A 52,453-nucleotide genomic window follows, 5' to 3' on the forward strand; every position below is an offset into this window, starting at 1 on the left:
CTGCACCCCCTCACCCGGGGCGCTGGCCGACGGGGGGCGGCAGCCGGACAGCGCCAGCAGGATCATCAGCAGGGCGGGCGTCCCCTTCATCGTCTCCTCCAGGGGGAGCGCGCCCGGTCCTGGCCCGGCGGCACTGTTCCCCCTGCGCTCCAGTGTACGCGCCCGCCTAAGGCGAACCTGAAAGGCAGGCCCCGGGGAGGGGTCAGGGGGAAGGCGGCGGCTCGCCGGGCAGCACCAGCCGGGCGCGGGTACCGCCCTGGGACCGGCGCTCCAGCCGGACGCGCCCCCCGTGGGCCTGGGCGACCTCGCGCACGACGGTCAGGCCCAGGCCGGAGCCTTCCTGCCGCGCCGGGCCGCGCGCGAACGGCTCAAAGAGGGTCTCCACCCCTTCGGGCATTCCCGGCCCGCTGTCCTCGACCCGCAGCTCGGCGTAGGCGCCCAGGGCGTGGACCGAGACCCGGACCTCGCCCCGGGGGGTGAACTTCAGGGCGTTGCCGACCAGGTTTTCCAGCGCCCGGGTGACCAGGTCGGGGTCCACCCGCGCCTGGGCCGGTTCGCCGTCCAGCAGCAGGTCGAGGCCGCGCTCCGCCGCCAGGGGGTGCAGCCGGTCCACCACGTCCCCGGCCAGCGCCAGCAGGTCGGTCGGCGTGTAGCTGGGGGCCTGCCGGGCGCGCGTGAGGCTCAGCAGGTTGCCGGTGAGTTCGCGCAGCCGCAGGGCCGTGCGCTCCGTGCGGGCCAGCGCCGCCGCCAGTTCCTGCGGGGAGCGGGGCCGCGAGCGCGCATGCTGCACGTCCGCGATCAGGGCCGCGACGGGGGTCCGCAGCTCGTGCGAGGCGTTGGCCAGAAAGAGGGCCTCGCGCTCGCGCTGGTCGCGCAACTCGGCCAGGCTGAGGTCCAGGGCGCGGGCGAGGTCGCCCACCTCGCCGCGCGCCAGGACCCCCGGCACGGGCAGCGGGTCGCCCAGCCGCCGCACCCGCGCGGCCAGGCGCTCCAGCGGGCGCAGCGTGGCCCCCACCACCCAGGCGGTGACCAGCCCCGCCAACGCGGCCAGGCCCGCCCCCGCCCCCAGCGCGACGAGGCCGTAGCGCTCCAGGGTGCGCCGGATGGGGGTCAGGCTGCGGCCCACCTGCACGGCGTCGCGCCCCGAGCGGCGCACCGCCACGATCAGGTCGCGGTGCCGCAGCGGCCGATCCACGGCGGCGGTCGGCGCGGGCGGCAGCGCGAGGAGTGCCGGGTCCGGGGTGCCGCCGGTCCAGACCGGCCGGCCGTCCTCGAAGGCGCGGGCACTGGAGGCCGCCCCCTCGCGGTACAGCAGGGCCTCGGCTCCGGCGGGCAGGGGGCCGGGGGTCCGCACCGCCAGGTCCAGCAGCGCGTCCGCCTGCCCGGAGACCGCCTGCGTCAACGCCGCGACCTCGGCGCGCCACAGCAGCAGGCCGACTGCCCCCGACAGCGCCAGCAGCGAGAGCAGCGTGACCCCCACGCTCAGCAAGACCAGCTTGGGGCGCAGGCGCATGGCCTGAGTCACGCCTCCGGAAAGAGGTAGCCCAGGCCGCGCTGGGTGACGATCACCCCGTCGCCCAGCTTGCGGCGCACGTTGCGCACGTACGTCTCCACGACGTTGCTCTCGGCGCCGAAGGCTCCGTCCCAGACACGTTCGATCAGCTCCTCCTTGCGGTAGATCCGCCCCGGCGCGGAGGCCAGCACCTCGATCAGGGCGTATTCCTTGGCGGTCAGCGCGACGCGCACCCCCGCCCGGAGCACCGCGCGGCCCGTCCAGTCGAAGCGCAGGTCGCGCCACTCCAGCGCGGTGCGCGCCTCAGCGCGGGTCCGGCGCACCAGCGCCCGCAGCCGCGCGTGCAGCTCTCCAAGGTCAAAGGGCTTGACGAGGTAGTCGTCCCCGCCCGCGTCCAGCCCGCCGATGCGGTCCCCGATGGTGTCGCGGGCAGACAAGAACAGCACCGGCATCGTCAACCCGCCCGCGCGCAGCCGCCGCACGAGGTCAAAGCCCGTGTCCTCCCCCTCGGGCAGCCGCACGTCCACGATCAGCGCCTGATAGGGAAACGAGCGCACCAGGCTCTCGGCCTGCCGGGCGTCGCCCACGGCGTCCACCGCGTACCCCGCCTCGCGCAGGTTGGCCGCGAGGGGCAGGCGGATGGCCTCCTCGTCCTCGACCAGCAAAAAGCGCATATCTCATGGTAGGCCAGCGGCGCGGCGCCCCACCACCCCGGGGCCGGGCCTCTCCTCTCTCCCGCCCCGCCCGGCGCTCAGGGCAGCGGCGCGAGGGTCAGCGTGACCGTGTGCATCTGCTCGCGCGCGGCCCCGGCGCCCAGGCCGCCCACCGCCAGCGAACCGTCCTCGTTGACCGCCAGGTGAAAAACCAGCTCCCCGCCCGTCGACCGGAACGGCAGCGTCCCCGACACGCGCGCCCACTCCCTGGCCCCGATCCGCAGGGCGTCCAGGCCCGTCACCAGCTGATAGCCCAGATCGCCCGGGACCAGCGCCTCCAGCCGGGTCGGCTGGCGCTCCCACGACAGCGAAAGGGTCTGCCGCTGCGTCTGGGCGTGGTCGCCTCCCACGGTGATGACCCGCCACTCCAGCTTTCCCGCTGCGGAGAGCGTCAGCGCGGTCTGAAGCTGGAGGTCTACCCGCTGCACGACGAGCACGTTGTTGCCGTGCTCGTCCTCGCGCCCAAAATCGCTGGCGATGGCCGCCTGCACAGCCTGCACGAACTCCAGCACCGACACGGCCCGGCTCGGCATCCTGCCTCCTCCCGGGCGCGGCCAAGACGGCCCACCGGAGCCTCGCCGCCCGCCCAGCCTCACCTTACCTGCTCTGGGCCGGGGCCTCCCGGCGGCCCAGGCCCGTGGGGAGATCAGGCCGCCTCGGGGCCAGGCTGGGCGGGCGCTTCCCCCGCGCCGGGAGAGTCGACCGGCACTCCGGCGGCTCCCCAGGTGCGCTCCACCTCCCCGCCGATGCGGTCCACGTTCCCGGACCGGGGCACGTCGCCGGGCACGGCCCGCGCCTCTCTCCCGGCAGCCTGAATCTCGCGGACCCCGGCCCGGCCGCCACCTCCTCGTTCAGGCCGTTGACGGCCACGCGGGCGCCCTCGCGGGCAAGCCGAGGCCCTGGCCGCCGCCAGTGATCAGGACGGCCCTTCGGGTCAAACGTGACGCGAGGTTATTGTGGTGGCCCGGCGAGGACCGGCGCCCCGGAGCGGGTGGACGGCCGGACGCGGGGTGGTTCCCGACAGCCGCCACGCCGATGTCCTCCGGAATCCGTCTCCGGCCCTGGTGCAACTGGGCGCTGGCCTGCTCACTGGCACATTGGGGGACGTGACCCGGAGCACCAGAGCCTCCACCAGCCAGCCTCCACCCGCCGCGCCACCCCTGCGGTGTACTGGTTGCTGGTCCGTGTCTCCCGGACCTGCCCACGCGACCGCCTGGGAGCCTAGCCTCCCGTCGGCAACCCGAGCGGCCCGACCCTTCGAGGAGAACTGCCATGCTGCACCCCGTCCAGAACGCCAGGCGTGACCGCCTCGACCCCAGCGGCAAACGGGTCCGGCGGGTGGGCGACGTGAGCGTGAACGGGGCGCCCCTGCGCTTCGCCGCCGGTCTGCTGGAGGGCGCCGCGCACGTCACCACCCTCAGGGGCCGGGCCGATCTCGTCCTCTTCCCCGAGGTGCGTTCAGGCGTGAACTGGCGCTGGAGCCTGCCGTGAGGCCCCGCGCCGTCATCGTCATGGGCGTGTCGGGCAGCGGCAAGACCACCCTCGGAGCGGCGCTGGCCGGGCGGCTGGGCTGGGCCTTCGCGGACGCCGACGACTTCCACCCTGCCGCGAACCGCGAGAAGATGGCAAGCGGCGTGCCGCTGACCGACGAGGACCGCGCGCCCTGGCTGGAGGCCCTGCACCGCCTGATTGCCGACCACGTGCGCCGGGAGAGGCCGCTGGTCCTTGCCTGCTCGGCCCTCAAGGAGCGGTATCGCCGCACCCTGATCGGCGAGCTGGAGGGGGTCCGGATCGTCTTTGCTCAGGGCAGCCGGGACCTCATCGCCGGGCGGATGAGCGCACGGCAACACTTCATGCCCGTGGCGCTGCTCGACAGCCAGCTCGCCGCGCTGGAACCGCCCCAGGACGCCCTCACCGTGGACATCCGCCTGCCGCTGGAGGAAAACGTCCGACTTCTCGCCGCCAAGCTGACGGACCCGGCGTAGCCCTCAGGACCCGCCCGGGTTCGCAGCGGTTGGGAAAGCGCAAGCCGAACCCCCGAACCGCGCCAGAGCCTGCCGTGACCCAGCCCCCCCTGGGGAAGTTCGTCGCGGTCCAGGTGCCCGCGCCGCCAGCCCCGTCCCCACTTCCTGAACGCAAGGCGCCCCTTCTCACGCCCGCACAACCACGCGGTTTTCAGCCCCCGCTACACTCCCACAGAATTCACGTCCATTCCCCCCTCCGCCTTCCCCCTTTTTCAGGAGCACCGATGAAACTGAAACCCTCCCTGACCGTGATCGCCGCCCTCGCCCTGGGCAGCGCCAGCCTGAGCAGCGCCAGCGCCCAGACGACCATCAAGGTCGCCAGCCTGATGCCCCTCTCCGGCGGCCAGAGCGCCATCGGCACCCAGGCCCGCAACGGCGTCGAGCTGGCGGTGCGCGAGTACCAGCCGCAGTTCAAGCGGCTGGGCCTGACCCTCCAGTTCCTGCCCTTCGACGACCAGGCCGACCCCGCCACCGGCACCGCCGCCGCGCGCAAGATCGCCTCCGACCGTCAGGTGCTGGCCGTGGTGGGAGCGCTCAACAGCGGCGTGACCATTCCCGTGAGCGCCGCCCTGGCGCCCAGCCGGGTGGCGATGGTCAGCTCGGCCAGCACCGCCAACCAGGTCACCGACCGTGGGCTGAAAAACGTCAACCGCATCGTGGCCCGTGACGACGCGCAGGGTCCGGCGGGCGCGAACTTCATCGCCACGAACCTCAAGGCCAAGAAGGTGTACGTCCTCAACGACAAGACCGCCTACGGCGAGGGCCTCGCCAACGAGGTCGAAAAGGCGCTGAAGGGCCGGGGCATTCAGGTCGTCGGCAACGAGGGCACCGAGGAGAAGAACGACTTTTCCGGCATCATCGCCAAGATCAAGCTTCAGCGCCCCGACGCGATCTACTTCGGCGGCATCTACAACCAGGTGGGCGTGTTTATCCGCCAGCTGCGCGAGGCGGGCGTGACCACCCCGCTGGTGGGCGGCGACGGGCTGGACAGCCAGGAACTGCTCAAGATCGCGGGCAAGAGCGCCGAGAACGTCTACTTCACGACCGGCGCGGCGCCCGTCGAGGCCCTGCCCGCTGCCAAGACCTTCGCCGCGACCTACCAGAAGACCTTCAAGCAGCCTGCCCAGGGCTTCGCGGTCTACGGCTACGACGCGGCGAAGGTGGTGTTGCAGGGCATCCTGAACGCCGCCAAGGCCAACGGCAACAAGGCGCCCACCCGCGCGCAGGTGGAAAGCGCGGTGCGCCAGGGCAACTTCAAGGGGCTGCTCTCGGGTCAGGCCAGCTTCAACAGCGTCGGGGACCGCAAGGCCGCGACCCTCTACGTGATGAAGGTCGGCGGCGGCCAGGTCAAGCTCAGCACCACGCTGGCCGTCAAGCCCGGCCGGTCCTGATCCCGGCGCAGGGGCAGGGGGCGGAGGCTTGGCGCTCCGCCCCCTGCGCGCGCGGCCTGCCGTGGAGAAACGGGGCTGGTCACCCCTCCCCCGCCGGGGCATGATGGCGGCATGAAGCGGCCCGCCCTGCGCCTGCTGCTCGCCGCGCTGCTGGGCCTGCTCACCACGGCGCTGCTCGCGCTGCTGCTGGTGCCTGCCGCCCTGGACCTGCTGCCCGGCAGGCAGGTCTTTGTCCGGGCCTACGCCGCCGTGCTGCTCGCGTACCTGTGCGTGACGGCAGGCTTCGGCGTGATCGGGGCCGTCAGCGCGGCGGCCCTGCCGCTGGGGGCAGCCGGGGTGCCCGCCCGCGCCGGACCCTACCGGGTGGGCGTCTCACTGGCCGTCTCCGGCGGCGTCCTCTTGATCCCGGTCCTGCTGCTGTCGGTCATTCTGGCCATCTCGCAGGAGGGCGCGCTGAACGGCGCCCTGCGCAACGGCCACCTGGTGCTGGCCCTGAGCGCCGGGGGCTACGGCCTGCTCTCGGGCACGGTGCTGGGCCTGCTGACCGTGCGGCTGCGCCACCTGTGGCGGGTCGCGCTGGCCGGGCTGGCCGGAGCGGGGCTGGCGGGGGCGCTCGGCGGGGCGGCGCTGGAACTGGTCAACGCGCGGGCCGTGCTGGGCAGCGCGCCGGGCCTGCTGCTGCTGGTGGGGCTGACGGTGCTGACGATCCACCTGGGCTGGGGCCTGGCGGTGCGCGGGGCGCTGGCCCGGCTTAGTGTCCTGCGGGCCGGGCGGGGGGGGTCCCGCGCTCCCGGGGAAGCGGCCGAGGGGGCGGGCCGCGCGCAGGTGGCGGTGGTCGCCACCCTGGGCCTCAGCCTGCTGTCCAGCGTGGTGGGCCTGACCCGCACGCTGGGAGACTTCGTGACCGCCCGTCCCGCCGACCCCTCCCCGCTGCGGGTGGCCCGGCCCCTGAGCGCGCCCGCCTGCCCCGCCCCCACCGACCCGCTGGAACGCGCGGTGTGGGAGGTGACCACCCGGGACGGGCGGCCCGACCTCTCGTGCCTCAACGCGGTGACCCGCCTGATCGAGATGCCCGGCCCGCTGCCGCCCGGCGCCGCCCCCGCTGACCCCGCCCGCAGCGCCTTCGACGAGGTGGCGACCCTGGTGGGGGGGGCGCGGCGCGAGGTGCTGTTCACCACCATGCAGTGGGACGGCGGCGAGCTGAATCCCGGCTCGACCCTGGCGGGGGCGCTCGCCCGCCTGCACGCGCGGGTGCGGGCCGACCCGGCGGCGTACCCGGACGGCCTGCGCGTGCGCCTCACGCTGGGCAACTACCCGGTGCTCTCCACCTTCGAGTGGGGGGCCGAGGTCTGGGTGGCGCTGCGCGACCTGCTGGCGGCGGGCGTGCCGCTCTCGGACCCGCAGGTGGGCTGGCAGGTGGAACTGGGCAACTACGCCGGGACCTTTCCGCACAGCCACGTCAAGCTCGTCGCCCTCGACGGCGAGACGCTGCTGACGGCGGGCTTCAATTACGCCTACGGGCACTACCCGCCGGAGCACCCGTCGGGCCGGGGCATCCGGCTCTACGACCTGGCCCTGGTGGCGCGCGGCCCGGCGGCGCAAGACGGGGTGAATATCTTCGAGGACCTGTGGGCGCGCAGCCGGGTGGTGACCTGCGCGCCCGGCGTGCAGGCGGCCACCGTGCGCCAGCAGTGCCGTCTGGGCGACCTGGGCAGGCCCGCCGCCCTGCCTGCCGCGCGCCGGGCGGTCCCGGCCGGGCAGGCCCGCGCCTTCAGCCTCTACCGCCGCGAGGGCTTCGTGCAGGCCGATCAGGCCGTGCTGGCCCTGCTGAACGGGGCCACCACCCGCATCGACCTGCTGCACGTGAACTTCAGCATGGACCTGGGGTGCGTCGTCGCGCTGCTCAACCCCGCCCTGTGCACCGACCGCGACCGCCTGCCCTTCATGACCGCGCTGCTGGGCGCCCTGGAGCGCGGGGTGACCGTGCGGCTGCTGACCGACGGCAGCGCGGCCATGGGCGCCATCGAGAACCGCATTGCCCTGGGGTACCTGCGCCGGGAGATGCAGCGGCGCGGCCTGCCCGCTTCCCGCTTCACGGCCCGCTGGTTTCCCGGCCCCATCCATGCCAAGGGCACCCTGATCGACGGCCGGATGCTGGTCGTCGGCAGCATGAACCTGCACCATTCGTCGTGGACCCAGGGCCTGCTCGGCCTGAACGAAGCGGTGCTGGCGACCAGCGACCCCGCCATGGCCGCCGCGTTCCAGGACCACTTCGGCCGCGTGTGGCCGCAGGCCGCGCCCGCCGAGCTGCCCTCCTTTTTGCTGAACGTCTCGCCCTGACGCCGGGGCCGGGGTGACCCTGGCAACCGGGGGTTGACGGGAGGTGCCCCTCCGGTCCTCCCGCCGTTGGTGGGCTGGACCCTGGCATGGCACCTGGCCCCGGGGCACAATGGCGACCAGGCGGCACCTCTCCGGCAGAGGTGTTCGTCCAGCGGCCTGCGCCGTCCGCCGCCCCGGACCGGGGTGCCCGCCTGCCGGAAGGGGCGGCGCCGGGCACGGCGGGCCGCCACCGCCGGAAGCCCGGGGCGGTGCTAGCGTTGGGCGGCGGCGGTGTTCAGGGACGGCGCCCCTTCGCCCCCACGCGGCGGCTCCCCCCTTTCCCTTGCTGCCGTGATGCACGGGCGGGGGGTGAGGCGCCGGGCCTCAGCCGGAATCCCGGCTGTCCTGGCCTGCCAGACCCCATGGGCTGGCCCCCACGGACGCCCGGGGCCGCCTGCCCACGCCGCCCCTTTTTCAGGAGGACCATGCACCCACTCGCGCACGTGCCCAGCGCACGTCCCGTTCTCGAACGCCTTCAGCAGGAGCTGTCCGCCCGCGGAGAGCCGCACGCCACGGTGCAGCTGCTCGGACAGGCTGAGGCGCACGCCTTTGACCTGCTGGGCGGCATCCGGTTTCTCGACCACGGCGCGCGGCAACCCGGCCTGCGCTGCGCCGCCTGCGCCACCGGACACGGCCTGCGCTACGCCTTTTACATCACCACCACGGTGGGCGAGGTCATCGGCCCGGTGGGCAGCAACTGCGTCTTCACGCGGGTGCTGGGGCAGGAGGCCGCCCGGCGTCTGGGGCGGCGGCTCGAGGGGGGCCTGGCGGCATTCCAGCGCGAGCAGCACCGCGCCCAGCAGCAGCGGCTGCTGGAGGAGGCCGGAAGCTGGCGCGGTTACCTGCGCGAGCTGGGCTTCGAGTGGGCGCTGCTGGCCCTGGCGGGAGAGGGCCACCTCCCCGCCGAGCTGCGGGCCACGCTGGAGCAGGCGCAGGCGAGAAACGAACCGCTGACGGCAGCCACCCTGGCGGCCCTGCGCGCCCAGGCGGCGGAAAAACCCGCCCGGCCGCGCGCGTCCAGGTTCGTTCCGGCCAGCCCGGCCACCTTCGCGCCCAGCCTGGGACCGGATGCGGCGCCCCGGCCCCCCGGCCGTCCCCGGCGCTTCCAGGCTGCGGCGGGCCAGGCCATGCCCCAGGACGAGTGGCAGCAGTACGTGGCCCGCAGCCGCCTGAAGGCCGCCCTGAGCAACTGGGCGGGCGTGGAGGCGCTGCTCCCCTTCGACGAGCCGACCCGGCGGGACATCAAGGACGCGCTGGACCACCGCCGCCCGCTGCGGCTGGAACATCTGGAGGCCGTGGTCCAGGCGGGCCGGGAGGCGGGCGTGGCGGAGCCGCCCCCGGAGACCTTGCCCGAGGTCAGGACCCTGGTGCGCGACTGGCAGGCGGCGGCCCAGGCGCGGGAGGACCAGCGGCGGGCAGAAGAACTGCGCCACCTCGACCTGGCCTCGCAGCAGCGCAGCGGGCTGGGGGTGCTGGACGTGCAGCGGGACCTGCATGTCACGGCGGCGCAGGCCTCCTGGCCCGCCCTCCAGCACCTGCTGCCTGCCGGGCGTCAGGCCGAGATCCGGCGGGCACTGGACACCCGCTTTATCCGCGCGGACGACTACGCCGCCCTGATGCGGGCGGTCATGCTCAGCCGCACCCCGCAGGAGCGCCCCGAGTACCGCACCCCCGAGCATTTTGTGACCTACGTCGGCGTGGCCCTGCGCCGCGCGCGGGCGTTCGGCCCGGCCCGCCAGCTGCACCAGCTGCGCGGCCAGGGGGCGCTGCTGACCCACCTCCAGCCGTTCCTGGAAGCGTACCTCGGCGGCCAGCACGTGCCGGAGGGACGCCTGGTAGCGGCGGTCACGGCGTTCTTCCAGGACCGCAGCCGGCCCGCGCCCCCGCCCACTCCAGCGGCCCGGCCAGCCTCCCCCAGGGCGGCCACCCACACCGTTCAGCTCAGCCAGGCCGAGCGGCGCGCGGGCGCCCGGCTGTGGGACCAGGGCCTGCCCACGCGCCTCCCGGCCGGGGACCGCGCCGCCATCGCCCGGGCGGTGCATGAGGGCCAGCCCCTCACCCCCGGGCAGCGCGACCTGCTGCGCTCGGCCCTCCAGGCGCCGCCGCGCGCCGCCCTGACCCCCGAGGAGCGCGAGCAGCTGCTGGCGGCGTGGGGGCGGGGCCTGGCCGAGCGGCTGCCGGCGCCCGAACGCCGGGCCATCGGGCGCCTGCTGCGGCAGCGGGGAGACCTCACGGCCGAGCAGCAGCGGCTGCTGCGGGAAGCCCAGCGGCAGCTGCATCCCCAGCGCAGTCCCCGCCCGGCCCTGACGGCCCAGGACCGCCTGCGGTACGCGCAGGCCTGGGGGCGCGGGCTGGCCGACCACGTCCCGCCCCCCCAGCGCCGGGCACTCAGCCGGGCGCTGCACCAGGGCGGGGAACTCACCCCGGAGCAGGGCGCCCTGCTGGAAGAGGGGCTTCGTCGGCTGGGCGCCGGGCGGGCGCGGACCCCGGGCGGAAAGCGCCCCGGCCGGTCACCGGGCCAGACCAAGGCCCACCGGGAGAGCGAGCCGTCCGCGTAGGGGGCAGGGGCAGGCGCCCAGGGCCTCTCCAGGCTGAGCGCGCTTCCGCGCCCGGCGAACTCGTGGCCCCTGGGTCAGGCGGGGAACCCTGGGGCAGCGCCCGCTGCACCTGGAGGCTCCGCTCGCCGCCCTCCACGCGCACGTCATCAGAGCCGACCCACAGCCATTGCCAGGTCGCGCTCTGGCTCAGCGCACGCTCCCGAACTTGTTCTCGGGAATCAGCCGGTTGAGCGCCTGGCGAATGGCCGCGTAGTCCCCTCGCTCGGCGCAGGCCCGCAGCGTCCGCACCTCCTGCCCGATGCTGTACGGCTCGACCTGGCCCAGCCGCGCGCTGAAAATCTCACTGTGGGTGGTGGCGCCGACCCCTTCCCCGCTGGTGAGCAGTTCCTCGTAGAGCTTCTCGCCGGGGCGGATGCCGCTGTAGACCACGTCCACGTTGCGGGCGCCGCTGAGGCGGATCACGTCGTGCGCCAGGTCCGAGATCTTGACCGGGTCGCCCATATTCAGCACGTAGACCTTGCCGTTCTCGGCCAGACCACCCGCTTGCAGCACCAGCCGCGCCGCCTCCGGAATGGTCATGAAGTAGCGCACCATCTCGGGGTGGGTCACCGTGATGGGGCCGCCCGCACGAATCTGCGCCATGAAAGTCGGCACCACGCTGCCCCGGCTGCCCAGCACGTTGCCGAAGCGCACCGAAACGAAGGCCTGACTCGGCTGTGCCCGCGCCGCCCCCGCCGAGACCACCATCTCCGCGACCCGCTTGGACGCCCCCATCACGCTGGTCGGATTGACGGCCTTGTCGGTCGAGACGTTGACCAGGCGGCTGACCCCGTACGCCAGGCACAGCTCCACCACGTTCTGGGTGCCTACCACGTTGTTGAGGATCGCCTCGGAGGGAGCTTCCTCCATCAGGGGAACGTGTTTGTGGGCCGCCGCGTGAAAGACCACCTCGGGGCGATAGCGCTCGAAGACGGCGCGCAACCGGGCCTCATCGCGTACGTCGCCGATCAGGCCGACCTGCTCGATATCGGGCCAGTTGCGAATCAATTCCTGCTGAATCCCGAAGATGCTGTTCTCGCCGCGTCCGAACAGCAGGATCTTTTTCGGCGCGAAGCTCACGAGCTGCCGGACGATCTCGGACCCGATGCTGCCGCCCGCGCCGGTGACCAGCACCACCCGCCCACGCAGGTACTCGGCAATCTCCCCGGTGTTCAGCCGCACGGGTGGGCGCCGCAGCAGGTCTTCCAGATTCACGTCGCGGATCTGCTGGAGGTTCACGTCCCCCGACAGGATCTCGAAGACGCCGGGGATGATGCGGTAGCGCAGCCCCGCTTCACGCGCCAGATCCACGACGCGGCGCACGAACTCCCCGGTGGCGGAAGGCACTGCGATCAAAAGCTCCTGGGCTTCCTCGCGCTGCGCTACCGCCACCAGATCATCCACCCGGCCGAAGACCGGCAGCCCGACCAGCCGCTTGCGGGCCTTGCCCGGTTCGTCGTCCAGGAAGCCGATGGGTTCCAGCCCCGCTTCCGGGTGCCGCTGCATCTCGCGGGCGATCAATGTTCCGGCCTCCCCTGCTCCGACAATCAAAACCCGTTGCCGCTGCGGAGACGCCTGCAAGCGGACCCGCTCGCTGGCGAGGCGCGCGGTCAGCCGCACGCCGCCCATCATCAGGAAGCCCAGGACGCCCGCCAGCACGGGGACGCTGCGGGGCAGTTGCAGCCAGGTCTGAAGCAAGAAGCCCACCGCGAACATCACCAGTGTGGCGAGCGCGGCGGCCCTCGCCAGCAGGTTCAGATCGAGCACCCCCACCTTCTGCCAGATCTGACGGTGCAGGCCGTACCTCGCCTCCAGCGCGCCCATCACCAGCACGCTGACCAGCAGATAGCCCCAGACGTTGACCGGGATGCCCACCTCAATCAATCCCGGCTTGCGAAAGGCGTAGGCCAGCAGGCCCGCCGTGCCCCACAGGCCGAGATCGATCAGAAACTTGGAGAGGGTCGGGTTCATGGGGTCAGTCCGGCTGCGCCTGGGCCATCACAGCGTCCACCACGTCGGCCATCCGGTGCATGTCGGCAGGCGAGAGGGTGGGATGCACCAGGAACATCAGCGCGGTCTCGCCCAGTTCGCGGGCCACGGGCAGCCGCTCGGCTGGGCCGTACCCGGCGTCCTGAAAAGCTTTCTCGAGGTAGATCTCCGAGCACGAGCCACTGAAGCAGGGCACCCCTGCGGCCGTGACCGCGTTCATGATCCGGTCGCGGTCCCAGCCCGCGCGCAGCCGCTCGGGACGCACGAACACGTAATACTTGTAATAGGAATGGAAGCTGTCCTCGTCAGGCAGCGTCAGACGCAGGGCCGGGTGGTGGGAGAAGCGCTCGCTCAGCACCGCCGCGTTCGCCCGGCGCCGCTCGATCCAGTCCGGCAGTTTGCGCAGTTGCAAACGCCCGATGGCCGCCTGCACCTCCAGCATCCGCCAGTTGGTCCCGAAGGACTCGTGCAGCCAGCGGAAGCCGGGGGGGTGCTCGCGCTCGTACACCGCGTCGTAGCTCTTGCCGTGGTCCTTGTAAGCCCAGGCCTTCTTCCAGACCTCGGTATCGTTCAGGGCCAGCAGACCGCCTTCGCCCCCCGTCGTCATGATCTTGTCCTGACAGAAGGAAAAGGCCCCGGCGTGGCCGATGCTCCCGACCGGGCGCCCCTTGTAGAAGGCGCCGTGCGCCTGGGCGCAGTCCTCGATCACGATCAGGTTGTGCTCGCGGGCCAGAGCCATGATCGGGTCCATATCGCAGGGCCACCCGGCCAGGTGGACGGCGATGATCGCGCGGGTCTTGGAGGTGATGAGCGGGCGAATCGTCTCGGCGGTGAGGTTCTGCGTCACCGGGTCCACGTCGGCGATCACCGGCACACAGCCCCGCATCACCGCCGCGCTGGCCGAGGCGATGAATGTGCGGCTGGTGGTGATCACCTCGGCACCCTCCCCGATCCCGAACGCGTAGAGGGCCAGCTCCAGCGCCAGGGTGCCGTTGTGCAGGGCAATGGCGTGCCGAACGCCCAAATACTCGGCGTACTCGCGCTCGAACTCGCGGGCTTCGGTGCCGGTCCAGTAATTGACTTTGCCGGACTGAAGGACGGCGGTGACGGCCTGGACCTCATCCTTGGCAAACACAGGCCATCCGCGGAAGGTGAGCAATGAAGGAGGATCAGAGACTTGAGTCATACGCCTTCTTAGTTTAGCTGAGAAAGCTAAAGCAACTCTTTAGGTACGGTTCAGGAGAACCTTGGGCAACAGGTCCCTTAGGATTCCCGGTGTCCAGCGGACGAGGGCACGTCCGGCTAGGCTGCTGAGTCTCTCGGCGACTTCTGCCTCTGGTGGGGGGACAGGTAAAACGCGCCAATCACTAACGCACCGACCATCAATGAAAATGCAGTACCGGAGGCCAAAGCGACCGAACCCAGTGACCTCACGGCCGTTAGCCAATAGACCACCATGACAAAACTCAAGGCGATTGAAAGATCAGCAATCAGCCTGGGCCAGGAGCGTCCGGTGCTCATCACCACGTGCCCGACTATCGTGTTGGTGGCAGCCACAACAGAGGCCCCGACAATCAGGACGAAACTCACAGTAAGTGAGGGACCCGACAAGCCGTACAAGCGCGTAAACCACAAACCCACTGGGAATGTTATGATGCCCAGAACCACAGCGATCAGAGTCACCAGTAGAATTGACCACCGTGAAGTGTCCCGGTTTCCCCCAGACCGCACCCGCGAGAGGAAAGGCAACAGAGCCTGAGCGATCTGGACGGGAAAGAACTGCAGCACGATCATCCAGTTGCGTACCACCGCAAACTCTGCCAGCAGTACGGCGCCTCCGGGTAGACGGCTGACCATTACAGATCCCAACCAGGTGCTGGGGTTTACCAGTAAGGAGGCCAGCATGACCGGCATGCTGAAGCTCAGCAGCTGACGCCGTTCGCCGGGACCGAGTGTCATGGCAGGCATAGAGCGCGCAGGCAGTACCCGCCGTACGGCCCCAAAATTGAGGGCCGCCCCCATCACACTCACGATCCCCATCCCCAGAATTGCGCCTGAAAGCCCGAGGCTTCGAGTCAGCAGGAAGCTCAACAGCACAGCCCCAACACCTTTGATCAGTCCAGTCATCAACAGGGTACGAAATCGCTCGAACCCAGTCAGAAGCCCTATCATGACCAAATCAATTGACGAGCCAAGCAGATAAAGGGAGGACAGCGCAAACGCCACTTCCAGTCCTGTCCCTCCTGCGACATATGACGCCAAGATGGGTGCCAACAGGAACAGCAGCAGGCCACATACCAAGGAGGCCAGCAGAGAGACGCTGCTGATAAAACTCACCAGCGCCCGCAGGCGGGCACCCCCCTGACCTCGCTCGCTGGCAACGAAGCGCGTCGCCGTAACCCCTAAACCGAATGACCCGACACTGCTGCCAATGGCCACGGTCATGAGAATAAGGCTGTATCGCCCGAAGCCGTCAGCACCCAGGAGCCGGGCCAGGACAATCGAGTTGGCAATGTTCAAACTCTGGGATACCAGCGCTGACCCAAGTGCCCACCCGAGAGTGCTAGACAGACCGCTGTGTTGGACCTTGTTCCATACCCTCCGAATTCGGCCTGTCACATTCAGAATTCTCAGGAAACCGGAGAACGCTGCTGCAGATACCATCCCAGCGTCTGGGTGATACCTGTGTGGAGATCAGTAGAGGCCGTCCAACCCAGGTCGCGCAGCTTGGATACATCCATCAATTTTCTGGGGGTACCGTCGGGCTTACTGGCATCGAATTTCAGGTCACCCCGGTAACCCACTACATTCGCAATCAGTTCGGCCAGTTCCCGAATAGTCAGGTCCTCCCCGGTGCCGATGTTGATTGGACCTGGCTCGGAGACATGCTCCATCAGGAAAAGGCAAGCATCCGCGAGATCGTCGACATACAGGAACTCCCGTAACGGCGTTCCTGATCCCCATACCTCAACCTGAGGGGCATCGGCCTCCTTGGCCTCTACCATCTTGCGCAGCAACGCGGGCAACACGTGAGAACCTTTAAGATCGAAATTGTCGCCGGGACCGTACAGATTGGTAGGCATACCACTGATGAAATCTGCCCCATATTGCGCGCGGTAGTGGTCACACAGTTCAATAGCGGCAATCTTGGCGACTGCGTATGCCCGGTTCGTCTCCTCCAAAGGCCCAGTCAACAGGTAGTCCTCTTTCAGAGGCTGCGGAGCCAGCCTCGGGTAGATACAGCTTGATCCTAAGTTGAGCAATTTCTTCACTCCAGCCTCATGAGCGGAGTGAATTACGTTCGCAGCGATCATCAAGTTGTCATAAAGAAACTGAGCCGGGTAGGTGCTGTTGGCCAGAATACCTCCCACCTTAGCAGCAGCCAAGAAAACATAATCAGGTCGCTCTTCCCGAAAAAACGTCTGAACAGCGGCCTGATTGCGCAGATCCAACTCCTGACTGGTCCTGGTGATCAGGTGCCTGTATCCCTCGGTCTCCAAGCGGCGCACAATCGCGCCACCGACCAGACCACGGTGGCCCGCCACATAGATACGGGCGCTTGGGTCCATCTCCGGCATCAGGTGTTCCCTACACCCTTGAGCGCGATCTGGTGCCCGGCATCAATCAAGGTCTTCTCCTGCCGGGCGAGTTCAAGGTCATGGTCGACCATCTCCTGCACCAGCTGCTCAAAGCTGGTTTTTGGACTCCACCCCAGCTTCCGGCGGGTTTCTTCCATGTCGCCTAGCAGGTAATCTACCTCGGCAGGACGGAAGTAACGTGGATCGATTTCAATATAATTGTCAGCCTCAAGACCGACCAGGGCAAAGGCGCGCTCGGCAAACTCGCGCACACTGTACGCCTCACCGGTAGCGATGACGTAATCACGTGGACTGTCCTGCTGCAACATCATCCACATGGCTTCCACGTAGTCGCGGGCATGGCCCCAGTCACGTTTGGCCTCCAGATTTCCCAGGTAGAGCTTGTCCTGCAGTCCCATCTTGATCCGGCCCACAGCGCGGGTAATCTTGCGAGTCACAAAGGTCTCCCCACGCCGGGGAGACTCATGGTTGAACAGGATGCCGTTACAGGCATACAGGTCATAGGCCTCGCGGTGGTTGACCGTTTGCCAGTAAGAATAGACTTTGGCGACAGCATATGGACTGCGGGGATGAAAAGGTGTCTGTAGACCCTGGGGAGGCGCGGCCGCTCCGAACATCTCACTGCTGCTGGCTTGGTAGAAGCGCACCTGCAAGCCTGTGCGGTCCTGGTAGTCGCGAATACCCTCCAAAAGACGTAGGGTTCCCAACCCTGTCACGTCAGCGGTGTATTCCGCTTGGTCGTAACTGACCTTGACATGGCTCTGGGCACCGAGGTTATAGACCTCAGCGGGCTGGACCTTCTCCAGCAACATTCGAAGACCTGAAGAGTCTGACAGATCCCCGTAATGCAAGAACATCTGGGCGCCCGACTCGTGTGGGTCGTGATACAGGTGATCGATGCGGTCTGTATTAAAGGTCGAAGCGCGGCGAATGATCCCGTGCACCTCGTATCCCTTGGAGAGCAACAGCTCTGTCAAGTACGATCCGTCCTGACCTGTGATTCCGGTTAAGAGTGCTCTCTTCATGTTCGCTTTCCTTTGTATTCAGTCCAGGCTGTGCTGGGTTGTTCGTGGCGTGTAACTGTAGCTGTAGGTCGTATCCTTTTGAACATCCACCTTATTCAGTACGAAGCCGATGACGTGCAGCCCACTTCGCTCGACTCGGCGCAGCGCCGCCCGGATTGCCTGGAGGGATGTCGTGCGGGCCTCAGTAACCAGCACAATGCCGTCGGTGTGGCGGGCGAGCACCAGCCCATCGGCGATAGCCAACAAGGGTGGACTATCGATCAGCACAATGTCATAGGCCTGACTCCAGCGGTCGAGGATAGCCCCGAGATCAAGCTGGGTCAGCAGCACCAGACTTTCATGTAGTCCAGGGCCAGCAGGCAGCAAATCGACGTTGGGTTCTACGCGCAGCACCTGAACGTTATCCGGATTCTTCAAGGCGTCTTGCAGGTTGCGGCTGCCGCCCATCCCCACCAACGGCTTCCAGTCGTGCGAGGCGCTGTACTTTTCCCATACCTGTTGCTGGGTGCCGCGGCGCAGGTCGCCGTCGATGATCAGCACCCTCTTGCCAGCGGTAGCGAACGCGTCGGCCAGGGTCGCGGTGATGCTGCTTTTGCCTTCGCCGGGTGCAGTCGACGAAACCGTCAGGCGCAAGCGGTCCTGTTGCTGAAACATAGAAAGGATGTTGACGCGTAAGAATCCCACTGCCTCGTAGAGTCCGGCACTCTTGCCTTGGTCCACGATTCCCCGCAAGATCACGTCCCGGCGCCGCAACCTGGGAATAACCCCCAGGGTGGGAATGTTGAAATCCAGCAGATCGTCCTCCGCCTTGACCGTCTTGTCGGTCAGGGCGCGGGCCGCCGTCAGGGCGCTGCCAAGCAAGAGGGCCAGCAGTCCCCCCAGCAAGGCTGCCGACAAAGGCTGAGGTGCAATCGGCGCGAACGGCTGTGCGGCTGGTGAGACGCGGGTCAGGGTCCCGCTGGCCGCCTGCAACAGGATCGACACGCGGGCCAAGTTCTCCTGCAAAGACGCGCGTGTCGACAGCAGAGTCTGACGCTCGACACCCGTACTGCCCGCTGTTTGCAGGCGCCGCTCGATCTCGGCGATCTGGGCCCGCAGGGTGGCTGCACTCTTCTCGATTCCCTCCAGAGCTCGGCTGGCGTCCCAGCGGATGAGGTTGGTTGCCGCCGTGTCAGCCAGAATCCGTGCGGCGGTAGCTGTCCTGGCGTCGGCTTGCAGGGTATACAGGCCGTTCCCGTAGGGGTCAATCTGGGGAATGATTTGCAACGAGGTGATCTCGTTACGCTGCAACTCGGTCTCCAGTGCCGAAATCAGCGAGGCCCGTTCTGGAGCAGTCAGCTGCTCGACGCCCTGCAAGTCCTCCGCGATCGCCGTGATCACTGCGGAACTGTGCAGCGCCTGCTCCGCGGCCCCATCCGGCAGGGGCGGCGCAGTCACGAGCGTCTGATTGACCACTCCGGAATTGGCCTGACCATTGGAAGCCAGGACGACCGCCTCTGCGCGGTAGACCGGAGGCTGAGCGCGCGCCCAGAAGTAGGCAGCCAATCCGACTGCCAGACTCAGCAGCAGCAGCCAAGGCCAGTTGCGCAGCAGAGCGCGCCCTGCCAGAGCAAGGTCCAAATCTCCACTGGAGCGGGTCCCCGACGCATTTTGCGAGCTGTCGAAGTTACGGTTCACGGCCACCGCCGTGGGATGTGCAGAAGTGCCGCCCGTTGCCTGGCCAGTGCCTTGCTGCCGTTGGTGTGTGGTTCGTAGTCGCCTTTGTCACGGATACCGTTCCTAACGTTTGAGCTTATCACGCTCGCTGCACAGCTGAACCGATGCTGCTGACCAGTCACAGTCCACTTTCAGTTGGCTGCTGACCGACGAATTTGGTCATGGTGGCTTCTCCGGCCGCGCTGATCCCTTCGCGGCGAATGACTTTCAGGAGGGTCCTCAAGAGGATGCGGGCGTCCAGTACCGGGGACACGTGATCGACGTACCAGACGTCCAACGTAAATCTGGTCGGCCAGTCGATGGCGTTGCGGCCATTGACCTGCGCCCACCCCGTGATACCGGGCCGCACCTCATGACGCCGGGCCTCAGCCTCGCTGTAAAGGGGCAGGTACTCCATCAACAAGGGGCGCGGCCCCACCAGACTCATGTCTCCTCGCAGGACGTTCCACAGTTCAGGCAGCTCGTCCAGACTGGTCGCCCGCAGCAGACGGCCAAAGGCCGTGAGGCGTTCGGCATCGGGCAGCAGTTGGCCCGCAGCGTCACGCGCGTCGGTCATGGTCCGGAACTTGTACATGGTGAAAGGCAGCCCATTCAGGCCGGGGCGCGTCTGGGCGAACAGCACCGGGCTGCCCAGCCGGGTGCGTACCATCCAGGCCAGCCCCAGCAAAGGCAGCGCCAGCAGGACCAAGCCGCTACCGGCCACCAGAATGTCCGTGCCGCGTTTCCATGGGTGTTGCCGGGCCAGCTGACGCCCTTGCCAGTGATGGGCGTAGAACTCCAGCCACTGCGCTTCAACGTGCACCGGTGAGAAGTTCATGGTCACCCAGCTGCGGCCCTCTTGGCCGTAGGTCGCCGCCAGAGCAGGCTGGTTCAGCAGGGTCAGCAGGGCCTGAGCGAGGGCATCAGGGTCACCTACCGGCACCTGTAAGCCTGTTTTTCCGGGGAGCACCGTGTCCACAGCACCCGTCGCGGTGGTGGTGACGACAGGGAGGCCAGCACTGGCCGCCTCCAGCGCCACCAACCCCAAGCCTTCCCGGTAAGTCGGGAGCGCCAACACCGTCATCAATGCGTAGTAGGGCGCCACTTGGGCCACATGCCCCACCCGTACGATCTGCGGGTGTGTCTCCAAGCGCTCACGGACCTCGGGAGGAAGGGGGTCGGTCGCGTCGTCCCCACCCACCAGCAGCAAATGAGCATCCGGACAGCTTTCCAGAACGGTCTCAAACGCTTTCAGGAGATCCGCCACGCCCTTGTCTTTTACGAGACGGCCCACGAAACCGATAACGGGCACCCCTTCGGGCAGGTTCAGGGCCACCCGCAACCTGCCAAGCTCGGCTGGCTCGGGAGGGGCAACGGCTGCGACGCCACCGGCACTGCCTGATCCCAGAACACTGATACGGTGCTCACCCACGATCCGGTCCTGGATGGCCTGACGGCGAAGACTGGGACTGACAGCCACCACCTGATGGGCGCAGGCACACGTCAGGCGCTCGACCAGCTTCAGCACCGCGCGCTGCCGTCCAGTCGCCGTTTCATACCGGAGACCATGCAGGGTATAGACGCGCAGAGGTACCCGCTGGAGGACTGCCGCAAGACCTACCAACAGGGCCGCTTTGGGAGTGCCGACATTGGTGATCTGCGGCCGGAAGCTGTGCACGGCCCGGTTCGCCTGCGCCAGGGCGCGCAGATCGTGTCGGGGCGCGATCTCCCGCCGCATACGGACCGGCACTGGCGTGACGCCCGAGGCCTCCACCGTCTGCCGCAGGGCCTCAGCAGGCTCCGGGGAGGTCAGCAAGCCCACGGCGTGCCCACGGCGCACCAGGGTCCGCAGTTGTCCAGTCAGAAACGCGGCAGCCGTGATGGGCACCGTGACGGCGTACAGCACCCGCACGGCGCTGGGCAATTCAGGAATCCGGCGGCTCATCCCACGCCCTCAGAGGCGGTCAGGCGCCGGGCAGCTTCCAGGGCTGGGCCGAGGGCCAGACGGGCGTCCAGCAGTTCGGCAGCCGTCAGCGGGCGAGAACGCCGCTCAATCAGCCGATGTTCCCTACGCGCCACCGTCGCCAGGTCATACAGCAGGTCCTTGACCAGCGTGGCGGCGGCGACCTGGACTGCCAGCCCGCGCCACGGAGCCTGACGGCCGACCTGACGCAGCAGGCGCCGCCGCGCGCGCGAGGAGCGACGGTATTTTCCCCGGTAGGGCAAGCCCCGTTCCCGGTAGAACAGCAGGGGTTCAGAGAGATTCATAAACACCGTGTGCGGCTGGGTGCGCCACCACAGCTCATAGTCCTCGGCCCGTTCATAGCAGGCATCGTAGGGGTGCTGGGCCAGCCAGGCGCGGCGCAGCATGACCGAGGGGTGAATTAAAGGAGAGGCGGCCAGAAAACCTGCGGCATCTTCTGGAATCGGCGGAGCCGCCTTGAAGCCGTAAGGCTCGCTCGACTGGTCTATCGCATAAGCGGCGGTTCCTAGCACATCCAGCTCCGGCCGCTGAGCGAACACCTCTACCTGCCGGGCCAGGCGCTCGGGATGCATCAGGTCGTCCGCATCCATCCGCGCGAGCAGCGGAGCCGTAGTCAGGGTCGGCATCTGGTTGAGACGAAAGACCAGACCCCGGTTTTCGCCGTCGTGCCGCACCGTGATCCGGGGATCTGCGGCGGCGAATGCCCGCGCGACCTTGAGAGAGTCGTCCGTGGAGCCGTCATCCAGCACGATCAGCTCCCAATCCGCGAACGTTTGCACTTGCACCGACGCCAGAGCCTGCGCGAGGTACGCCCCGGCATTGAACACCGGAATCACCACACAAAGGGTCGGAGGCGTCACCTCAGCTCTCCTCGTAAAACAGCCTACCGGGCAGACCCGCTGCGCTGTAGGTTCGTGCACCAGCCAAACGCCACGAAAGCTCGAAAGCCAGGCGCCGGGCGGCGCGGGGGCCTTTGTCAGGACCCCAGATGCGCCGCGCTCCTGCCAGGGCCGCCGCGCGGACGGTCTTGATGACGGGTCCCCGGCTGTGCAGGCGGGCCAGGTGGCCGGAGTCCACCACGCGCGGCGCGGGGCGATCCGCCGCCTCTCCAAACTGCTGGAATGCGAAAGCCAGCAGTTCGCGCAAACGGGCATCGTAAGTGTGCTCCGTCGCAGTCCGCTCGAAGCCGGCCCGGGCGATCGTATCCCGCTCTTCAGGATGGGCTAGGTAATGCCTGATCTTGTCGCCGAGGTCATCCAGCGACGTGAAGACGTCGATCTCCTCGCCAATACGGTAATACCGCTCGAGGCCGGCGGCGGGATCGGTCAGCAGGAAGCCGCCCGCCCCCGGAACCTCGAAGGTCCGCGCCTTGATCTGGTTGGCGCCCATGGAGTTAGCGAAGTTCAGACTGATGACCGAGCGCCGCATGATCTCGGGGATGGCACTGGCTTCCACAGGGCCGCTGGGCCACCCATGGCCGAAGCACTCGACGTGAATGCCACGCTGAGCCAGTGCCGCTACCCGTTCTTGACGGTCACCGTGCGCCGCGCCGACGAAACTGACGGCGTATGTGCACTCGGCGGCGGGCAGCGGCGGCTGTAATGTCTGTGCCGCCGCTGCCCACTGAGTCAGCCACACATTGAAGTGGTCGTCGCGGTGATACGCCTCCACCTTGTCCGGGTAAGTCGTGGAGATCGCGTGGTAATGCGGGGCGATGAACCTGGAGAACTGCCAGTACTTCCAGGAATCGTCGGTGGTCCAGTTAATCAATACGGTATCGCCCCGGGCGCGCAGCAGGTCGAGCACTTCGGTCCAGACCTCATAGTGCACTTGGACGGCGAAAATGACTTCCGGCCGTTCGCGCTCAACCACTTCCAGCAACCGGAAGTTCAGCTCGAGAAAATCTGCGTGGGCAGCCTTGTGCCAGGTCTCGAAATGGATGACCTGATGCCCCAGCCGCTCCAGAGCAGGCATGAGGGCGGCATACTCAATACCGGTCCCCAGTTCGGGACGGCCGTACTGAAACTCGCTGAACAGACACAGGATCTTCATGCTGGAACCACTGACGGCTGGGCATAGAGCGCTTCGTACTGGTCGGTGATGGTCTCCCAGGAATGCCGTTCCTGGATTTGCCGCTGCCCAGCCGCACCCAGCTCCCTGCGACGCTCGGAATCACCCAGCAGGGCGCGAATGGTCTGCTCCATCTCCTTGACAGATTCGACGATGACGCCCCCCGCATTCTCGCGGAGGTTGCCCACGTCAAAGGACACCCAGGGAAGTCCTGCGGCCATCGCTTCCAGAATGACAAGGGGCGCCGCTTCCCGGACGGATGTGAGAACGAACAGGTCGGCTTCCCGTAGAGCCGACACGATCTGTGCTCGGGGCATCCTCTCTTGCCAACTGAGGTTCTCGAGCCTACGCTGCGCCTGTCGGCAGCGGTAGTAGCAGCCGCCCTTGACGCCCAGCCGACCCAAATTCCATTTTTCGGCCGGGTAGTGGTTACCGATCCCGACCACCTGCATGTCAGGCATTCGGCGGGCCAGCTCTATCAGACGGTGGTGTCCCTTAGGTGGGGAGTGGTTGGAGACATTAACGAGGAAAGGCCGGTCCTCAAGGCCCCACTTGGTCCGCATCCCTTCAGGCTCCTGCTCGAACTCGCTCAGATCGACTCCATTGGGAATCACCACGGCGTCAAGGCCGATCGACTCGCAAAACGGCTTGTCCTCAAAGGTCTCGGACAGGCATACGACCCGGTCAAAAGCGAAGAACAGTTGGCGCATCTTGTCGTAATAGGGGCGCCAGGCCTCGGTTTGCCAGTCTGGAAGACCGTGAGGCGTGTAAATCTTTCTTCCCGACAATCCGACGATGTCGTCGAGCAACAGGTCCAGCGTCCATGTCCGACCAGCATGGAAATGCCGGACATCCCACTGCTGATCAAACACCAGGGCGCGGTACCTTTCCTGCTCTGCAACGCTACCTGATATCCCCTGCATCCAGTTGCCCCTCAGCTCGAAGGCGTGAACGTGCACGCCGTTAATCACGGTTTCACGGGGCCGACCTGGCGTCCAACTGGTCGCCACATGCACCTCGTGACCGCGCTGGACCAGGCCCTCTGCGAGGCGGCGGGCGACTTCCGATATTCCTGTCCTCTCCGGGAGATAGGAGTGGGCGAGCTTGAGAATACGCATCCGGACGCATTAGAACACGTTCGTCCAAATATAGGCTGAGCATAGACGCCTCTCCTTATTGTGGTTCGAAACTCACAGCGACGCGCAACTGGCTGTTGACCGCCTCCTTCACCAGCGGATTGAGCAGGCGCAGGGACAACTTTTTGCCAGGCGCCAAGTCGAAGAGGAAGGTCCGGGCACCTTTGACTGTGACGGTTGCCTCCGGGTCCTGAGCCAGCCCGGCGACCTGCAACTGCGGCCACTGTCCCCCGGCGGCATTGCCCTTCACGCGCACGCGCACCTGCGCCGCACCACACGTATCCAGGATCAGCGGGGAGGAGCCGAACAGGCGGCCACTGGCACTGGACGGGTTCCAGGCTCCAGACTGCTCGGCGACCCGGCCCGGCAGTGGTCCCGGGCAGGCCTCCGCCCCACGCAGCAGCACCTGAAGAAGCTCCACCGACCTCAATTCCAGGGCATAAGTCTGGTTCAGAAACCCGACGGTCACGCGGGTCGGCTCATTCAGGTCGAACTTCAGCGTCTGCGTGTCCTCGACCACACGGCTCAGCGCAGGCCGGGCATTCAGACTCACGCTTACCACCGGAGGTACCTTCCCCCGACCGACCGAGGTGGCCCGGACCGTCAGAGTGCCTGGTTCGCAAGCCATTAAGCCGAGCGTCGCCGGGAGTGTGAGTACCGTTCCCTCAGGGGTGGGTAGCGTACTTCGTGGATATCGTTCTCCCTGTAGAGCCAAACCTTGCGGCACGCATTGTTGCTGGGCAGGCGGGAGAAATGCCGCAGGAGCGTCGGCCCGCCCGGGGAGCCATACGAGTGCAGTCAAGAGCAGCAGGAACATCAGCAGCGTCAGCAATGTAGGGAAGCGGACTGTCATGGCACTCTCCGAACGGACCACTGGACGGCGGCCAGCGGGCGCAGGCTCCAGGGTGCTGCCGTTCCTGGCAACAGCAGCAGATTCATTCGCTGTGCTGAGGGCACTAGCTGACCTTCAAGCCACACCTCCGCACGGCCCTGACTGACCTCGAAAGCCTGGACCGCCACGGTCTGGCAAAAGGTGCGACAGGTGCGCAGGGCCAGGCGGTAGGGTCCCTGCGCACCCTCAAGCCGGACATACACCCGGTAGGGCGAGTTGGGGACGACAAGTGTGTCGGCATTTAGCGTCACCAGGCGCACGGGCGTCTCCGAGGGTACCCGGAGGGCGGCCAGCAGGGGAAAGCCCATGATGCCCAGTACGCTGGTGCCCCATAGCAAGGGACGCCACGTGAGCGATCCTGGCACGAAGGAATCTGATGTCACTCGGCCCTCCCTGGACAGCACCATCCCGGCGGTGAGCCAAAATACCTCCGCAAAAAATGGACTGGGCAGGAGAGTGGTGTTGTCAAGCAGGCTGCCAATCAGAATAGCCGCGATGAGCGCAGCAGCAGCGGGGTCCCGGCGCCGCACTGTGGCGGCCAGGACGGTACCCCACAGCAGGAGCAATCCTGCCGTTCCGATCACGCCTGACTCGCCCAACTGCTGCAATATCCCGTTGTGGGCGATCAGCCAGGGCTGACCCAGTGCTGAGAGCCACGCCGGGCAGCTGTAACCAGCCTCCGCCAGTGTCGGCCAGAGCGTACAGGTCTGCACCGGATCGGCAAGGGTAGATCCCAGCAGATAGGGACCTACACCTCCCAGGGGAAAATTTTGAATGGTAGTCAAGGTGTTGAGCCAGACGAGATCACGTCCTGTACTGTCCAGGGTCAACAGCCGCGCCATAAATTCGGGACCCTGACCCTGTCCCAAAACAGCGACGCCCAGCACCATGAGAGCTGCCCCCACTGCCAAGGCGGTCAGCCGAGCGCGCCGGGTAGTCAACGACAACAGAAGACCGGCTGCCAGACCAGCGCCCAGCATCAGGAGAGGCCCACGGCTGCCGCTCAGGAGCAGCAGTCCCGCGAATCCCAAGACGCCCAACACCTTCCAAATCCACTTCATCGGCGTGAATAAACTGAGTAGGACGCCCAAGGTCCCCAGAATTCCCAGGGATACCTCGGTCAGGTAGGGGTGAGCCAGACGCGCTGACAGGAGGCCGCCCAGCCGAAACTGCTCCGAGGTGACCAGAGCCGTAAGCCCTACCCCGACACCACCAAACAACACGGGCCACAGGGCACGTCCAGACCCCAGGCGGCTTCCCAGACTCAGCAGTCCGAGCAGCAGCGCAGAGCGAGCCGCTGCCAGAAAGCTGGCCAGCAATGGGTCTGGGGTAAGGAGTGCCGCTACCTGCTGCGTCAGGGCGAACCACCCGAACACCTGCAGCGCGACGGGATGCAGCCCCGCCCAGAACCTCACGCCCGCCAGACCCAGGACACCCAGACCGGGAATGAGGGGAAGTGCCATGAGCCACAGATTGAGAAGACGCTGTCTCAACACTCTGTCCAACCGTCAGCACACCGCATAGCCCGCAAGATACTGTTCTGACAGGCAGAGTTAACGCGCGCAGTCAACGGCCCACAACCGAGGCTCAGGAAGCGGCCCACCGGTAGCGCGCCAGAGCCATCCAGCCCCAGAGCACAAGAAAGGGCGTAGCGCTATAGACCGCGAATTGACCCACGACACTCACACTGAGGTTAATACTGGCACAGACCAGCAACGTCAGGTAGGCTGAGATATAGGCGAGAAAGACGTTACGCCGTGCAGACACAAACACATTGTGTAGAGCTGCAATGAGTGCCCCCACCGCCAGATACACTCCCAAGACGCCAAGCCAGCCGAGATTCACAAAAACCTCGATGGGTGCCGGATATACCTGGTCGCGCGCCCTAAAGTGGCGGTAAATTGAGAAGTTGTAAAGGTAAGATCCGCTCCCCGAACGGAACCGTTCTCCGAGGACCGGAACCGACTCCAAAAGAGACGCCGTCAACGTTGGTGGCGCGTCGTCAAATTCACGGATCGCGTAGGCCCCGAACTGCGGCGCATTGAAATACACCTGCGCTCCTTCAATCGCATTGTCCGCTCTGGACAGGTGCTTGCGGGTCTGGTAGGCGTACTCACCCAGCAGGTACCGCTCTCGCGCCTGCCCCGCATAGAACACGGCGGTCAGTGCAAGCACACCCAAGAGCACGATCTGACTATAACGCAGTCTGGTGTTAAAGAGGGCATATACAGTGAACAGCGCCAGTGAAGGATAGATAATGTTGGCGCGGTTAATGCTAAAGGTCACCGTCACCATCAAGGCGGTGCCCAGAGCCAGCTTCCAGAAAGGAAAGGTCTGCCAGCCCTTAACAGGTCTGCGGCCAAACAGCACCGTCAGGAGTACGACAGGGGCGAGAGCTCTGAAAAAGGTGCTCGCTACTTGAAAGATGTTGGAGCTGCTTGGTGTGGCTACACCTGCTCCGCGTGTACCTGCCAGCACCACCAAGAGCTGATACAGGGCAGCGGGCAGAGCCAGCATTCCCAGCACAATCAACAGCCAGTTAGGCAGTGCCCAGATGCGCTCGTGCCGGGGCACACGGTGCACCACAGTAAAGCCGACGAAGGCGGCTATCATCGCCGAGATATAGACCCCGTGCGCCTGATGGATATAAGGCAGCGTTGGAAGGTTGGGTAGCAGGCCCTGGGAATAACCAGCCCGAGCAACCAGAATGGGAACCACCACAATCTTGAGCGCGAAACTCAGGAGCATCAAGTTGCGCGGACTCAACGTCTGGGTGCGGTTTAAACGCAGCTGCGGCACGTAGATCACTGCACCGACCATCAGCAATATTCCCAGCAGATACAGCAGGTTGCTGGTCAGGGGCAGCGGCGAGGTAAAAAACACGAGGAAGGCAGCGGTCAAGCCGAGCACAAGTGCGGCGGTCGAAGACACCACACCCCCTGGCTTCTTGCGAATGGTTGCTACGCGGGTGCTCGTCACCCGGTCAGTGTAGCTACCCTAACTCCCGCCTGACCCTCTGGCGTCTCACATCCGTTCCGTTGAGGTGAACCAGGCTGAGGCCAGCAGGTACTCTGGACCTATGGACCGTGAACGCAAGGTGACCCGCCTCGTTATTGTGGGTACAGGAGGCCTAGCCCGCGAGCTGCATCAGGTGGTGCAGGATCACAACCGCGAGGCAGGCGATGTGGACCACATTGAATTTCTCGGATGGCTTGACAGCGCTGCGGCCACCCACGGCACAGACGTCCGGGGCGCACCCGTGCTCGGGGATCTGGAGTGGCTGACTGACCACCCGGACGTCGAGGTAGTTGTCGGAATCGGCTCGCCAGCCACGCGCCGCAGGGTGGTCCAACGCGTGCAGACGCTCGGTCCCCGGCGCTTTCGGACACTCATCCATCCCACAGCCGTTATCGGCAGCGGAACGCAGCTAGGCGAAGGCGTGGTGATCTGCGCTCACGTCACCACCACCACTGATTACCAGATCGGCAACCATGTGCTGATTAATATCCAGGCGACGGTGGCCCACGACGACGTGATCGGCGACTACGTGACCGTCGCCCCGGCCGCGATTCTCAGTGGTAACGTAAGCATTGGCGAAGGCGCAGACGTGGGCACCAACGCTACCCTCATTCAGGGCGTGGAAATCGGAGAGTGGAGCATCATCGGCGCCGGTGCCGTGGTCGCCCGGTCCATCCCAGCCAATTGCACGGCCGTTGGCCTGCCTGCCAAACCCATCAAACACCGGGAGCCTGGCTGGCACCTATGATATCCGATTGGCCCAGATCACTGACGCGCAGGTCCTGCCTTGAGCAGGAGACCTGTCGCGCCGCCGGGAGGCCTGTACACTCGCGACCCTCAATCATGGCATGGCTCTCAACACTTCCCCATCGCCCCACAGTTCATACGGTCCGAGCGCAGCTGGCAACAGCACGGTTTCAAACGGCCTGAGCACGGCGTGTTCAGTGGCCGTGGCCACACGCACCTCCCCGGAAACTACCGTCAGGCAATGGCACCGCTCACCCATGGTGTCGGCCCTGAGGGGAGTCGCCTCTACCGTCAGGCGCTGTAGGGTGAAGTAAGCGCACTGCACCACTTCCTGAATCTTCTCGCCCGGGTGCGGCGGGGCAAACAAAGCCTGGCCTGGCCTCGCAACCTCCGCACTCTCCGCGAGATGCAGCTTGCGGCCTGCGCTGACAGGCCTGTCCCAGTCGTACACTCGGTAGGTGATGTCACTGGTCTGCTGCACCTCGTAGATCAGCAGGCCCGGTCCTAGGGCGTGGATGGTGCCTGCTGGGACAAGCAAGCTGTCTCCCGCGTTGATGGGACGGCGCTGCACCAGAGTCGACACCTCCCCCGCCAGAATGACCTCCCTCAGGAGTTGCTCGGAAACCCCCTGCTGCACGCCCGCAACCAACTCAGCCCCTGGCGCCGCCTCCAGGACATACCAGGCTTCGGTCTTGCCATTCTCTGCAGGGCCAGCCAGGCGTCGGGCCTGCTCGTCGTCTGGATGCACCTGAACGCTCAACCACTCCTGGCAGTCCAGAAGCTTGATCAGCAGGGGGAAGCGGGACCCTCTCACAGCGTTCCCCAGCAGCTCATTAGGGAATTCAGCGGCCAGAGTCGCTAGGGTCATCCCCCGGGCTGGTCCCTCCTGCACCTCCTGATCCTCGTGAATCAGCCAGGCTTCCCCAACCGGCGCCGCCTCAGGGGTCGAGGTGAGCCGGTGGCCACCCCAGACGCGCTCCTTGAAGACTGGGGCCAGACGCAGGGGCAACCAGCGAGCCGATGATTCGACCACCGGAGCCTGCTCATCTCTCATACGAATTTTTCCAGCTCCGGAAAGCTCTTGAGCTGGCTCACAACCTTCTTAATGTCCTGCGTCCGGTCTTTGCGCACCACCAGGGTAACGTCCCCGGCTCGCACGACCACCACGTCTTCCAGACCGATTGTCGCGATCAGGTCATCGCCGCCCGTCGTGTAGAGGATGGCGCCCCCCGTATCCAGGCCAATGTGCCGTCCCACAGCAACGTTATCCCCATCGCCCTTCAGCAGTCGCTCGAGGGCATTCCAGTCTCCCAGATCATCCCAACCCAGATCGGCTGGAATCACGGCCACGTTGTTGGCACGCTCCAGAATCGCGTAGTCCACACTGATTCGCGGCAGACCAGGGTAGATCCGGCGTAACCCCCCACGCACCTGTGCCGCCTCGGCCATGGGGCCATACAGCTCGGGCACGAACGTTTTGTAAGCTTCCAGGATCACCTGGACTCGCCACACGAACATCCCGCTGTTCCAGAGATAGCGCCCGGTCGCCAGAAACTCTGCCGCCGTCTCAGCGTCCGGTTTCTCGGTAAAGCGGCGAACGGCGTACATCTTTCCCGCCGTCTCAGGGAATATCTCCCCACGTTCGATATATCCATAACCTGTGGCAGGAAACTGCGGGGCAATGCCCAGAGTCACGAGGTGGTCTTGGGCCGCAGCATGCTGGACGGCCTGGGCAAGGACCCCAGTGAACGCTGCTTGATCCTGGATGCGGTGGTCGGCAGGAAATACACCCATCACGGCCAGGGGGTCCTCACGGGCGATGGTCAAGGCTGCATACAGAATGGCTGCTGCCGTGTCACGCGGGACTGGCTCCACCAGGAGGTTTTCCAGGGGAAGCTCAGGCAGATGCTCCAACACTTGAGTTCGGTGATCACTGGCCGTGACCACCATCAGCCGTTCCTGATCTCCACAAGTTTCGGTCAGCCGGTCAGCTGTGGCTTGCAAGAGACTGCGGCCACCATCATCGAGGGTAAGGAACTGCTTGGGCTTCCGCTTGCGCGAGAGGGGCCAGAAGCGTTCGCCACTCCCCCCCGCCAGAATCACTGGATAGAACATCGCTCTGCACTCCTTCGTCAGGGTCTGCGTCGCAGCAAGACCGTGAATTGGACCAGTCTAGCGGCCTGAGTCAGAAATGATCACTCAACATCGGACCGGCGGGGACGCGCGCCACGATCGACAACGGTCCGTTACTCTGGCGCGGATGAAGCTGACTTTCGGAACAGACGGCTGGCGTGACGTGATCGCCGAAGGATTCACGGTAGCCAATGTTCGGCGCGTCGCCCAGGCCCATGCCAGCACCATATTGGCTTCTGGAGGACAGCATGTTCTGGTGGCCCACGATACCCGGTTTCTGGGTGAGCGTTTCGCCCGTGCTGCTGCCGACACCCTGCAAAATGTGGGCCTGAATGTCACCCTGCTGGGCACGGTGCCTACTCCGGCGCTCTCGTGGGCGGTACGGGACTTGCGTGCGGCTGGGGGCATTATGATCACAGCCAGCCACAATCCATCTCCTTACCAGGGATACAAGCTCAAGGGTCCCTATGGTGGCGGCGCTACCCCTGCCCTCGTGGCTCAGGTCCAAGCGCAGATGGATGTTCCCGTTGAGGCCCGTCAACCCGGACGACAGGACGCCGCCGATATCCGTCTTCCTTATCTGCACGCCTTGGGACGGCTCATTGATCCCGCAGCCTTGCGCCGTGCTGCCCTGCCCCTGTACCACGATGCCATGCATGGCGCCGCAGGCGGGTGGCTCCGGAGCTTCGCGGACATACACAACTTGCAAGTTCCCGTACATGAGCTGCGGGCCATTCCTGACCCGCTCTTTGGCGGCGTCAATCCCGAACCCATCCCCAGCAACCTTGAGGTGACCCGAAGGGCCATGCAAGACGCTGCCAGACCCACCTTCGCCATGGTGACCGATGGCGACGCCGACCGCATCGGTGCCGTTCTCGCTGGTGGACAGTACTTCAACAGCCACCAGATCTTTGCCGTTCTTCTTCATCATCTCGCTCGCCGCGGCCTTCGCGGACGAGTAGTAAAGACCGTTTCGACCAGTGGCATTATTGACCGGCTTGCGGCTCTGCACGGCCTGGAGGTGGTGCAAACACCTGTTGGATTCAAATACATCACCGAGGCATTCCTGGCTGGTGAGTCAGATCCGGCACAAAGGGTCCTGATCGGCGGCGAAGAGTCTGGAGGCATTGGGATTCAGGGCCACGTCCCTGAACGCGACGGGCTGCTCAACGGCTTGCTTCTACAGGAGGCGGTGGCCGTGACAGGCATGGGGTTGGATGATCAGTTTGCCGAGATTGAGCGGCTCACGGGCTGGTCGCACCATTATGATCGGCTCGATTTGCACCTTCCCGGTGAGCTTGACCGCCTTAGCTTGCTGGAGGATGCAGGACAACAGCGGCGCCTTCTGAATCACGTGATTGAAGAGGTCGTGACTCTTGACGGCGTGAAACTAAGTTTTCCCGGAGGATTTGCCATGATTCGTCCTTCCGGTACAGAACCCGTTGTGCGCCTTTACGTTGAGGCCCCCAGTCCGTCGGACGTTGCTCTCCTCCTTGATAAGCTCCGTGTCCTGACCTTGAAGCATACTCGAGATAATTTTCCTAAAAACTGACGGAAATTTAGCCCTGCAGAACCCTATTTGAGGCCCATTCCAGGATCTCAGAAGTCATTCCGGAAATCATCACGTTCGTGGGAAGGTCGGCTGGCAGCCTGAAGGGATGCGGTTGATGACGAGTTTGACTGACGAGCATTGGGTCCTCCTCGCTCCCCCTAAAAAGCCGCCCCGCCACAAACATCTGCGGCGGGGCGATAAAGAATTGCTGGAAGATCGAGCGCACGATTGCTTGGTTGCAATTCTTCCGCTGCGGTCGAACCTGTGACGAGCGCAAAGCCGGGAACTTCTTGGGCATCGTCCAGCTCCCCTGCATCCTCAGCCTGCTTCGCCAAATTTCCGGATGAACTCTAGGCCCGACCCAGACCCTCGCCCAGCGGCCGCTCCTCGATACCTTGAGGGATGAGGCCCCCCTACTGATGGGCAAGCGCACCCTTGCCCGCGCCGTTGGTCCTCAAGTTGGGCCGAGTTCAGGCTTGGCGGCCTCAGACAAGGCCAGGGATGTGGCGGCCCCACCGCTAGCGCTGACCCGTGCCCAGGCCCAGTCGCCGGTCCGGGTGCTCAGTCCCCGCCGTGGTTGAACGTCGCGGTGCACCCTCCGTCCACCGTGACGATGGACCCGGTCATAAAGGAACTGCTGCCCGACGAGAGGAACACGACGGCCTGCGCGATCTCGCTGGCGTAGGCCTGCCGCCCCAGGGGCTGGCGCGCGGCGCTCGCCTCGCGCTGGGCGTTGGCCGCCCGCGACGCCTCGGGGGGCAAGCTGGCCCGGCGCCCCCCCATGTCGGTATCCACGTAGCCGGGGCACACGGCGTTGACCCGCACGCCGCGCGGGCCATAGTCCACGGCGAGCTGCCGGGTCAGGTTCACGAGGCCGCCCTTGGAGGCGCAGTAGGCGGGCGCCTGCGGAGCGCCGATCAAGCCGTAGGTGGACGCGACGTTCACGATGACCCCCGATCCGCTGCGCATCAGGTGGGGCAACGCTTCCCTGGCGCACAGGAAGGGGCCGCGCAGGTTCACCGCCAGGACGCGGTCCCAGACGGCGAGGTCGAGGTCGTGGGCAGGCGCGTTGTCGCCGCCGATCCCGGCGTTGTTGACGAGCACGTCGAGCCTTCCGAAGCGGCCGACCGCCGTCCCGATCAGGGCACGAACCTGGGCCGGGTCGGCCACGTCGCAGGGGACAAAGGCCGCCTCACCGTCGGCGGCGGTGATCTGCGCCACCGTGGCTTCGGCACCGTCCCGCTGCACGTCCGCGACGACGACGCGCGCGCCCTCGGCGGCGGCGGCGAGGGCGATGGCGCGGCCGATGCCGCCGGCCCCTCCGGTCACCAGCAGAACGCGGCCCATCAGGCGCCCGGCCGTGGGCAGCGCGGGCAGGCGGGGTCGAGGTGAGGTCATGCCGGGCACTGTACCGCCTGACCTGGACCGCCTGCCCTGGCCAGTCGGGGCGCGGTTTCTCGGCGCCCCCTTGCACCCCACGTGACTGACTGTTATGCTATTTCATAACAACCACAACACGCCGCAACACGAGGGTCCACGGTCCGCATCCCTGGAGGTGCCCGTATGAATCGATTTGCCCGTACCACGCTCGCTGTCGGTGCCCTGTTCACCCTCACCCACGCCCTGGGCGTCACGCGGGGCGGTGAACTTGTCTACGGCCGGTATGCGGACTCTCTGTTTCTCGATCCTGTGCTCAACGACGCCAACGTCGACATCTGGATCCTCACCAACCTGTACGACACGCTGCTTCAGCCCACTGCCGACGGCAAGGGCGTGCAGCCGGGCCTCGCGTCTGCCTACACGGTCGCTCCCGGCGGCAAGAGCCTGCGGCTCACCCTGCGGCCCGGGCTGCGCTTCGCCGACGGCAGCCCCCTCACCGCGCAGGACGTCAAGTGGTCGCTCGACCGGGCGCGCAAGCCCGACAACGGCGCCTGGAGCGGCTCGCTGGCCTCCATCAGTTCCATCGCCACCAGCGGCAACACGGTCACGCTGACCCTCAAGCAGCCTGACCCGACGCTCCCGGCGGCCCTGGCCACCTTCAACGCCGCGATCATGCCGCAGAAGCTGTTTAATGCCGCGCGGGGCAGCACCGACGCCGCCAAGGCCCGCGCCTTTGCCGAGAAACCCATCGGCTCGGGGCCGTTCGTGCTGAGTTCCTGGAAGAAGGGGTCGGTGATGGTCCTCAAGCGCAACCCCTACTACTGGAAGAAGGGGTCGGACGGCAAGGCGCTGCCGTACCTGAACTCGATCCGCTTCGAGATCATCCCCGACGACAACACCCGCATCCTGAAGTTGCAGGCGGGCGAACTGCACGGGGCCGAGTTCATCCCCTTCAGCCGGGTGGCCGAACTCAAGGCGAATCCGAAGCTCAACGTGCAGCTGTTTCCCTCCACCAAGGTGAACACGGTCCTGATGAACAACCGCCCGAGGCTCAAGGACGGCACGGCCAATCCCCTCAGCGACGTGCGGGTCCGGCAGGCGCTCAACTACGCGACCAACAAAGAAGCGCTGGTGCAGCTGGTCACCTTCGGCAACGGCAAGCCGATGCGGTCGTTCATGTCCGAGACCACGCCGCTGTTCGCGCCGCAGACGGGCTACCCGTACGACCTGGCAAAGGCCAAGCAGCTGCTGGCCGACGCGGGCTTCCCCAGCGGCTTCGAGGTCACCAGCCTCGCCACCAGCGGCCAGGCCGACGACCTCGCGCTGCTCACGGCCTTGCAGCAGATGTGGGCGGCGGCGGGCGTGAGGCTCAAGATCGAGCAGCTCGACAACGCCACCAAGACCGCCCGCTACCGCGCGGCCGACTTCCAGATGCGGACGGCCGCCTGGACCAACGACATCAACGATCCCAGCCAGATCACCAGCTATTTCGCGATCTACGACAACATCCAGTCGCTGTACACCGGCTACAAGAGCGCCGAGATCGACCGCCTCTTCGCGCAGAGCCAGCAGGAGACCAACGCGGCGCGGCGGGCCGGGCAGTACAACCAGATTCAGGGCATCTACATGAAGGCCGCGCCCATCGTGTTCCTGTACGAGACGCCGTACCCGGTCGCGCTGTCGAGGAACGTGCGGGGCTTCGTGCAGATCCCGCTGGGCAACAACCTCTTTGCCGCCACCTCTCTGGAGAAGTAACCCACCTGACGGGGGCCGCGTCCACCCCGGCCGGTGGAGGACGCGGCCCCCCGTCTCTGGAGGAAGGTCATGCGCGCCACGTACGTTCTCAAGCGGCTCCTTCAAATCGTGCCCACTTTCATCGCGGTGCTGATTCTGGTCTTTTTGCTGGTGCGGCTGCTGCCCGGCGACCCGGCGAGCGCCATCCTGGGCGACCGCGCGACGCCGGAAATCATCGCGCGCACCAAGCGGGAACTGGGCCTCGACCAGCCGCTGCCGGTGCAGTTCGGCATCTTCGTGGGGCAGGTGCTGCGCGGCGACCTGGGCGAGAGCACCAGCCTGAAGGTGCCGGTCTTGCGCCTGATCGCCGAGCGCCTGCCGGTGACGCTCTTTCTCGCGGTCTACGCCTCCATCATCGGCGTGCTGCTGGCCGTGCCGCTGGCGATCCTCGCCGCCGTCCGGCGCAACACCTGGGTGGACAGCCTGATCCGGGGCGTCTTTCAGGTCGCCCTCTCGCTGCCAGTGTTCTACATCGCGCTGCAACTGCTCACGCTGCTGGGCGCGAAGCTCGCCTGGTTTCCCATCGGGGGCTACGGCGACACCTTCGGGGACCACCTCTACCACCTCTTTCTTCCCGCCCTCACGCTGGGCTTCAACCTGGCGGCGATTCTGGTGCGGACCCTGCGCAATTCCATCCTGGAGGTCCTGACGGCGGAATACGTGGAGTTCGCCCGCTCCAAGGGCCTGCGGTCGCGGGTGGTGATGGTGCGCCACGTGCTGCGCAACGCCCTGATCTCCACCGTGACCCTGCTGGGCCTCAACATCGGCGCGCTGATCGGCGGCGCCGTCATCACCGAGTCGGTCTTCGCGATTCCCGGGGTGGGGCGGCTGATGATCGACGCGATCTTCGGGCGCGACTACCCGGTTATCCAGGGCCTCACGCTGGTGTTCGCGGTGCTGGTGTCGCTGGTCTTCCTGCTGACCGACCTGGTCCACGCCCGCCTCGACCCGCGTGTGGAGCACGTGTGAAGGGGCCGCACCCTCAGCCTGGAAGGAGGCCGCAGTGACGACCACCCTGCCCGCCGCGCCTGCCGCCGCCCCGCGCCGGACGCGCCGTCGTCCCAAACCCACCCTGGTCCTGGGACTGCTGCTGCTGGTGCCCATCCTGATCGCGACGTTCTTCCCGGGCCGCCTCGCGCCCTTCAGCCCCACCGACTTCGACTACGGCGCCATCTTGCAGGCGCCCAGCGCCCGGCATCCCTTCGGCACGGACAATTTCGGCCGGGACGTGTTCAGCCGGATCGTGTACGGCACCCGTATCGACATGCAGATCGCGCTGCTGACCACCCTCTTTCCCTTCGTGTTCGGCACGCTGCTGGGGGCGCTGACCGGCTTTCTCGGCCGCTGGCCGGACGCCCTGGTGGGCCGGGTCGCGGACCTGGTGGTGGTCTTTCCCTTCCTGGTCCTCGTGATCGCCATCGTCGCGGTGCTGGGGCCGGGCCTCACGAACATGTACATCGCCGTGAGCGCGGTGGGCTGGGTCGCGTACTGGCGCCTGGTGCGCGGGGAGGTGCTGGTGCAAAAGGAGAGGGAATACGCGCAGGCCGCGCGGGTGCTGGGCTTCAGCCCTTCGCGGGTGCTGCTGCGGCACATCCTGCCCAACGCGGTGACCCCCGCCGTCGTCTACCTGATGACCGACATGAGCCTGGGCATCCTGCTGGGGGCCTCGCTGGGGTACCTGGGGCTGGGCGCGCAGCCCCCCACCCCCGAGTGGGGCGTGATGGTGGCGGACGGCAAGAACTTCATGGTGACCGCGTGGTGGATCTCGGGCTTTCCCGGCCTGGCGCTCACCCTGGCGGGGGTCACCTTCAGCCTGATCGGTGACGGCCTGGCCGACGCCCTGAGGCCCCGCGCATGACCGCCCTTCCCTCCCCCCTCCTGAGCGTGCGGGACCTCAACGTGCGCATTCCGACCCCCCGGGGCGAACTGCACGCGGTGCGCGGCGTGGACCTCGACCTCCAGCCGGGCGAGGTGCTGGGCCTGGTCGGCGAGAGCGGCAGCGGCAAGAGCGTGACCCTGCGGGCGCTGGTGGGGCTGCACCGCAAACCCATCCGGGTGACGGGCGAGGTCCACTACGGCGGGCAGAATCTGGTGGGGCTGCCCGAGGCCCGGCTGCGGGGCGTGCGCGGCGCGCAGATCGGCATGATCTTTCAGGAACCCATGACGGCCCTCAATCCGGTGCTGACCATCGGGGAGCAGATCCGCGAGAACCTGCTGGAGCACCGGGGGCTGCGGGGCCGCCCCGCCGACGAGCGGGCGGCGGACCTGCTCGACCTCGTCGGGATTCCGGGTGCCCGCACCCGGCTGGGGGACTATCCGCACCAGTTTTCCGGCGGGATGCGCCAGCGCGCGATGATCGCCATCGCCCTGGCGTCCGAGCCGCGCGTCCTGCTGGCCGACGAGCCGACCACCGCCCTGGACGTGACCATTCAGGACCAGATTCTGCGGCTGATCCTGCGGCTGCGAGGAGAGCTGGGCATGAGCGTCATCCTGGTGACGCACGACCTCGGGGTGGTGGCGCAGACCTGCGACCGGGTCGCCGTGATGTACGCGGGGCGGCTGGTGGAGACGGCGGACGTGCCGGGGCTGTTCCGGCAGCCCCGGCACGCCTATACCCTCGGCCTGATGCGCAGCCTGCCCGACGTGGGCGCGCACCGCCGTCCCCTCCAGCCTATCCCCGGCGCGCCCCCGGACCTGCGCGAGATCCCGCAGGCGTGCGCCTTTACCCCCCGCTGCGCCTTCCGCACCCAGGCCTGCCTCGGCGCGGAGCCGCCGCTCATGCCTATCGGCGGGGGCCGGGCGACGGCCTGCGTGCATCACGCCGAGTTGCCCGGCGTGGGAGAGGGGGCCGCATGACGCTGGTGACACCGGCCGCCGAGCCGCTGCTGGACGTGCGCGGCCTCACCAAGACCTTTCCCGTGCGGCAGGGCCTGCTGGAGCGCTGGCAGGGTCAGCCCGCCCGGGCCGTGCGGGCGCTGACGGACGTGGACCTGAGCGTGGAGCGCGGCGAGACGCTGGGGCTGGTCGGCGAGAGCGGCTGCGGGAAATCCACCCTGGCCCGCTGCCTGGTGCGGCTGCACCCCGCCGACCGGGGCAGCGTGCGCTACGCCGGGCAGGAGGTGCTGCGGCTCCAGGGTGACGCCCTGCGGCAGTATCACCGCCGGGTGCAGATGATCTTTCAGGACCCCTTCTCCTCGCTCAACCCCCGCATGACGGTCGGTCAGACGCTGCGGGAGGTGCTCACCGTGCACCGCCTGCGGCCCCGGGCGCAGCAGGACGGGCGGGTCCGCGAGCTGCTGAACCTGGTGGGCCTTCCGGCCGAGGCGGCGGGCCGTCTGCCGCACGAGTTCAGCGGCGGGCAGCGTCAGCGCATCGGCATCGCCCGCGCGCTGGCCCTGGAACCCGAGTGCCTGGTGGCGGACGAGCTGGTGAGCGCGCTGGACGTCAGCGTGCAGGCGCAGGTCGTGAACCTACTGCTGGAACTTCAGGAGAAGCTGCACCTGACCGTCCTGTTCGTGGCCCACGACCTGCGCCTGGTGCGCCACCTGTCGCACCGGGTGGCGGTGATGTACCTCGGGCGGGTCGTGGAGGTCGCGCGGACCGGGGACCTGTTCGACCGGCCCGCGCATCCCTACACCCAGGCACTGATGGCCGCCGCCCCGCACCTCGAACCCGGGCAGCGGGTGGACGCGCCCGCCCTCACGGGCGAACTGCCCAGCCCGCTCAACGTGCCCAGCGGCTGCCCCTTCCGCACCCGCTGCCCGCACGCCTTCGACCGCTGCGTGACGGAGCGGCCGGAACTCGCCGAGATCCGCCCCCAGCAGCAGGTCGCGTGTCACCTGTACGATCCGGTCGAGCAGGCCGCCCGCCCACCTGCCGGGGGGGGCTGATGCGGGCCGAGGTGGACCCGGCCGCCCTCCCCTTCACGGTCGACCGGAGCCTCAGCGTGCCGCTGGGGGTGCAGCTGCGCGGCCAGATCGAGTACGGCATCGCCTGCGGGGAGCTGCCGCCCGGCGCGCGGCTGCCCAGCGTCCGCGATCTGGTGGCGCAGACGGGGATCGCGCACGTGACGGTCGCGCAGGTGTACAAGGACCTGGCCGCGCGCGGCCTCATCGTCACGGCGGCGGGCCGGGGCACCTTCGTGGCCGACCCCAGCCCCCACCGCCCGGCGCGGGACATCGCGGCGCTGCGCGGCCCCCTGGGCGAGGTGCTGCGGCAAGCCGCGCGCGAGGGCATCGAACCGGGGCAGGTGGTCAGCCTCTTGCAGGCGATGATCGCGCGCGGGCACACGCCGCAGGGCGTGGGAGTGCGGGTCGTGCTGGTCGGCGTGCTGGACGTCGCCACCCGGGCCTACGCCGACGAGCTTCAGAGCCTGCTTCGCCCGGAAGACCGCGTGCAGGCCTGCACCTTCACGCAACTCGCCCAGCCGGCGCTCGCCGGGGAAGTGCGGGGCGCGGACCTCGTCCTGACTCTCGGGCACCGGCTGGCCGAGGCGCGGGCGCTGCTGCCGGGCCTGGACATCCTGCCGGTGCGCGTCACGGTGTCCTCCGGGACCCGTGCCCAGCTGGCCGCCCTCGCGCCGGACACGCGCCTGGCCGTCGTCGCCACCTTCGGCGACTTTCTGCCGACGTTCCTGGCGGGCGTCCACCGCTTCGCGCCGCAGGTCTCCGAGGTGCGCGCCGCCCACCTCGCCGATCAGGACCTGCCCGAGCTGCTGCGGTGGTGCGGCGCCGCCGTGTACGCCAGCGGCGCGGAGGGCATCGTCACGGCCCTGAGGCCCGGCACCTTCGCCCTCGAGTACCGCCACGCCATCGACCGGCCCGACGTGGAGCGCACCCTCCTGCCGGTGATCGAGCAGCAGCGCGCCCTGCTGCGCGAAAGGAACCGCCATGAAGATTGAAGCGATGACCTGGATGCAGGTCGAGGCCTACCTCCAGCACGACGACCGCTGCGTCCTGCCGCTGGGCAGCACCGAGCAGCACGGCTACCTGAGCCTGGCGGTGGACAACATCCTGCCCGAGCGGCTCGCCGAGGAGGTGGCCGGGCCGCTGGGCGTGCCGGTCTTTCCCACGCTCAACTACGGCGTCACGCCCTACTTCCGCGCCTATCCGGGCAGCGTGACCCTGCGGGTGCAGACGTACCTGAGCGTGATCCGGGACGTGCTGGACAGCCTGTACGAGCAGGGCTTCCGGCGCATCCTGCTGGTGAACGGCCACGGGGGAAACTCGCCCGCCCAGGGCTTCGCGGGCGAGTGGTCGGCGGACCATCCCGGCGCGCAGGTGCTGTTCCACAACTGGTGGAACGCGCCCCGCACCTGGCAGGAGGTGCAGCGCATCGACCCGGTCGCGTCGCACGCCTCCTGGATGGAGAACTTTCCCTGGACCCGCCTGCCCGGCGTGGAGCTGCCACAGATGCAAAAGCCCATGACCGACCTGGACCGGCTGCGGCTGTTGTCCCCCGCGCAGCTGCGGCAGACCCTGGGCGACGGCAACTATGGGGGCCTGTACCAGCGCAGCGACGAGGACATGCTCGCGCTGTGGGCGGTGGCCGTGGGAGAGACGACCGAGCTTCTGGAGCGCGGGTGGGCACTGGCAACGCCTGACCCGGCGGGCGGGCAGACGTGAGGGTGCTGGTGTGGGGCGCCGGGGCCATCGGCGGCACGGTCGGGGCCTTCCTGGTGCGGGCGGGGCACGACGTGACCTTCGTGGACTGCGCCGCCGACCACGTGCGCCGGATTCGCGGGAGCGGCCTGCACGTCGAAGGTCCCATCGACACCTTCACGGTGCAGGCCCCGGCCTTCACGCCCGACGAGGTCACGGGCCAGTGGCCGCAGGTGCTGCTGTGCACCAAGGCGCAGGACACCTCGGCGGCGGCGGCGCAATTGGCCCCCCACGTCACCCCGGACGGCGGCGTGGTGTCCGTGCAGAACGGCCTGAATCCGCTGGTGCTCAACGCCACCTTCGGGGAGGACCGGGTGCTGGGGAGCTTCGTCAACTTCGGGGCGGACTACCTGCGGCCCGGCGTAGTTCACTACGCGGGGCGCGGCGCGGTGGTGATCGGGGAGCAGGACGGGCGGCTCTCGGCCCGCGCACGGGAGCTTCACGCGCTGCTGCGCGACTTCGACCCGGACGCGGTGCTCAGCGGGAACGTGTTCGGGTACCTGTGGAGCAAGCTCGGCTACGGCGCCCTGCTGTTCGCCACCGCCGTCACGAACGATTCCATCGCGGACGCCCTCGCGCGGCCGGAGGACCGGGCGCTGTACGTCGCCCTGGGCCGGGAGGTGCTGGGGGTCGCCGCCGCGCACGGGGTCACGCCCGAGGCGTTCAACGGCTTCGACCCGGCCGCCTTCCTGCCCGGAGCGAGCGACGACGCGGCGAACCGGAGCCTGGACGACCTGGTGGCCTTCAATCGCCGGAGTGCCAAGACCCACAGCGGGATCTGGCGCGACCTCGCGGTGCGCAAACGCCGCACGGAGGTGGATGCCCAGCTCGGCTGGGTGGTCCACTTTGGCCGCGAGCACGGGCGGCCCACGCCCCTCACGGCCCGCCTCGTCGAGCTGATCCACGATCTGGAGGGCGGAGCGCGCGAACTGGGCCGCGCCAATCTCGCGGAACTCCACGCGGCGATGCCAGCCGCCGCGCCGACCCCGTGACGGCCGTGGTGGACGCCCTGCGCGCCCTGCTCCCGGCGGGCGACCTCACGTGTGCCCTGAGCGACGCCCTGGGCCGGGGCGGGGCGCTGGACGGCACCTTCCGGCCCGTCTGGCCCGGAGCCTGCTGCGCCGGGGAAGCGGTCACCGTCCGCACCTTCGGCACGGACCTCAGCCCGGTGTTCGGGGCGATTGAGGTAGCCGAACCGGGAAGTGTGGTGGTGATCGACTCGCATGGCATCGGGGGCGCGGCCTTCTGGGGCGAGCGCACCACCCGCGCCGCCCTGGCCCGTGACCTCGCCGGGGCCGTGATCGACGGGGGGTGCCGGGACGTCACGGCGGTCCGGCGGCTGGGCTTCCCCGTCTTCAGCACGGCCGTCGTCCCCAACGCCGGACTGCCGGGCGGGCGCGGCGCCGTCAACGTCCCCATCCAGGCTGGGGGCATTCCTGTTTCGCCGGGCGACCTCGTCGTCGCGGACGAGAACGGGGTCGTGATCGTGCCGCGCGACTTCGCGGCCAGCACGCTCGAGCGGGTCCGGGTTCTGCTCGCCGAGGAGCAACAGGCGTTCGTTCAGGCGGACCGGGGCGTGGCCGTGCCGCCGGACGCCACAGAAGAAGGGAGGCCCCGGAGTGAATGACTTTCAGCACCGCTCGGCCGAGATCAACGACCTGCTGTGCATCCTCAACCTGCTGGCCTGGGACGCCCGCACCCAGATGCCGGCGGGCGGCAGCCCGACCCGGGCGCAGCAGACCGCCACCCTCAGCGGCCTCGCGCAACGGCAGCTGCTCGACCCGGCGTATGAGCGGGCCGCCGAGGCCGCGCTGAGCACCGCCGAACCCGGCAGCGTCGCCGCCCGCGCGGCGGAACAGGCCCTCGGCGCCGTCCGTGCCCTGCGGCGCGTGCCGGAGGACCTCACCCGCGACCTCGCCCTCACGAAGAGCGCGGCGCAGGACGCCTGGGTGGAGGCGCGGGCGCGCGGCGACTTCGGGCACTTCGCCCCGCACCTCACGCGGATGGTGGACCTCACGCGCCGACTGGCAGACGCACTGGGTCACCGCGAGCACCCCTACGACGCGCTGCTCGGCCTGTACGAACCCGGCCTCACGACCCGGACGCTGGGGGAGCTGTTCTCCCAGTTGCGCCCGCACCACCTGTCGCTGCTACGTGACGTGCAGGCCCGGCCCCAGCCCCGCCTCGACTTTCTGGCGCGCGACTACGGCGTGGCCGAACAGGAGGTGCTCGCACTGGAGCTGGCGCAGGCCACCGGCTACGACCTGGCGCGGGGACGGCTCGACGCGTCCGCGCATCCCTTTGAGATCAGCTTCACGCGCGAGGACGTGCGCATCACCACCCGCTACCGGCCGGATTTCCTGCCCGGGGCACTGTTCGGTGTCCTGCACGAGGCGGGGCACGCCATGTACGAGCAGGGGGTCTCGCCCGAGCTGACCCGCAGCGTCCTCACGTCGGACCTGCTGGGCCTGTACGCCGTGGGCGGCGCGAGCTACGGCACGCACGAGAGCCAGTCGCGGCTGTGGGAAAACCGGGTGGGCCGCTCACGCGCCTTCTGGGACCGGCACTTCCCCCGGGCGCAGGCGCTGTTTCCCTCGCAGCTCGCGGACGTGACCGCCGAGGAGTTCTGGCGGGCGGTGAACCGGGTTCAGCCCAGCCTGATCCGGGTGGAGGCCGACGAACTCACCTACGACCTGCACATCATGCTGCGGGTGGACCTCGAGACGGCCCTGATTGCCGGGGACCTGACGGTGCCCGAGCTGCCAGAAGCGTGGAACGCGCGCATGGAGGCCGACCTGGGCCTGAAGGTCCCGGACGACGCGCGCGGGGTGTTGCAGGACATCCACTGGTCCGCCGGGCTGTTCGGCTCCTTCCCGACCTACACGGTGGGCAACGTGATGGCCGCGCAGTTTTTCGAGGCGGCCCAGGCGGCGCTGCCGGACCTCGGCGCTTCGCTGGCCCGGGGGGAGTACGGCCCGCTGCGCACGTGGCTGACCGAACAGATCTACCGGCATGGCCGGACCTACACCCCGCACGAACTTCTCGAACGCACGACGGGGCGCGGCCTGGACCCGGCGCCCTACCTGGCCTACCTCAGCGGCAAATACCGTGACCTGTACGGTCTCACGGCAAAGGAGACAGCATGACCCAGCACGCGGGCAGTCTGGCAGGCAAGGTCGCGGTCGTGACGGGCGCGAGCAGCGGCATCGGCGAGGCGACCGCGCTCGCCCTCGCGGCGCAGGGGGCGGGGGTGGTGCTGGTCGCGCGCCGGGAAGACCGTCTCCAGGCGCTCGCGGGGCAGGTGCGGAGCGCCGGGGGACGGGCCGAGGTGGTGGCCGCCGACATCGCCCACGAGGACCAGGCCCGGCTCGCCGTGGAGCGGGCCGCGGCCGCCTTCGGGCGAGTGGACATCCTGGTGAACAACGCCGGGCTGATGCTGCTCGGCCCAGTCACCGGGGCCGACACGACCGACTGGCGGCGCATGATCGAGGTGAACCTGCTGGGGCTGATGTACGCCACGCACGCGGCCCTGCCCCACATGCGCGCTGGGGGCGGCGGGCACATCGTGAACATCTCCTCGGTGTCGGGACGGGGCGCGAGTCCAACTTCTGCCGGGTACAGCGCCTCCAAATGGGGCGTCGGCGGCTTCAGCGAGGGTCTGCGGCAGGAAGTGCGGCTCGACCGCATCCGCGTCACGGTGATCGAACCCGGCGTGGTGGCGACCGAACTCACCGACCACATCACCCACCAGGAGACCAGGGCGGCCTACGAGGGCCGCATCGCCCAGATGACCCCGCTGGAATCCGGGGACATCGCCGCCGCCGTCGTGTACGCCGTGACGCAGCCCGAGCGGGTCAACGTCAACGAGATCCTGATCCGGCCCCTCGACCAGGGGTAGGGCGGGAAGGTCACCAACCACCGCCCGGGCTTGTCCGAGGTCACCGAAGGAGACCCGCATGAGGAAAGCTGCCGCTGCCGCCCTGTCCCTCGCCCTCACCGCCGCGCTCGCTTCCGCCGCACCCGTGCGGGGCGGCACCCTGGTCTACGGCCGCTACGCGGATTCGCTGCTGCTCGACCCGGTCTACACCGACGCGAACCTCGACATCTGGATCCTGACCAACCTCTACGAGACCCTGATCGAACGGGTGCCGGGCAGCGACACTTTCCGGGGGGCGCTCGCCTCGTCGTACGCCTTCTCCAAAGACGGCAAGACCTTCACCCTGACCCTGCGCCCCGGCGTGAAGTTTTCCGACGGGACCCCGCTGACCTCAGCCGACGTGAAGTTCTCGCTGGACCGGGCGCGCAACCCGAACCACGGGGCGTGGAACGCGCTGCTGTCGTCCATCCGCAGCGTGGCCGCGCGGGGCAACCGGGTCGTGATCACCCTGAGCCAGCCCGACCCCACCCTGATCGCGGCGCTCGCCACCTTCAACTCGGCCATCCTGCCGCAGAAGCGCTACGCGGCCACAGCAGGCAAGGACGACGCCGCCCGGGCCAAGGCCTTTGCCGAGAAGCCCGTCGGCACCGGCCCCTTCGTGCTGTCCGAGTGGAAGCGCGGCTCGACGATGGTGCTCAGGCGCAACCCGCTCTACTGGAAAAAGGGCGAGGACGGCCAGGCCCTCCCCTACCTGGACGCCATCCGCTTCGAGATCCTGCCGGACGACAACACCCGCATCCTGAAACTGCAATCCGGTGAGATTCAGGGGGCGGAATTCATTCCTTTCGCCCGGGTCGGGGAGCTGAAGGCCAACCCGCAGCTCAATATGGTGCTGTTCCCCTCCACGCGGCGGAACTTCATCGTGTTCAATACCCGCGCGAAGCTGGGGAACGGGGCGAGCAACCCGCTGGCGAACCTGAAACTGCGTCAGGCGCTCAACCACGCGACGGACAAGGCCGCCCTGATCCGGCTGGTCGCGTTCGGCAACGGCAAGGAAAGCCGGTCGTTTCTGGCAAGCACCACGCCGCTGTTCGCCGCGCAGCCCGGCTACCCGTACAACCTGGCGAAGGCCAGGGAGCTGTTCAAGGCGTCCGGCGTGCCCGCCAACACGGCGCTGACCCTCCAGATCGTGGCGGGCAATGCCGACCAGATCGCCCTGGCGACGGCCCTGCAACAGATGTGGGCGGCGCTGGGCGTGCGGCTGAACATCACCCAGCTGGAGAGCGCCACCGCCAACGCCCGCTACGCGGCGAACGACTTCCAGATGCAGTTCAACTACTGGACGGACGACATCGCCGACCCCAGCCAGGGCACGGCGTACGCGGCCGTGTACGAGAACGCGGAGTCCTTTCACACCGGCTTTCGGAGCGCCCGGGTGGACGCCCTGTTCGCGCAGAGCCAGAAGGAACTCGACCGGGCAAAACGGGCGGCCCTGTACCGCCAGATTCAGGGCCTGCACATGCAGGCCGCGCCGATGCTGTTCCTGTACGAGCAGCCCTTCCCGGTCGCGCTGCGGCGCAGCGTGAAAGGCTTCGTGCAGACGCCCCTGGGGACCAACCTCTTCGTGAACACCTTCCTGGAGAAGTGATGGAGGGCGGCGCATGGATGCTGTCCTGACCGTCACGCCCAGGGTCGTGGGCCTGCTCGCCGGCGCGGGGGGGCTGGACCTGACCCCCGAGCGGGCAGGGGCGCTCGTTCCGGCCGTTCAGGCGCTGCTGGCGGGGGACGCGCGGCTCGCCGCCCTGAACCTGCACGTCGTCAGCGCGGCCGGGACCGTGTGGCCGGACGTGCCGGATGACTGACTCCAATGTCCTGTTCGCGTCCATCCCGCAGGTGGGGGCGCGCTACCGGGCGGGGACGCTCTCGCCCGTCGAGGTCACCCGGGCCGCGCTCGCCCGGATTCAGGAACTCGACCCGGGCCTGAACGCCTTCATCACCGTGACGGCGGACCTCGCCCTGGCCCAGGCCGCCCGCGCCGAGGCGGAATTGCGCGCGGGCACGGACCGGGGACCGCTGCACGGCATCCCGGTCGCCCTCAAGGACCTGGTGGACACGGCGGGGGTGCGCACCACCTGCGGCTCTCGCCTGCGCTCGGGGCACGTGCCGGACCACGACGCGGCCGTCACCGTGCGGCTGCGGGAGGCGGGCGCGGTGCTGCTGGGCAAGACGAACCTGCTGGAATTCGCCTACGGCGCCGTGCACCCGGACTACGGGCAGACGAACAACCCCTGGGACCTGAGCCGCACGTCCGGGGGCAGCAGCGGGGGGTCCGCCGCCGCCGTGGCGGCCGGGCTGTGCTTCGCGGCGTTCGGGACGGACACGGGCGGGTCCATCCGGATTCCCGCGGCGTACTGCGGGGTCACCGGCCTCAAACCCACCGCTGGCCTGGTGCCGCTCGGCGGGGTGTTCCCGCTCTCGTGGTCGCTGGACCACGGCGGCCCCCTGGCGCGCAGCAGCGGGGACGCCGCCCTGATGCTCGCGGCCCTCACCGGCCAGCCGGTCAACGCGGCGCCGCGTGACCTGCGCGGGGTTCGCTTCGGGGTCCTGGAGGAGCACACCCGCGGCCCCGAGATGCAGCCGGGCGTCGCGGAGGTATTCGGGCGGGCCTGTGACGCCCTGCGCGGGGCCGGGGCCGTGCTGGTCGAGGTGCAGGTCCCGGACCTCGACCTCGTGGACGCCGCGCTGCTGCCGGTGCTGCTGCCCGAGGCGAGCGCGGTCCACGCGGCGTGGTTGCGGGAGTCCCCGGAGGCCTACGCCCCGGCCACCCGCCGCCAGCTCGAACTCGGGTTCACGGTGGGCGGGGTCGCGCACGTGCGGGCGCAGCAGTTCCGCCACCGGCTCGCCCGCGACTTTCTCGCGGCCCTCTCGGGGGTGGAGGCGATGCTCACGCCGACCGTTCCGTGGGTCGCGCCGCACGAGGACCCCGCCGTCGCCGGGGACCAAGGCTCCGCCGAGGCGCGGCGCACCGCCCCGGCGAACCTGACAGGCTTTCCGGCCCTGAGCCTGAACGCGGGCTTCTCGGCGGGGCTGCCGGTCGGCCTGCAAGTGACGACCCGCCCCGGCGAGGACGCCCTCGCCCTGTCGCTGGGCGCGAGCCTCGAGGCGCTGCTGGGCGAGAACCGCATTCCGCCACCCCCTGCGGGCACCCGCCCTGGCGAAAGGACGACCCTATGACAGCATCCTCCGGACCCGCGCGACCCCTGCTCTCTCCCCTGGCGGTCCACCCGTGAACGTGCGCTTCGACGGCCAGACGGTGATGGTCACCGGGGCAGCGCACGGCTTCGGGCGCGCGATCTCGCTGGCCTTTGCGGCGCGCGGCGCGCAGGTCTGGGCCTGCGACGTGAACGAAGCCGGGCTGCGGGAGACAGAGGCCCTCGCCGCCGAACAGGGCTTCTCGCTGCACGTCCGCACAGTCGACGTGGCGGACCCGGAGGCCGTGCGGACCTTCGTGCAGGAAGCGTCGGGCGCACAGGGGGTGGACGTGCTCGTGAACAATGCGGGCGGTGTGCTGGGTCAGGTCGGACGGCCGCTGGAGGAGATCAGCCCGGAGGACTGGCACGCGATCTTCCGGGTGAACCTCGACGGCGCGTTCTACTTCAGCCAGGCGGTCGCGCCGCTGATGAAGGCCCGGGGCGGCGGGCGCATCGTCAACATCAGCAGCGGCGCCGGGCTGGGCGTGAGCCTCACCGGCATCCAGGCGTACGCGAGCGCCAAAGCCGCCCAGATCGGGCTGACCCGGCAGCTCGCGCACGAACTCGGCCAGTGGGGCATCACCGTGAACAACGTCGCGCCGGGCTTCGTGCGCAGCAACCCCACGACCGAGCGGCAGTGGGAGAGCTACGGCGAGGAGGGGCAGCGCAAGCTGGTGGAGGGGATCGCCCTCCGGCGACTCGGCAGCCCGGACGACATCGCGCACGCGGTGCTGTTCTTCGCGTCCGGGTACGCGGGCTGGGTGACCGGGCAGGTCCTGAGCGTGGACGGGGGCCGCTGATGGAGGACGTCCTCGCCTACCTGGAGCAGCACTCCGCACGCCATCTGGAGGAATTGCGGGCCTTCGTCCGCATTCCCAGCGTCAGCACTGACCCGCAGCACGCGCCCGACGTGCGCCGCGCCGCCGGGTGGGTGGCCGCGCGCCTGGGCGCTGCGGGCCTGACCGACGCCCGGGTCCACGGCACCCCGGGGCACCCGGTCGTGACCGCCTCGTGGACGGGCGCCCCCGAGGCACCGACGGTCCTCGTCTACGGGCACTACGACGTGCAGCCCCCCGACCCGCTGGACCGCTGGGACACGCCGCCCTTCGAGCCGACCCAGCGCGGCGGCCTGCTGTTCGGCCGCGGGGTATCGGACGACAAGGCGCCCCTGCTGATCCCGATCCGGGTGGCCGAGGCCTTTTTGCAGACGCGCGGGGCGCTGCCGGTCAACGTCAAGTTCCTGTTCGAGGGCGAGGAGGAGATCGGCAGCCCGCACCTCGCGGCCTTCGTGCAGGCGCACGTGGCGCAACTCCAGGCCGACTTCGTGCTCTCGGCCGACGGCGGCATGTGGCGCGCCGACCTCCCGACCCTCACCGTGAGCGCGCGGGGCCTGGCCGCGCTGGAATTCACCGTGCGCGGTCCTGGCCAGGACCTGCATTCCGGACGCCACGGGGGCGGCCTGCACAACCCGCTGCATGCCCTCGCGCGGATGATCGCCAGCCTGCACGACGCGGAGGGCCGGGTGGCCGTGGCGGGCTTCTACGACGATGTGCTGCCCCTCTCGCCCGAGGTCCGGGCCGACACGGCCGCCCTGCCTTTCCGGGACGAGGCATACCTGCGGGAGGTCGGCGCCCCCGGCACCTTCGGGGAACCGGGCTACAGCACGCTGGAACGCCAGTGGTACCGCCCGACCCTGGAGGTCAACGGGCTGTGGGGGGGGTACACCGGGGAGGGCAGCAAGACGGTCTTGCCGGGCGAGGCGCGCGCCAAGATCACCTGCCGACTCGTCCCGGGGCAGGACCCGGCGCGGGTGCGCGAGCAGATTCGGGCCTCCCTGCGCCGGCACACGCCCCCAGGCGTCACCGTCACGTTCGGGGACGGCGAACACGGGGCGCCCGCCTACAGCATCCCGCCGGACCACCTGGGGCTGCGGGTCGCGCAGGAGGCGCTCCGGGCGGTGTACGGCCGGGACCCCCTGAGGGTGGGCATGGGCGGTTCGGTTCCGATCTGTGACACCTTCCGGGACGTGCTGGGCATGGACACGGTGTTCCTCTCGTTCGCGGTGGGCGACGAGAATATCCACGCCCCCAACGAGTTTTTCCGCCTCGCCCGCCTTCAGGAAGGGGCGCACGCCTGGGCGGCGTACTTCGGGGCACTCGCCCGCTCACGCGACCTCGCGGGACAGGCCGGGGGGTGAAGGGGAGCAGCGGCCCCCCGGCGCAGCGGCTCACGCCCCACGTTCGTCCCGGCGGCGCAGGGGGTGGGACGGCGCAGTGTCGTGGGCGCTTGCCCTGATGACAAGCTCACTTGACACAGTACAGGTGCTGACACCAAGTGTCAAGCAGACTTGTCAGCCGCCGGGAGCGCCCGGCGTGCCCCGCGCACCTCCTCCCCGACGGTGCCGCTCCCGCCAGACGACAGCGCCCCCCCTCCCTGCGTACGGGTGGGGAGGGCGCCGGGAGGCTGAATCAGAGCGGGCTGAAGACGAACTTGTCGGAGGTCCCGCCGCGCAGCACGCTCTCGGTGTGCTCGCCCAGGTAGGTCTTTCCGGTGATGGCTTCCAGCGCGCCCCACACCGCGCCGAGCGTGAAGGTGCATCGGCGCTGGCTGCCCATCGGCTCGCCCGCCGAGCACACGGTGTCCTGGGTCTCGATCACGACGGTGTCGCCCTCGCGGTAGGACTTCGTGACGGCGGCCAGGCAGGTGCCGTCCTTGCCGATGGCGGCGTTGAGAATCCCCGCGAGGGTCTCGACCGGAACGTCCTTGCCCGCCACGCCCAGCTCGGCGGCGAGGTCACGGCCGCGCACCTTGCCCGCGCGGGTAAAGACGACGGCGGCGCCGTCCTCGCCGAGGGTGTCCTCGACGCCGACGATTACGGCCTTGAAGCAGACGATGGAGTTGTAGTCCCCGACCAGGGGGCGCAGGGCTGAGGTGGTGGTCGCAGTCATAGGGGTTCTCCTGAAATGAGGGGAGGCGAGCCATGGCTCGGGCAGGGTGACGAGAGGGGCCAGCCGGGCCTCAGGGCGGTGCTCAGAGGATGTCGGCGACGCCCTGTGCGGTGTCGCGGGCTTCCATGTGCAGCAGGCCGAGGTTCATTCCCGGCGGCGTCACCACCGCCAGCACCCCCTTGGTCCCGGCCGCGTAGATGTACACCTGCCCGGTCGCCCCGCTCACGCTCATGTCCGTCAGTTGCCCGGCCCCCAGCGTGTCGTTGATGCGCTTGCCCAGCCCCAGCGCCGTCGCCGCCATCGCCGCCACCCGGTTGGCGTCGGTCCCGTCGCCCATCGCCTGCGCGATGGGCAGCCCGTCCACGGTGGCGATCAAGGCCCCGCGCAACTCGGGCATCGAGCTGCGCAGGCTGGTCAGGGTGGCGTTGAGGCGGTCTTGTTTGCTCAGAATCGCAGTCATCAGAAAGTCCTTTCCACTGCGGGCGCCCCGGCGCCCGCAGGCAGCAGCCCCTCGGGGCTGAGCGTGAGTTCCAGCAGCCGCGCGAGCACCTCGCGCGCCTGCTGGGGGTCGGTGGCGTTCAGCCCCATCACCTGCGCCACCGGCAGCCCGAAGTACAGCGCCACGTCGGCCGGGTCCCACACCCGCGGCTGGTCCTGCCGCGTCACCCCCACCAGGAAGGGCACCGCAATGCGGGTGGTGATGAAGTCGAGGATGGTCCGGGCGTGGGCGAAGTCCTGCGGGCGGTCACCGGCAACCAGCAGCACCAGGCCCAGCGCGCCCTCGCACAGCACTTCCCACATGAAACTGAAGCGGTCCTGTCCGGGGGTACCGTAGAGGTGCAGCTCCTGACCGGCGAGGTGGAGGGTGCCGAAGTCGAAGGCGACGGTGGTGTTGGTCTTGCCGATGTCCTCGCTGGCCTGGGCCTCGGTGGCGACGACGGGGGTCTGGGAGAGGGTCTGGACGAAGGTGGTCTTGCCGGCGCCGACCGGGCCGGAGACGACCAGCTTGAGCGGCGCGGCGGGCCAGGCGAGGTCCGGACCCGAGGGGTCCGGGGCGAGGAGGTCCGGCCGGGCAGGGTCCGGGGG

At 68.3% G+C, this 52,453-nt stretch carries 47 protein-coding genes and 1 pseudogene (1 of these 48 only partly in view); 24 read left to right on the forward strand and 24 right to left on the reverse strand.

Going from position 1 to position 52,453, the window contains the following annotated elements; all coding sequences use genetic code 11:
- The 5 genes from HNQ09_RS10970 to HNQ09_RS10990 form a co-directional block, all read right to left on the reverse strand.
- Positions 1-90: the 5' end (the start) of a S1C family serine protease gene (locus HNQ09_RS10970; RefSeq protein WP_184029072.1), read on the reverse strand. The gene continues 1,143 nt to the left of window position 1, outside the view; the window shows 90 of its 1,233 coding nt (coding positions 1-90); its start codon is at positions 88-90; its stop codon lies beyond the left edge, outside the window.
- A 112-nt stretch (positions 91-202) separates the two neighbouring features.
- Positions 203-1,525 carry a sensor histidine kinase gene (locus tag HNQ09_RS10975; RefSeq protein ID WP_343057745.1) on the reverse strand — a complete coding sequence of 441 codons (1,323 nt, stop codon included), beginning with the start codon at positions 1,523-1,525 and terminating at the stop codon, positions 203-205.
- The gene (locus HNQ09_RS10980; protein WP_184029075.1) at positions 1,522-2,187 is read right to left on the reverse strand and encodes a response regulator transcription factor; all 666 of its coding nucleotides are present in this window, start codon (positions 2,185-2,187) and stop codon (positions 1,522-1,524) included. The genes HNQ09_RS10975 and HNQ09_RS10980 overlap by 4 nt, the downstream gene beginning before the upstream one ends.
- A 77-nt stretch (positions 2,188-2,264) precedes the next feature.
- Positions 2,265-2,759 carry a trypco2 family protein gene (locus HNQ09_RS10985; RefSeq protein ID WP_184029078.1) on the reverse strand — a complete coding sequence of 165 codons (495 nt, stop codon included), beginning with the start codon at positions 2,757-2,759 and terminating at the stop codon, positions 2,265-2,267.
- Between the two features lie 113 nt (positions 2,760-2,872).
- On the reverse strand, positions 2,873-3,013 hold the full coding sequence (locus HNQ09_RS10990) for a hypothetical protein (protein ID WP_184029081.1): 141 nt from the start codon (positions 3,011-3,013) through the stop codon (positions 2,873-2,875).
- A 485-nt stretch (positions 3,014-3,498) separates the two neighbouring features.
- On the opposite strand from HNQ09_RS10990, the gene HNQ09_RS10995 reads away from it, so the two are divergent.
- From HNQ09_RS10995 to HNQ09_RS11015, 5 genes are all read left to right on the forward strand, one after another.
- Positions 3,499-3,717 (forward strand): hypothetical protein, encoded by a 219-nt coding sequence (locus tag HNQ09_RS10995; RefSeq protein ID WP_184029084.1) that lies wholly within the window; start codon positions 3,499-3,501, stop codon positions 3,715-3,717.
- Entirely contained in the window at positions 3,714-4,211 is a 498-nt protein-coding gene (locus tag HNQ09_RS11000; protein ID WP_343057746.1) for a gluconokinase, read from the forward strand. The genes HNQ09_RS10995 and HNQ09_RS11000 overlap by 4 nt, the downstream gene beginning before the upstream one ends.
- Positions 4,212-4,474: 263 nt before the next feature.
- Positions 4,475-5,641 (forward strand): branched-chain amino acid ABC transporter substrate-binding protein, encoded by a 1,167-nt coding sequence (locus tag HNQ09_RS11005; protein ID WP_184029086.1) that lies wholly within the window; start codon positions 4,475-4,477, stop codon positions 5,639-5,641.
- A 111-nt stretch (positions 5,642-5,752) separates the two neighbouring features.
- Positions 5,753-7,981, forward strand: coding sequence for a phospholipase D-like domain-containing protein (locus HNQ09_RS11010; RefSeq protein ID WP_184029088.1), 2,229 nt, complete (start codon positions 5,753-5,755; stop codon positions 7,979-7,981).
- Positions 7,982-8,445: 464 nt separating this feature from the next.
- Positions 8,446-10,578 (forward strand): hypothetical protein, encoded by a 2,133-nt coding sequence (locus tag HNQ09_RS11015; RefSeq protein ID WP_184029090.1) that lies wholly within the window; start codon positions 8,446-8,448, stop codon positions 10,576-10,578.
- A gap of 186 nt (positions 10,579-10,764) precedes the next feature.
- Here HNQ09_RS11015 and HNQ09_RS11020 read toward each other — a convergent pair whose 3' ends face one another.
- The 13 genes from HNQ09_RS11020 to HNQ09_RS11080 all read right to left on the reverse strand — a co-directional run bounded on the left by HNQ09_RS11020 (position 10,765) and on the right by HNQ09_RS11080 (position 27,986).
- A complete protein-coding gene (locus HNQ09_RS11020; RefSeq protein ID WP_184029092.1) occupies positions 10,765-12,588 on the reverse strand; it encodes a polysaccharide biosynthesis protein in 1,824 nt (607 codons plus the stop codon).
- Positions 12,589-12,592: 4 nt separating this feature from the next.
- On the reverse strand, positions 12,593-13,741 hold the full coding sequence (locus tag HNQ09_RS11025) for a DegT/DnrJ/EryC1/StrS family aminotransferase (RefSeq protein ID WP_343057748.1): 1,149 nt from the start codon (positions 13,739-13,741) through the stop codon (positions 12,593-12,595).
- A 167-nt stretch (positions 13,742-13,908) separates the two neighbouring features.
- Complete coding sequence (locus HNQ09_RS11030) at positions 13,909-15,270, reverse strand: oligosaccharide flippase family protein (RefSeq protein WP_246363294.1); 1,362 nt, start codon at positions 15,268-15,270, stop codon at positions 13,909-13,911.
- On the reverse strand, positions 15,237-16,184 hold the full coding sequence (locus HNQ09_RS11035; RefSeq protein WP_281378312.1) for a GDP-L-fucose synthase family protein: 948 nt from the start codon (positions 16,182-16,184) through the stop codon (positions 15,237-15,239). Before HNQ09_RS11035 ends, HNQ09_RS11030 begins: the two co-directional genes overlap by 34 nt.
- Entirely contained in the window at positions 16,184-17,230 is a 1,047-nt protein-coding gene (gmd, locus tag HNQ09_RS11040; protein WP_184029098.1) for a GDP-mannose 4,6-dehydratase, read from the reverse strand. Before gmd ends, HNQ09_RS11035 begins: the two co-directional genes overlap by 1 nt.
- 18 nt (positions 17,231-17,248) lie before the next feature.
- Positions 17,249-18,907: a polysaccharide biosynthesis tyrosine autokinase gene (locus HNQ09_RS19270; RefSeq protein WP_184029100.1), complete on the reverse strand. Its 1,659-nt coding sequence runs from the start codon at positions 18,905-18,907 to the stop codon at positions 17,249-17,251.
- Positions 18,908-19,064: 157 nt separating this feature from the next.
- Positions 19,065-20,870 (reverse strand): sugar transferase, encoded by a 1,806-nt coding sequence (locus HNQ09_RS19170; protein ID WP_184029102.1) that lies wholly within the window; start codon positions 20,868-20,870, stop codon positions 19,065-19,067.
- On the reverse strand, positions 20,867-21,769 hold the full coding sequence (locus HNQ09_RS11055; RefSeq protein ID WP_184029104.1) for a glycosyltransferase: 903 nt from the start codon (positions 21,767-21,769) through the stop codon (positions 20,867-20,869). Before HNQ09_RS11055 ends, HNQ09_RS19170 begins: the two co-directional genes overlap by 4 nt.
- Before the next feature lies 1 nt (position 21,770).
- Positions 21,771-22,961, reverse strand: coding sequence for a CgeB family protein (locus HNQ09_RS11060; RefSeq protein ID WP_184029106.1), 1,191 nt, complete (start codon positions 22,959-22,961; stop codon positions 21,771-21,773).
- The gene (locus tag HNQ09_RS11065; protein WP_184029107.1) at positions 22,958-24,097 is read right to left on the reverse strand and encodes a glycosyltransferase family 4 protein; all 1,140 of its coding nucleotides are present in this window, start codon (positions 24,095-24,097) and stop codon (positions 22,958-22,960) included. The genes HNQ09_RS11060 and HNQ09_RS11065 overlap by 4 nt, the downstream gene beginning before the upstream one ends.
- Positions 24,098-24,152: 55 nt before the next feature.
- Positions 24,153-24,668, reverse strand: coding sequence for a hypothetical protein (locus tag HNQ09_RS11070; RefSeq protein ID WP_184029109.1), 516 nt, complete (start codon positions 24,666-24,668; stop codon positions 24,153-24,155).
- Positions 24,669-24,964: 296 nt separating this feature from the next.
- Positions 24,965-26,470, reverse strand: a complete 1,506-nt coding sequence (locus HNQ09_RS11075) for an O-antigen ligase family protein (protein WP_184029112.1) — start codon at positions 26,468-26,470, stop codon at positions 24,965-24,967.
- Between the two features lie 124 nt (positions 26,471-26,594).
- Complete coding sequence (locus HNQ09_RS11080; RefSeq protein WP_184029115.1) at positions 26,595-27,986, reverse strand: hypothetical protein; 1,392 nt, start codon at positions 27,984-27,986, stop codon at positions 26,595-26,597.
- A 100-nt stretch (positions 27,987-28,086) separates the two neighbouring features.
- Between HNQ09_RS11080 and HNQ09_RS11085 the strand changes: the two genes are divergently transcribed.
- Entirely contained in the window at positions 28,087-28,773 is a 687-nt protein-coding gene (locus tag HNQ09_RS11085) for an acetyltransferase (RefSeq protein WP_184029118.1), read from the forward strand.
- Positions 28,774-28,866: 93 nt separating this feature from the next.
- On the opposite strand, the gene HNQ09_RS11090 is transcribed toward HNQ09_RS11085, so the two are convergent.
- Together HNQ09_RS11090 and HNQ09_RS11095 are read right to left on the reverse strand one after the other, a co-directional pair.
- Positions 28,867-29,826, reverse strand: coding sequence for a type I phosphomannose isomerase catalytic subunit (locus HNQ09_RS11090; protein ID WP_184029121.1), 960 nt, complete (start codon positions 29,824-29,826; stop codon positions 28,867-28,869).
- Complete coding sequence (locus HNQ09_RS11095) at positions 29,823-30,887, reverse strand: mannose-1-phosphate guanylyltransferase (RefSeq protein ID WP_184029124.1); 1,065 nt, start codon at positions 30,885-30,887, stop codon at positions 29,823-29,825. The genes HNQ09_RS11090 and HNQ09_RS11095 overlap by 4 nt, the downstream gene beginning before the upstream one ends.
- 145 nt (positions 30,888-31,032) lie before the next feature.
- On the opposite strand from HNQ09_RS11095, the gene HNQ09_RS11100 reads away from it, so the two are divergent.
- Both HNQ09_RS11100 and HNQ09_RS18940 read left to right on the forward strand, forming a co-directional pair.
- Entirely contained in the window at positions 31,033-32,457 is a 1,425-nt protein-coding gene (locus HNQ09_RS11100; RefSeq protein WP_184029126.1) for a phosphohexomutase domain-containing protein, read from the forward strand.
- 209 nt (positions 32,458-32,666) lie between these two features.
- Positions 32,667-32,804: pseudogene (locus HNQ09_RS18940) on the forward strand (IS5-like element ISDds9 family transposase); the annotation flags it as partial.
- A 214-nt stretch (positions 32,805-33,018) separates the two neighbouring features.
- On the opposite strand, the gene HNQ09_RS11110 reads toward HNQ09_RS18940, so the two are convergent.
- Complete coding sequence (locus HNQ09_RS11110; protein ID WP_184029130.1) at positions 33,019-33,855, reverse strand: SDR family NAD(P)-dependent oxidoreductase; 837 nt, start codon at positions 33,853-33,855, stop codon at positions 33,019-33,021.
- 165 nt (positions 33,856-34,020) lie between these two features.
- On the opposite strand from HNQ09_RS11110, the gene HNQ09_RS11115 reads away from it, so the two are divergent.
- The 16 genes from HNQ09_RS11115 to HNQ09_RS11190 all read left to right on the forward strand — a co-directional run bounded on the left by HNQ09_RS11115 (position 34,021) and on the right by HNQ09_RS11190 (position 50,616).
- Complete coding sequence (locus tag HNQ09_RS11115; protein ID WP_184029132.1) at positions 34,021-35,592, forward strand: ABC transporter substrate-binding protein; 1,572 nt, start codon at positions 34,021-34,023, stop codon at positions 35,590-35,592.
- 69 nt (positions 35,593-35,661) lie between these two features.
- The gene (locus HNQ09_RS11120; RefSeq protein WP_184029135.1) at positions 35,662-36,600 is read left to right on the forward strand and encodes an ABC transporter permease; all 939 of its coding nucleotides are present in this window, start codon (positions 35,662-35,664) and stop codon (positions 36,598-36,600) included.
- A 34-nt stretch (positions 36,601-36,634) separates the two neighbouring features.
- The gene (locus HNQ09_RS11125) at positions 36,635-37,489 is read left to right on the forward strand and encodes an ABC transporter permease subunit (RefSeq protein WP_184029137.1); all 855 of its coding nucleotides are present in this window, start codon (positions 36,635-36,637) and stop codon (positions 37,487-37,489) included.
- Entirely contained in the window at positions 37,486-38,487 is a 1,002-nt protein-coding gene (locus tag HNQ09_RS11130) for an ABC transporter ATP-binding protein (RefSeq protein WP_184029139.1), read from the forward strand. The genes HNQ09_RS11125 and HNQ09_RS11130 overlap by 4 nt, the downstream gene beginning before the upstream one ends.
- A complete protein-coding gene (locus tag HNQ09_RS11135) occupies positions 38,484-39,521 on the forward strand; it encodes an ABC transporter ATP-binding protein (protein WP_184029141.1) in 1,038 nt (345 codons plus the stop codon). Before HNQ09_RS11130 ends, HNQ09_RS11135 begins: the two co-directional genes overlap by 4 nt.
- Positions 39,521-40,531, forward strand: a complete 1,011-nt coding sequence (locus tag HNQ09_RS11140) for a GntR family transcriptional regulator (protein ID WP_221269753.1) — start codon at positions 39,521-39,523, stop codon at positions 40,529-40,531. The genes HNQ09_RS11135 and HNQ09_RS11140 overlap by 1 nt, the downstream gene beginning before the upstream one ends.
- Positions 40,521-41,255 (forward strand): creatininase family protein, encoded by a 735-nt coding sequence (locus HNQ09_RS11145; RefSeq protein WP_184029143.1) that lies wholly within the window; start codon positions 40,521-40,523, stop codon positions 41,253-41,255. Before HNQ09_RS11140 ends, HNQ09_RS11145 begins: the two co-directional genes overlap by 11 nt.
- Positions 41,252-42,283 carry a 2-dehydropantoate 2-reductase gene (locus HNQ09_RS11150; protein WP_184029145.1) on the forward strand — a complete coding sequence of 344 codons (1,032 nt, stop codon included), beginning with the start codon at positions 41,252-41,254 and terminating at the stop codon, positions 42,281-42,283. Before HNQ09_RS11145 ends, HNQ09_RS11150 begins: the two co-directional genes overlap by 4 nt.
- A complete protein-coding gene (locus HNQ09_RS11155; RefSeq protein WP_184029147.1) occupies positions 42,280-42,918 on the forward strand; it encodes an RraA family protein in 639 nt (212 codons plus the stop codon). The genes HNQ09_RS11150 and HNQ09_RS11155 overlap by 4 nt, the downstream gene beginning before the upstream one ends.
- Positions 42,911-44,437: a gluzincin family metallopeptidase gene (locus HNQ09_RS11160; RefSeq protein WP_184029149.1), complete on the forward strand. Its 1,527-nt coding sequence runs from the start codon at positions 42,911-42,913 to the stop codon at positions 44,435-44,437. The genes HNQ09_RS11155 and HNQ09_RS11160 overlap by 8 nt, the downstream gene beginning before the upstream one ends.
- On the forward strand, positions 44,434-45,189 hold the full coding sequence (locus tag HNQ09_RS11165) for an SDR family oxidoreductase (RefSeq protein WP_184029150.1): 756 nt from the start codon (positions 44,434-44,436) through the stop codon (positions 45,187-45,189). Before HNQ09_RS11160 ends, HNQ09_RS11165 begins: the two co-directional genes overlap by 4 nt.
- A 58-nt stretch (positions 45,190-45,247) precedes the next feature.
- Positions 45,248-46,816, forward strand: a complete 1,569-nt coding sequence (locus HNQ09_RS11170) for an ABC transporter substrate-binding protein (protein ID WP_184029152.1) — start codon at positions 45,248-45,250, stop codon at positions 46,814-46,816.
- A gap of 13 nt (positions 46,817-46,829) precedes the next feature.
- Positions 46,830-47,030 carry a hypothetical protein gene (locus tag HNQ09_RS11175; protein ID WP_184029154.1) on the forward strand — a complete coding sequence of 67 codons (201 nt, stop codon included), beginning with the start codon at positions 46,830-46,832 and terminating at the stop codon, positions 47,028-47,030.
- Positions 47,023-48,402 carry an amidase gene (locus HNQ09_RS11180; protein ID WP_184029156.1) on the forward strand — a complete coding sequence of 460 codons (1,380 nt, stop codon included), beginning with the start codon at positions 47,023-47,025 and terminating at the stop codon, positions 48,400-48,402. The genes HNQ09_RS11175 and HNQ09_RS11180 overlap by 8 nt, the downstream gene beginning before the upstream one ends.
- A gap of 52 nt (positions 48,403-48,454) precedes the next feature.
- Positions 48,455-49,219, forward strand: coding sequence for an SDR family oxidoreductase (locus HNQ09_RS11185; protein WP_184029158.1), 765 nt, complete (start codon positions 48,455-48,457; stop codon positions 49,217-49,219).
- Positions 49,219-50,616, forward strand: a complete 1,398-nt coding sequence (locus HNQ09_RS11190; protein WP_184029160.1) for a dipeptidase — start codon at positions 49,219-49,221, stop codon at positions 50,614-50,616. The genes HNQ09_RS11185 and HNQ09_RS11190 overlap by 1 nt, the downstream gene beginning before the upstream one ends.
- A 271-nt stretch (positions 50,617-50,887) precedes the next feature.
- On the opposite strand, the gene HNQ09_RS11195 is transcribed toward HNQ09_RS11190, so the two are convergent.
- The 3 genes from HNQ09_RS11195 to HNQ09_RS11205 all read right to left on the reverse strand — a co-directional run bounded on the left by HNQ09_RS11195 (position 50,888) and on the right by HNQ09_RS11205 (position 52,372).
- A complete protein-coding gene (locus tag HNQ09_RS11195; protein WP_184029163.1) occupies positions 50,888-51,367 on the reverse strand; it encodes a hypothetical protein in 480 nt (159 codons plus the stop codon).
- Positions 51,368-51,449: 82 nt separating this feature from the next.
- Positions 51,450-51,827, reverse strand: a complete 378-nt coding sequence (locus tag HNQ09_RS11200) for a roadblock/LC7 domain-containing protein (protein ID WP_184029165.1) — start codon at positions 51,825-51,827, stop codon at positions 51,450-51,452.
- Positions 51,827-52,372: a GTP-binding protein gene (locus tag HNQ09_RS11205; protein WP_184029199.1), complete on the reverse strand. Its 546-nt coding sequence runs from the start codon at positions 52,370-52,372 to the stop codon at positions 51,827-51,829. Before HNQ09_RS11205 ends, HNQ09_RS11200 begins: the two co-directional genes overlap by 1 nt.
- Positions 52,373-52,453 lie beyond the last annotated feature (81 nt).

The organism is Deinococcus budaensis (assembly GCF_014201885.1).
GTDB classification, from domain to species: Bacteria; Deinococcota; Deinococci; order Deinococcales; family Deinococcaceae; genus Deinococcus; species Deinococcus budaensis.

Bases quoted from the DNA above. Each gene is read 5' to 3' on its own strand.
- HNQ09_RS11170 (WP_184029152.1), top strand. From the start codon at position 45,248: ATGAGGAAAGCTGCCGCTGCCGCCCTGTCCCTCGCCCTCACCGCCGCG.
- HNQ09_RS11010 (WP_184029088.1), top strand. From the start codon at position 5,753: ATGAAGCGGCCCGCCCTGCGCCTGCTGCTCGCCGCGCTGCTGGGCCTG.
- HNQ09_RS11005 (WP_184029086.1), top strand. From the start codon at position 4,475: ATGAAACTGAAACCCTCCCTGACCGTGATCGCCGCCCTCGCCCTGGGC.
- HNQ09_RS11075 (WP_184029112.1), bottom strand. From the start codon at position 26,470: ATGGCACTTCCCCTCATTCCCGGTCTGGGTGTCCTGGGTCTGGCGGGC.
- HNQ09_RS11180 (WP_184029156.1), top strand. From the start codon at position 47,023: ATGACTGACTCCAATGTCCTGTTCGCGTCCATCCCGCAGGTGGGGGCG.
- HNQ09_RS11120 (WP_184029135.1), top strand. From the start codon at position 35,662: ATGCGCGCCACGTACGTTCTCAAGCGGCTCCTTCAAATCGTGCCCACT.
- HNQ09_RS11030 (WP_246363294.1), bottom strand. From the start codon at position 15,270: ATGGTATCTGCAGCAGCGTTCTCCGGTTTCCTGAGAATTCTGAATGTG.
- HNQ09_RS11165 (WP_184029150.1), top strand. From the start codon at position 44,434: ATGACCCAGCACGCGGGCAGTCTGGCAGGCAAGGTCGCGGTCGTGACG.
- HNQ09_RS11060 (WP_184029106.1), bottom strand. From the start codon at position 22,961: ATGAAGATCCTGTGTCTGTTCAGCGAGTTTCAGTACGGCCGTCCCGAA.
- HNQ09_RS11140 (WP_221269753.1), top strand. From the start codon at position 39,521: ATGCGGGCCGAGGTGGACCCGGCCGCCCTCCCCTTCACGGTCGACCGG.
- HNQ09_RS11195 (WP_184029163.1), bottom strand. From the start codon at position 51,367: ATGACTGCGACCACCACCTCAGCCCTGCGCCCCCTGGTCGGGGACTAC.
- HNQ09_RS11065 (WP_184029107.1), bottom strand. From the start codon at position 24,097: ATGCGTATTCTCAAGCTCGCCCACTCCTATCTCCCGGAGAGGACAGGA.
- HNQ09_RS11175 (WP_184029154.1), top strand. From the start codon at position 46,830: ATGGATGCTGTCCTGACCGTCACGCCCAGGGTCGTGGGCCTGCTCGCC.
- HNQ09_RS10995 (WP_184029084.1), top strand. From the start codon at position 3,499: ATGCTGCACCCCGTCCAGAACGCCAGGCGTGACCGCCTCGACCCCAGC.
- HNQ09_RS11035 (WP_281378312.1), bottom strand. From the start codon at position 16,184: ATGCCGGAGATGGACCCAAGCGCCCGTATCTATGTGGCGGGCCACCGT.
- HNQ09_RS11085 (WP_184029118.1), top strand. From the start codon at position 28,087: ATGGACCGTGAACGCAAGGTGACCCGCCTCGTTATTGTGGGTACAGGA.
- HNQ09_RS11020 (WP_184029092.1), bottom strand. From the start codon at position 12,588: ATGAACCCGACCCTCTCCAAGTTTCTGATCGATCTCGGCCTGTGGGGC.
- HNQ09_RS11115 (WP_184029132.1), top strand. From the start codon at position 34,021: ATGAATCGATTTGCCCGTACCACGCTCGCTGTCGGTGCCCTGTTCACC.
- HNQ09_RS10985 (WP_184029078.1), bottom strand. From the start codon at position 2,759: ATGCCGAGCCGGGCCGTGTCGGTGCTGGAGTTCGTGCAGGCTGTGCAG.
- HNQ09_RS11110 (WP_184029130.1), bottom strand. From the start codon at position 33,855: ATGACCTCACCTCGACCCCGCCTGCCCGCGCTGCCCACGGCCGGGCGC.
- HNQ09_RS10980 (WP_184029075.1), bottom strand. From the start codon at position 2,187: ATGCGCTTTTTGCTGGTCGAGGACGAGGAGGCCATCCGCCTGCCCCTC.
- HNQ09_RS11135 (WP_184029141.1), top strand. From the start codon at position 38,484: ATGACGCTGGTGACACCGGCCGCCGAGCCGCTGCTGGACGTGCGCGGC.
- HNQ09_RS11015 (WP_184029090.1), top strand. From the start codon at position 8,446: ATGCACCCACTCGCGCACGTGCCCAGCGCACGTCCCGTTCTCGAACGC.
- HNQ09_RS11145 (WP_184029143.1), top strand. From the start codon at position 40,521: ATGAAGATTGAAGCGATGACCTGGATGCAGGTCGAGGCCTACCTCCAG.
- HNQ09_RS19170 (WP_184029102.1), bottom strand. From the start codon at position 20,870: ATGAGCCGCCGGATTCCTGAATTGCCCAGCGCCGTGCGGGTGCTGTAC.
- gmd (WP_184029098.1), bottom strand. From the start codon at position 17,230: ATGAAGAGAGCACTCTTAACCGGAATCACAGGTCAGGACGGATCGTAC.
- HNQ09_RS11190 (WP_184029160.1), top strand. From the start codon at position 49,219: ATGGAGGACGTCCTCGCCTACCTGGAGCAGCACTCCGCACGCCATCTG.
- HNQ09_RS11130 (WP_184029139.1), top strand. From the start codon at position 37,486: ATGACCGCCCTTCCCTCCCCCCTCCTGAGCGTGCGGGACCTCAACGTG.
- HNQ09_RS11200 (WP_184029165.1), bottom strand. From the start codon at position 51,827: ATGACTGCGATTCTGAGCAAACAAGACCGCCTCAACGCCACCCTGACC.
- HNQ09_RS11095 (WP_184029124.1), bottom strand. From the start codon at position 30,887: ATGTTCTATCCAGTGATTCTGGCGGGGGGGAGTGGCGAACGCTTCTGG.
- HNQ09_RS11090 (WP_184029121.1), bottom strand. From the start codon at position 29,826: ATGAGAGATGAGCAGGCTCCGGTGGTCGAATCATCGGCTCGCTGGTTG.
- HNQ09_RS11100 (WP_184029126.1), top strand. From the start codon at position 31,033: ATGAAGCTGACTTTCGGAACAGACGGCTGGCGTGACGTGATCGCCGAA.